Genomic DNA, 42,953 nt, shown 5'->3' with positions numbered 1-42,953 from the left:
TGCAGCCGTTTCAATCACCAGGCAGATCTGATACTCACCGGGTTCATCTACTATGACATCGGTTTCCGGCCCGCTATCACTGAACAAATCATTATTGATGTACCAGTGCCAGGAAACTACATCGCCTGCAGTTTCTGATCCGTTAAGAAATATGGTATTGTCATTTACGTCGAAGGTGAAATAGGCTTCGCAGGGTCCGGCCTTAGCGCTAAAGACACTAAGACTAAGAATAAGGATGGAAATTATCTTTCGCACCTGCCATAAATTTATGAGTTTCAAACATACATAGATTACTTCGTTAATCATAGCTAATATCTATGATTGAAAACATACAGTGGAATAGTTAAGCTATGTTAGTTTCAGCAAATAAAAGCTGTTGCAACAACTTGCTCTTCACCAGGGTTTGTTTCCTCTTCAGGTTGACAGCGCCTATTTTACAAAATTGTAAGCAGAAAATCACTAACCATTTTTGGCGTCATTACCTTAAAAATTAATGTACAGAATCGAGCGCATAAGTTATCGGTTACGGAAAGAACCTGAATCAGACTAGTTAATAATTACCATAGCGCAGAGAATTTCAATAACTATCGACCAAAGATGTGATCACGATTGAAAGATCAGCTACATCGATTTTGTTTTTGGAAAACAGGATGGTTGATTTTGCCTGATGAGGAAGCAGGTCGAAAAAGTTATCCCGGAATTTTACATCCTGGTTTTTGCATTCAAGCAAGATGTCTTTGGCAAGTTTACCGGTTGACAATTCAATTTGATATTGATATGGATAATCAGCAAAACCGGACTGATCATCCAGGTACGTGATTTTCTGTTCAATGATCACCTGAGATAATGATAGGTCTTTAGGTTGAGTAAAGAAATAATTCTTTTCTGCCAGCAGATGATTACCTGCACTGAAATTGGCAGTTAAAACAGATTTCTCCATGGCAAAATTTTTGGACAGCTTCTTTTCATCCATTGCAAATACCAATTGACTTTGATTGGCAGCCACGGTAATAATTTTTTCCGCTGACATTAATTTTGTTCCGTTGAAATCATGCAGTTCCAATTCTAAAAGGCCGGTTACATCAGCCAGTGAATCGGAAACGATATACACTTTATAATACCGTTCTTCCTTAACGACGGAAATCATATACGGTTTGTAAAGATCCCGCACGGCATACTGCAGCGCTTTCCAGGTTCCGAAATAGTCCCTGCTGCTCCACGAAACCACGGGCCAGCAATCATTCAGTTGCCAGTACAATGTTCCCTGGCAATACGGTTTGGAACGTCGGTGCGCTTCGATAGCAGTTGTGATACCATCTCTTTGCAGCAACTGCGATGTATAAACATAACTTTCAAAATCTTTCGGTGTGCGATAAGCTCTTTCCAGATAGGTGTCAATTTTTTCAAATCCTGTAGGATGTTTTTCGTGCATATTCAGCACTGCTGAAAATTTGTTTTTCCCTGTGTTTTGTAAGATTCTGTCATTCATTGAAGTGAATCGGCTGATAGTACTCATGGCAGGTAATGCCTGGAAGCCATACTCACTCATAAATCGTCCCACTTTCCGGCTGTAAACATTGAAAGGTTCATCTCCCCACCAAACGCCCCAGTAATGTGCATCACCTTGTTGCAAACTTTCTTTATGACCCCAGCCAATTGATGGAGACGAAGTAACATAGTTGCTTTGCGGATCAAATTCGTTCAGCAGACCCGGTATGATGACATGAAACAGATGCTGATAGTCATTCCATAGCTTTTGTTGTGTGTCAGAATCATAGTGGTATTGCTCTTGCCAGCCCCAGTTGTGCCATGCTTCATCAATTTCATTATTGCCGCACCACAAGGCGAGACAGGGATGATTGCGCAGCCGGACCACATTGTCAGTGACTTCTTCTTTAATATTTTTAATAAACGCTGAGTCGCCCGGAACCATCGTACCGGCGAACATAAAATCCTGCCAGATTAATATTCCCTTTTTATCACACAACTCATAAAAATCGTCAGCGGCATAAACGCCACCACCCCAAACCCGGAGCATATTCATGTTGCATTCCACGGCATCATCAACTATTCTTTCATAATCCATTTTCGCGACACGCGGCAGAAAATTATCAGGCGGAATGTAATTGGCGCCCTTCATAAAAACGGGAATGCCATTTAGTTCAAATCCAAATCCGGAACCGATGGTATCTTTTTCTTGCAGCAGTTGTATTGTCCTGATGCCATACTTAACCTGATACAAGATGCTGCGAACCGGGTCATCAATGCTTAACTTCAAGTCATACAACTTCTGTGGGCCGAGGCCGTTACACCACCATAGCTGCGGCTGTGCAATCTTAAGTGGAATGGAAAAATCGTTGATGCCTTGCTTCAAGTTGAAAACAGCAGTAGAAGCCTCCGCAGTTGCATCATTAGAAAATGTGAAAGCGGATTTTTTTTCGGTTGTGGAATGGATGCGTGCTTTAATCGACAGGTATGCCGTATCCGTCGTCAGCGAATCGAGGCTGATTAATGCCTGCTGCAACATGTATCCGCTCCACGCCCTGAGGTGGATGGGTTTCCAAATACCACAGGTAAGTAGTCTTGGTCCCCAGTCCCAGCCATACTGGTATTGCGCTTTGCGTATAAACGCTTTGCCATCCACATCGCCGGCCATCTGATAAGGAAGGGTACTCACTTGTTGATAGCCCTTATTTATAGCGGAATAGAAGTGAATGAAGAGGTGATTACGATTGCTTTGGATGATCCTCCGCACATTGACGGAGTAATTCCTGAACATATTGTCTGCCTCTAAAATCAGTGTGTCATTCAGATAAACATCGGCATAGGTATCGAGACCTTCCAGCTGTAACTCAATATTCGTTTGATTGATCATACTGTCGGGGCAGACAAAAAAAACCTGGTATTCCCAATCCTGTTTTTCAACCCATTGCACACTGTCTTCATTGCTGCCGATAAACGGATCAGGGATCATTTGATTACTGATTAAATCTGTATGTACAGTTCCGGGTGTAAGGGCAGAGTGCCACAGTGTATCACCAAACATCCGGAATTGCCAGGTGGTATTATCGCCTGTAAGCGGAATGGAAATTATTTGTGCAATGGCGGAAAGGGAAACACAATGTAACGTCACGAGTACAATAAAAAACCTAAGCCTGCCCGCGCTGCAGCGGAATGCTGAATGGAGGCTCCGAATTCCGATGTTTACACCTTTGTAACGCAGAGCAGTTGTACTACTTATCATTCGACAAAAGTTGCCATGTATTAAGAGCAAGATTGATAATATTCCGGATACGATACAAATCGGAAACGTAACCGCCATCTGCCATTAGCTGCTTCGCGGAGAAATGAAATTCAATAGTGCCGCTTCTTTTCACAAGATCAGCAATGTTTTTTTCCGTGATACCGCCACCGGCAAGTATCGAAATCCTTCCATCTGCATGCTTCACAAGTTTACTTATAAGGTCAGCACCTTTGAGTGCATTTTCCTGCTGACCGGAAGTAAGTACTCGCCTGTATCCAAGTTGTGCGAGGATTTCCAAAGCACGGAGTGGTTCTTTTACCACGTCGAACGCACGATGAAAAGTTACAGACAGTGGTTTTGCTAATGCAATCAATTCAGCGCAACGTTTTTCATCAATTGCCATTTCACGTGTCAATATACCGAACACTACGCCGGCTGCCTTTACACTTTTACAGAAGCTGATGGATTCTTTCATGTGATTGAATTCCTCTCCCGTATAGCAGAAATCTCCTTCCCGCGGACGAATCAGCACATGTACCGGAATATGAACAATACGCAGGCTTTCTCGGATAACTTCTTTTGCCGGTGTAAGTCCGCCTACCTCGAGATTTTCACACAATTCAATACGGCTGGCGCCGGCCATCTGTGCATTAATAGCTGATTGGAGGCCGTTGGCGCAAACTTCAAAGATTAATTTATTTTGATGCATCGAAAGTTGCCGGAAATAAATGTAAGCTGACTTTCTATAAAGATATTATTCCACGCTGATTTCATCGGCAAATAACCATGCAGGATGCCCGGCACCTGCTTTACCGGCTGGTATGGTACCGATATTCTGTGCTACAATCCTGATATATCGTGCTGTTGTCTTATTGAAGCTGAAGATAGCATGTCTTCCTCCTTCTTTGCTGATTGCTTCATTGCTTCTGCTACCAGCTGTATGAAATGTTTTTCCATCATCAGATAGGGCAACCGTTACCTGTGCCGGAAGATAAATCCAGCTTCCTTCATCATTTAACAGGCCTAGTGTTACATGCGATACGGTGTGAAGCGCGCCGAGATCAATGATTGCATCAAGATCGTCACCGGAAAAGCCCAGCCATTCGCTTCCATTCCATGGGATGCGGCCATTGATACCGTTGACTAAGGTGAAAGATCCGCCAATCCCGTATTTAGGATTGGGTTGGCGGGCAAATGTGATTGGTTTACCGGTTGCCAGGTTCAGCTGGAATTGTTGCACCAACTCAGGCCCTGTATTTCCTGCAACATCTTTGGCAATGGTGTTCAGCCTTATGGACCGGCTGATCAGCAGATCTATCGGTGTTTTTTCAAACCGGGTATTATTGGTGGCTGAAAGTATTTCATTTTCATATGAACTCAGGTTGTAGTTGATCGTTGCTTGTGGAACATCAGAAGAGAGGCGCACGATGACTCCGGCACCGTTGCTGTTAGGACGCACTTCCATCTTAACCTGCAGCAATGCCTTTGAATAATTGATGTTAAGGGCATTGAAGAGCGGGAAATGAAAGGTGGTGAGTCGTGTGGTGAAATCAAGGTAGTTGCGGTTTTCTTTTTTACTCCACAAGACCTCGCTCATTGCGCACATACGTGGAAAAATCATGTATTGCAGCTTTGAAAAGGAAGAGATGTATTCTGTCCAAACATTGGCCTGCCCGCCAATGATGAATGATTGCTCACTAGTTTCGAGCGCGGGCGGAACTGGTTCAAAAGCATACACTTTTTCCAGTGGTATAAAACCTCCGATTGCTAATGGTTCATTAGCATTTGGTGACTGATAATAATCAAAGTAGCAAAAATCTGTTGGAACCATAACTACCTCATGCTGCATGTTTGCAGCCTTAACACCACCGTCAAATCCTCTCCAGCTCATGATGGCTGCATTCTTTGTCAAACCGTCATGAAGAATTTCATCCCAGCCAATCATCTTCCTGCCTTTTTCACTGATGAAGTCAGCAATTTGCTGCGTGAAGTATCCCTGCAGTGCCTCTTCATCCGGTAAGCCGAGTTGCCTGATAAGATCCTGGCAATAGCGACTGTTTTTCCATTGTTCTTTCGGACATTCATCGCCACCAATATGAATATAGCTTGAAGGAAAAAGATTGATTACTTCCTGCAAGACATCTTTCATAAAGGAAATGGTTTGTTCTGTCGGACACAATACATCATTGAATACGCCCCAGTTTTTTGCCACCGCTATTGTATTTCCGTTGCAGGACAGTTCAGGATAAGCGGCTATCAACGCTGTGACATGACCCGGCATTTCAATTTCCGGTACGATGTTGATGAATCTTTTTCGTGCATAGCTGATCACCTCTTTTATTTCATCCTGCGTATAGTATCCGCCATACGGCATGGAATCAAACTGCGGGTTGTCGCTGTAATGACCGATTAATGTGCCGTTGCGCCACGCGCCGGTTTCTGTTAAACGCGGGTAACGTTTTATCTCGATTCGCCAGCCCTGATCATCGGTAAGATGCCAGTGGAAGGTATTGAACTTGTACGCAGCGAGGTAATCGAGGTATTGTTTCACTTCCGCTACTGAAAAAAAGTGACGTGCCACATCGAGGTGCATGCCCCGCCAGGAAAAGCGTGGATAGTCGGTGATTTTAAGTTGTGCGACCGAAACACGCTCGCCGGCAACAGCTGAATGGCAACATTGTAACAAACTTTGCAGTGCATAAAAAATTCCTGCCCCGCTGCCTGCACTGATCATCACTTGCCGGTCATTCACAGACAGACGGTATCCTTCCGGCGGCAGATCTGATGAAGCGGTTCGCTGCAACTGAATTACATCCGCTGTTTGATGGCTGAATGCTGATGCGGTGAGGTTCAGTGAGAATCTTTCTTTTATTGTTTGAACAAAAATTTCAGCGGCTCCTGCATCTTCTTCATTACTCCACGTGATAACCGTACTGCCCGAGAGGCTGAAATTGCCGGGAAATCTCTCTATTGAAACGGGTATAGGTATAATCCCTGGCGGCGTTGTATCCTGCGCAAGCGAAGGGGAGGTTGTTAAATAACAACATAGCAGCGCAAATAAGATCATGATCCGGCTGTGCTGCCTCAAGTTAATCAATTGATAAATCAGGCGTCTCGTTGTTGTGGGCATATCAGTTCGGCGGTAATATGAGGCTAACGCAGTTCGTGCCATATGATGGAGGCAGCGCCAAGAATGGCCGCATCGCCATCGTTAAGCAAAGACGGCAGGATTTTTATTTTGTTACGATAAATCTTGAGCAGGTTTTCTTCAAAAGAATCGCGGGTTGGTTTAAAGATGAGTTCCCCCGACTGCGCCAATCCACCGAACAGGAAGATAGCTTCAGGGCTCAGGTAAGTCACTGCGTTAGCCAGTGCAATGCCCAATATATGACCTGTGTAATTGAATGCGGTCAATGCCTCTTCATCTCCTTCTTTCGCCTTTTCATAAATAAATGCAGCGGTGATTTTCTCCGGTTCAATCGGAGCACGCCTGTCTTTTTCTGCGAGAAACTTCATGTATGATTTGCGGATACCGGTAGCAGATGCATAGGTTTCAAGGCATCCATAGCGACCGCAGCCGCACAACCGGTTACTGTTTTCTTTAATGATCGTATGTCCCATCTCGCCTGCGAATCCATCATGGCCATAGACAAGCGCACCATTCGAGACAATACCGCTGCCAAGACCGGTACCGAGCGTGATAAAAATAAAATGCTTCATGTTCTTTGCGCCACCGAAGAGCATTTCGCCTATTGCAGCGGCCTTTGCATCGTTGGTGAGTACTACCGGTAAATGAAGTGCTTCTTTGAAATGACTGGCCAATGGAACGATGCCTTTCCAGGGCAGGTTGGGCGCAAATTCCACGGTGCCGGAATAGTAGTTGCCATTAGGGCTGCCAATGCCTGCGCCAACCAGTTCCACGCCTTTCAGTTTTTGTACCAGTTGCAGAATGGAGGCTGATATTACATGGGCAAAGTCTTCTGCGCGTTTAAAATCCGGCGTTCTTGCCGTTTCCTGCAGCAGGATGTTACCCTTTTTATCTACAATGCCATACTTAGTGCCTGTGCCACCGATATCAATGCCAACAACAACTTTTTTCGCCATAGCCAATCATTTTGAGGTTAAGATGGGCAGAAATATTCCGATTACAAAATGATGGTAAATGCGGGTAATTTAAACAGAGGAAACAGCAACATAATAAACGTGGCATTAAACAAAGCATTACCAGGCATTGCGTGTTTTATCAATTACCACCTTGTTTTTTATGCCGATGAATGGTTTGAATTTCTTTGTGGAACTGATCTCGATACCTTCCCAACTGCCATTGTCACATCGAGAGGTGATCGTGCATCCATCGAGGATGAGGGTTGACTTAGGTTGTAGCATGATTTTGGCACCTGGTGGCAGCGATACGGTACAACGGATGGTGAGGAATGCATTGTTTTCAACAATCAAATCACCTGACAAATCCATGGAGCCGTTCCATTCTATGTTTTCGCCTGTGGCAATGGTAATTGTCTTTTCCGGCTGATAGGTGCACCAATCCGGTACGAGGAAGCGCCGTGAGGTTTTATCGTTATAAAAATTCATACACACTTTGGCCACCTGGCAGGGTGTAAAGGCTTTTTTATAGGCATTGTAATCCATCACATTATTGGAACATATCTCGCAGGGAGGCGGGCCGAAATTCCAGCAGCCGGGATGCTTGGGCGTATCATCGCAGCCATCATCCACATTCCATGTGTGCGAGAGGCCAAGGCAATGACCGAGCTCGTGATTCAAGAGCCCCGAAAGATCCCAGGTGCCGAACCGCAGGGTATCACCATTATCCATCACCACCGGATTCTTCCAGAGATAGTACGATCCCACCAGTTTGGCCCATGGTCCCATACCCACACCGTCACTTGAAGCTTTATACGTGGCACTCTTAACACTGTCGGGATCATGTTCAATCAAAAAGACATTGATCACCTTTTCTTTCTGAACACCATACAGCTCATATTGCCGTTTGTCATACACGTTGTTCTGTTTCTTTGATTTCTTATTCATGGCAAACAAGGAATCGTTACGGTGAATATATATTCCGTTATCATCGGGATTGGCGGGATCACCGCTAAGAATATACCGGTATGGAACAGGTACCACTTCCGTTGTATTGTCTTTTGGCAAGAACATTTTTTCATTACTGCCTAGCCGGCCATTTGCATCTGCCAACAATTGTTTAAGAAATACTTCCGCTTCGGCGCGTGAAAAGTTATTGTTCCCTTCTCCATCCTGAATAATATGAAAATTAATACGGACGGTACGCATGGGTGTAAATGCTGCATGCAATGAATCATACAGATAAGATTTATAGATGGTACAGGAGTTGGGAATGTTTTTTTTGGCTGATGAATCTATTGTTGCATCCGCTTTTGTTGCAAACCTAGTGGCTTTATGCTGACTATAAGCAGGTAAAACAAGGACTTGCGATAAAAGGATAAACAACAGTGAGTATTTTGACATATTGATGGAAAATTATGAGAGAATGTACAAGTAAAAAGCGGTTGGTTTCCCTCTTTGGATTATTAAATCATGCCTTGATGACAAAAGGTTGAAATGGCTGAATGGATAAATCGTTGTGGTGAATAAGGTGCGCAATTCCATTGATTGATGAAAGATATGCAAGTTCAGGTTTTATTCTTTCACCTGCTAAACAATTAACCATCCGGCTATGCAGCAAATTATTCTGATTTTGCCGTTTGAGTCAAATTCCTGTACGTTTGCAAAAAGACCAATCATGCGCATAAGTGTCTATTTCCTGTTGTTTGCTTTGCTGACATCCTGCACTTCACAAAAGGAGAAAGCAGAAGTTGAAATAAAAGCAAATCTTGAATTGGTGAACCAGAGTTTCTCGGATAATAAGCTGGATACTGCAGCCGCTAGTACGGTGGAGCAGGGTATTGGTAATTTCCTGGATAAATATCCGCAGGATTCGATGGCTTCGGTATATCTTTTTGAGCTCGGCCTTTTGTACCAGAAACAAAGAAAGTTTGAACAAGCCATCAACGCCTTCGATAAAGTGTATCGTGAATACCCTGATTCAAAGCATGCGCGTAATGCTGTCTTTCTGGAGGGCTTTTTATATGCCAATGTGCTTAATAACTATGACAAAGCCAGAGAAAAATATCAGCTCTACCTTGATAAATTTGCTGCAGCCGACGAGAAAATGACGAGTGATGTGCGGCTGGAATTGCAGAATCTCGGTAAGTCACCGGATGAATTATTGAAAGAGATTCTGGCGAAGGATTCATTGGATGCTCTGTAAGAGAGGTTCAACTCATTGCTGGATTGCTGTTAATCCGTTGCCGGCATTTACCATTCACAAAACTATTACCACCAACTTCCGGAACATCGTGTTGCATTGCCCTGTAATCTGAGGCGAAGGATTATTCCTTGTTTGAATGGTTTTCATTGACATAATTTCAAAAATAAATACTCATCCCTCGCTATCCTCAGGTCAATTCTTTTTTATTGCCGGAATTGTATCGGTGTTTATCATGCAGCATACTTGACCTCTAAAAATTATCTTTGAGAATTACCGGACAAATAAAATCGGCTTTTCATGGGTAAATGGGTTTTTGGCGTCTTCGCTGCCATAAAATGGTTTCGTCTTTCATGGATGCGTCTCACCGGAAAATCAGAAGCGGATCTTCATGTTGAAAGAGTGGTGTATGGCAGGGCCTGGTCTGACTTCTGCGATCGTCTCAAATCCGCCGGTGCAGCACTTGTCTATCCCGGAGCGCCTGTGGATGCTTTTCAGCAGGCAGAAGGTATTCGCTATCTCACCCGCCTTACACGGGCAGCACTCGAGGCTTACATTGAATACGGTGACACTGCCTTTCCGGAATTGAGAAGGATGGTGCATGAAACCGTCAAGCTTGGCGCCGATAACCCTGACAATTTTTATCAGAATGCACAGATCAGCGGCAGTTATGAATATCGCATCACCGGTAAAAGAAATAGCATCGACTATATTGGGTTCTTCACGCAAAACGGCGTGTATGGTCAGCCGGGCGGCATGGCACCCTGTGGTGTGATTGAATCAAAAGATTTAATTGTTGAAGCTGACGGCAGCTTTGAAATTATCCTGAGTAAGAGCCGCAAAGGGACGAACTGGCTGAAAATCGAAGATGCAACGAGCTTGCTGATCGTGCGGCAAACATTTCTTGACCGGCAAAACGAAGTGCCCGCAGCATTAAAGATTGAAAATCTGAATGGAAAAAAGGTGCCTGATCCGCTGACCGCTGAAAAGATTGACAGGGGACTCGAAACCGCCGCACTATTTATTGCCGGTGCACCATTTTTATTTGCAAAATGGGCAAACGGTTTTAAAAAGCATTCAAACAGGTTACCGCAATTCAGCCCCGAAGTTTCCAATGCAGCAGGAGGCGATGCAAGCATCATCTACTATCACAGTTACTGGACACTGCAAGAGGACGAAGCGCTTGTTATTAAATTCATGGCGCCCGATTGCGACACCTGGAATTTTCAATTGAATAATTACTGGATGGAATCGCTTGATTACCGGTATTTCCCTGTCTGCATCAATAAACATACTGCGGTGGCTGAAGAGGATGGCAGCATCAAAATCATTGTCTCAAAAATAAATCCGGGAGTCCTGAACTGGATTGATACATGTAATCACACGGAAGGAACCATGTGCCTTCGCTGGTACCGGTTGAGAAATGGCGCGCAGCCCGTTGAGCCGGAATGCAGTGTCACTAAAATTGCCTACCTGTTGTAAGATGAACAGGCATCAGACAGTTACCGCTATCAGTTACAGGAAAAAACCTGCCTGGTTTAATCTGATCAACAGTGGCTGGCGGAATTCCTATTTTCTCGGAACAAAAATCAACCTAAGCAAGGATCACCTCATCAGCCTCGCCCGTAAAAGGACGGCATTGCATGATTTCGGAAATGACTTTTGGGATGAGCCATTGCAGAGAATGCTTGACGCCATTGAAGGAGAAGCGCAATTGTCACCTGTTGGCAGGTTCATCACACGGGAACGATTGGTGGGCCTGCTTGCTGTCAGACTGCGGGCTGAAAATGATTTCAAACGCAACCCACACATTCTCGGGCAGGATCTGTATCCCGTTCAATTGATTTGCGGGTTGCAGCGTACCGGTACCACTAAGCTGCAAAGGTTACTTGCGGCAGATCCTGAGAACAGGGTATTGCTAAGCTGGGAAGCCATCAACCCTGTTCCACTCAGTAATGATTCTCGTGAGAAAGAAAAAAGAATCAGGACAGCGCGCCTCAGTGAAAAGGCGTTGCGGCTGATGGCACCCTCATTTTTCGCTATTCATCCTGTTGAACATGAACAACCGGAAGAAGATATCCTGCTGCTTGATGCCACTTTTTTGAGCACTACTGCCGAAGCGACAATGCATGTTCCATCCTATGCTGCATGGCTTGAAAAAACGGATCAAACCATCGCGTATCAATACATGATCAAGCTGTTGAAGTACCTCCAATATCAGCGGCCTGCGAAGCGGTGGGTATTGAAGAGTCCGCATCATCTTGAATTTCTTGATATCATCAAGCAGCAGATGAGTGATGTTCATTTTATATGGACGCACCGGGAAATAAGTGAAAGCCTGCCATCTTTCCTCAGCATGGTGGCTCACAGCCAGACTATATTCAGCGAATCAGTGTCGCTTGCCCGTGTGGCGGAGCACTGGGTCAGGAAGACGGCACATATGCTTTCACGTGGCATGGCGTTCAGAGAAAATAATCCCGACTTGCATTTTACCGATGTGTTTTATGATCAGCTGGTGGCGGATCAGTTTGCTGCGCTGGATACTATCTATCATCACCGCGGTGCAGTTTCGGCAGCATTGCGTGACAGGTTTATTAAGGCCGGACAACAACACCGGCAACATAAATATGGCATGCATAGATATAGCCTTGCAGATTTTGGCTGGAGCGTCGAACAGATCAAAAATAATTTTCAGTTTTATTCAACATTTCTCAGCAACATCAGCCATTGAAATATGACCGGTCAGAAAAAGAGATATTCAAATGCAGTTACCGCAACCATCAGCGGTATAACCGATCTGTTCATGAAACAGCAAAACATTGTTTCATTACGCGATGACGACAGGCTGGACGGAAAAAATGTGTTGATCACCGGTGCAAGTTCAGGTCTTGGTTTAGCAGCCGCCATTCAATTGGCATCGCGTGGGGCCAAGGTATGGATGGCATGCCGCAGTGGAATTCCCGAAAAAGGAGAGATGGTGAAAAAAAGGTCGGGCAATCAACAGGTAACGATGCTGCAGGTTGACCTTGCTGATCTGCAGTCAGTCATTGCGCTGACCAATACGTTGAAAGCACAGGCAGTTAAAATTGATGTACTGGTGGACAATGCCGGAATGGTTCCGGGCAAGAGCCGTAAAACAAAACAGGGAATGGAGGAAATGTTTGTGGTAAATTACCTCTCAAAATTTTTGCTTACACGGCTGATGCTGGAAAACGAACTGTTCAACACAGAACAGGGAAAGGCGCCAAGGATCATTTATGTCGCATCAGAGAGTCATCGTAATCCCGGTGAATTTGATTGGGATGCATTCGGCAAGTACAAATCATATCCAATGACAAAAACAGTTGAATACTATGGTTACTATAAGTTGCTGCTGACAACATTTGCGAATGAACTCAGCAGAAGAATCAACCATCAGCCGCATGTTGCCTATTCGGTCTTCGCGTTGTGTCCCGGACCTGTAAATTCCAACATTGCGCGGGAAGCACCGCTTGTGTTCAAGCCATTACTGAAACTGGTCTTCAAACTGTTTTTCAGAGATCCGGCTGTCGCGGTACAGCCCGTTGTTTATTTTGCGGCATCGCCGGAAGTAGAGAAGAAACCGATTGACTATCTTTTTCTCATGAGCAGGAAGGATATGGATGATAAAGCGACTGATAAGCAGAATGGCGCCCGGCTTTGGAAGCTCTCGGAAGAATTGCTGAGGGAGCATGGCATTTTCTTTTCCAGATAATACCATTGATTGAAAATTTACAGGTAATAGCAGTATGCGCTTACACTGATCTTACATGGTATTCCACCGCCAGGTATGTTTCCATAGTGCTATAATCAATGAATGAACTGGTGTCGGCATATACGGTGATCATGCGTGGAATTATGATGAATGGATTTCCAAAAAAGCGAAATGGATTCAGCAGATCGGCCGGAGTCCTGAGCTGTTCTTCCACAATGCCATTAAAGGCAGGTGCATTCGGGGTGATTGATTCCTTCACTTCATTACGGACGTAATTCCACAGCGGGTGAATGCGCAATGAAAGCGGTGTATGCCCGTTGTGCCAGCGATGAATGAACAGATCATAACTCAGCCCTTTTTTTTTCGAAAACAGCGTGAGCAGACAAACACCCGGAGTCACAGCTCCATCTTTCCAGTGCCTGTCGTAGGCTACCGGCACCGCTTCTTCTGCGTGATAGGCACCACGAAAACCATCTGCATTGAGCAGCTGCTGAACTGGCATACGAATGGATTTATAGATGGAAATCACCGCAATCTTTTTTTTGCAAAATGGAATGACGGATAGGCGGGGTGGCGCAGATTCCGTGATAGTATATTTAATGGCGCCGGGTTGTAATTCATTATGGACGACGGAAACTATTGCGGCAATCCGCTGCCTGAAGGCTTCGTAGGTCTCCTTTGTATTGCCTTCCACCATATAAATCTCTTTGTTCATCTGCTTGCCGGTTATTTGAATATTTTGTGCGAACAATGCATGCGATTCACAAAATAAAAACTTCATGGCGGCAAAACTGAATATTCTTGTTACCGGCGGAACGGGCTTCCTCGGCAGAGCCATCATACATGAACTGCTGGATGAGCATGTGCCATTAAGTATAGCATCCGTCACTATCCTGGGACTGAAAGAAAGAAGTGCATGGATTGATGACCGGATTCAATATGTGCAAGGCGACATCTGCAACAGAGAAGAAATGAACCGTGCATGCGCCGGCATCGATCTTGTTATTCATACCGCAGCTATTGTTGACTGGGGAACCAAGAGACCGGAGGAAGTTTACCGTGTTAATTTTGAAGGAACGCGCAATGTGGTGGAAGCCTGCAGGAGCAACCAGGTAAAATGGTTGTTGTACACGAGTTCGCTCGATGTAGTGATGACGGGTAAGCCATTGACTAATATTGATGAATCGCAACCTTATCCGGCCCGTCATCTGAATATGTATTGCGAAAGCAAATGCAAGGCAGAGCAACTTGTGCTGTCAGCAAACGGTGAACAATTGAGAACAGCAGTGTTGAGGCCTGCCGATATCTGGGGTGAATATGATCCTTACCATCTTCCACCACTAATTGAAATGGCCAAAAAAGGATTGTATGTTCGAGTCGGGAACGGCAGTGCTTTAAACCAGCATATTTATGTGGGCAATATGGCCTGGGCGCATGTGCAAATTGCAAAGGTGCTTGTTGATGGTCAACAAGCAATGGCCGGACAGGCTTACTTCATTACAGATGGCCCGGGCACCAACTTTTTTAAGTTCTTCGATGAGATTGTCATAAGATCAGGATATACTATCCGTCCACGCAATGTTTGGTTGCCACGATGGCTGATGTACGCGATTGGAGCTATTACCGAATTTTTGGCGTTGCTCTTGCGCCCCATAATATATTATAGTCCGAAGCTCAGCCGCTTTGCCGTGTTGTACATCACCACTGACTTTACTTTCTCTTCAGCAAAGGCAAAGCGTGATTTTGGATTTGAACCGAAATACAGTAAGGAGGAAGCGATAGCGCGCACCGCAGTTTTTTTCCGCAAGCCGGGCAAAACACATCAGTAGTATCAAATTGTAAACCTGCAAATGAAGGTCGGTTAATACCAACAGGCGGTAGTTTTTATGACTTGAAGGTTTATATAAGCCGTTCTATTAGGCCCTTTCTCTTCACAATGTTTTTATAATCCCATTGAATCCGCGCTGATTTTTCCAGCCAGCGTTTCAAATCACTTTTATTCACCTGCTTCACGTCAGTATAACGTACTTCAGCGGCTTTGAAGCTGCCCTCTTTCTGCAGCATTGGTTCATCAAATGATTGCCCGCTCCAGAACAACAACCGGATACAATTTTTCAGTTTGTGGTAACCTACAATGGGATTTCCTTCGATAAACCAAACCGGATGAGCATGCCAGATCTTATTTTCGGCCGCAGGTAAATGGCGGTTGATGCATTGCGCAAGTAAGGAGCAAATAGCATTGTCGTCCGCATTAAGCGATTCATTGTATCGCAGTACGTCTTTGTTCATATCGGCTGCTTGTGTGAAGCTTGATGAGAATCACAGTCACTTCTTCCGTTCACTTTTTTTAACATCACTCAATGCCGGCGTTACAAAAAGGATGAATTGAGATTAAACAGGAGTGCCGAAAAAATTCGAGTAATTGAGCAGTAATGCCAGGGCGCTTATTACACAATAGATTATCTGAACCATCGAAAAACGGGTCTTTTTTGCGTAATGAAAATAATGCCATGCAAACATCAAAGGATAAAACCATAAAGCTATCCAGGCCCAGTATTCACCATGCCTGAATGGAAGCCATAAGATGAGCAAAGCAAATAAATTCAGTCCGAGCATCTGGCTGGTAAAATCAATTAACAGGAATCTCATTGCCTTACCTGCCTGCAATGATGATGCAGCTGTTTCTTGCAGGTCGAAGCCTGCTGCTATACTTAGCATGTTATAAGCGCCTTCACTTTTTATGCTCCAGACAATGCTGAATATTGCACCAATGGCACAGAAGTAGGTGAAGATGGAAAGGGCAAAAATCATGGGAGCATTCATATCTTTTTTTTTATTACGAAAATAATGATGTCCCGTTAAATATTCAATTTTTCATGTAACGTTATTTCATTTGGCAGTGCATTCATTGCAGTTGTTCAAACAGGTTTAAACAGACAACAGGGAATTGCAGGAATTTTTTCCGGCTCCAGTTATAACTACATGAAGTTATGGCAGAAACAAATTGCTGTGTCAATCGAAAATTACTGTGATTTTAGATTTGACATCAGTTAAAGCAGCATATACAAATTGTTATCCGGCGGATGGACAAAATTGAATTGCAGGTGTTCCGGGAACCTGCATGAATCTTTGCCTGCACTATATGAAAGCAGTCACGCTGATATGTTACTTCAACAAGTTTACATATCCATGGGTGACTACTTTTTCACAGGTGCCCGATTCAACAGAGAGATAATAGATATAGGTACCCACGCTGCAGATTTTTCCAAGATAGGTACCATCCCAGCTGTCGGCAGGATCGTCTGAAGCAAAAAGTTGTTTACCCCATCGGTCAAAGATGAACAGTTGATAATTCTTCAGTTGTGTTCCCGACAATACCGGTGCAAAGACATCATTGATACCATTGCCGTCCGGTGTAAACGCATTAGGAACAAAATACTTGGTGTTAAACTGCACATAGATGGAATCTGTCACATCACAGCCTGTTGCGTCTTTGATGGTTGCCCAATACCAGCCAGTGGAAGTGACGGTTTTCGTTGGTGAAACCGTATTGTCAAACCAGAGTGTCGCTGCTGATGAGCTTACTATTTCATACGAACTGCCAATGCAAAGCAGCGTATCATCGGGAAGAAATGTTCCGGGCAGCACGGTTAGTTCCAGTGTATAAATGCTGTCACATCCCTTAGATGTCAGGAAAGCGGCGGTATAGGTTCCGCTTGCAGACAAGAAAGTGCCATGGAAATCATAAACATCGCCCGGGCATAAAGTAACCGCATCGCTGAAATGATAAGACGGATGAACGGTGAGGTCTAATGTGCGGATAGTATCACAGCTGCCGGCAGTTTTAATGGTATCAACATAGATGCCCGTGCTGGTATATCCCAGATAATTTTCTCCACTGCAAATAATGCGTGTCAAAGCAACGGGGAATGAAATGTTATTGCCAATCACCGTGGCTATACTGTCGATGATGCAGCCTTCCGGCGAGCGAACATAAATGGTATAAGTACCGGCGTCCACATCATTAAAAACGCCGCTGCTTTGATAATTCACACCATCAATAGAGAAGGTGGAGTTAGGTCTGTTGGTGGTGATGGTGATAGTTCCGTTATGCAATGAACTGCAATCGGAATTAGTGGTTGCAATGCCTGTAATCTCAAAAGAAGGAAGATCAATCTGGCTGGGAGCAAAAAACAGGTTGCCTACGGGCGTGCCGTTCCAAATCGCATTACCCTGGCTGTTTGTGAAGTCATTTTCAAATTTGTAGTATGCAATGAGCCCTGCCTGTGTTGATGGGTTAGGAAGGTCAAGCATATTCGCGGCAATCTGTTCCTGTGTACGGCAAATATTCCAGATGCGCACTTCATCCATCTTTCCCAAAAACTGCTCTGCCTGATTAGTGCTTTGATTACCAATAGCGGCGGGCAGATCATTTTGAAACAAGTTACCGCTGAATGGTTTTTCAATAACAAGACAACCATTCACATAATATCGTACAAACGAGCCATCATAGGTTCCTGCAATATGATACCATGTTTTTGAAGCCATCGTAAATGGATTCGCCATTTGCAAAAACTGTGTGGCTCCGCTATTGCCACTCACATAGGTGGTAAGTTCAAATGTCTGCGGCCTGAGCAGATAATTCACATCATCGGGAAAAGAGTGCTTGCTGACAATATTGATAGTGCTGAATCCATCCCGGTAGATAAGTGCTTCCACCGTAATCTGATTTCCCGGAACATCGAGGTCGCCGAGATTCAGCCATGTTGGATCCTGTGTAAGACTGAGTGTTTGTGAGCAGACGGGAGAAACAGCCAATAACAGTAGTATGCAAAAACCTAATGCAACTGATTTCATTCCCTTGAATTGTGACAGCAAAAGATGCAATGAAAGCAGTTTCAAATTTAGTCAAATTATCAGCGTAAGAACTTCTGTATAGTGGTGTATGCCCATTTCACAGGTTTATACCAATGTTGTTGACCTTTAGTCAGAACAGAGAAATTATTGCTTTCCTGAAAAAGGCAATGATGCTTCACTTGCCAGTTAACGGCTGACCGTTAGTTTGTTTATTTTAAATATTCCGCCAGCCAGTCTTGCACAGTTTGGTAAAAGAACCTGCTGTTTTCGGCTTTTAAGATCCAGTGATTTTCTTCCGGAAAGACAATCAGTTTGCTTGGAACTTTCTGCCGCTGTAATATATGCCAGTTCTCAATGGAGTTATTGATGGGCACACGGTAGTCCAGTTCACCTACCGTAATAAGCATTGGTGTTTTGAAGTTGGCCGCGTAACGATATGGATTTTGTTCTTTCCAGACTTTAGCATCCGTCCATGGTGCGCCGCCATTCATCACTTCGCGGCCATAGATTACATCGCTTGTGCCCCATTGCGATATGCTGTTTACCAGACCTGCATGCGAGATGAGGCATTTATAATGTGTGGTAGTAGCCTGCAGCCAGTTGGCAAGATGTCCGCCATAGCTTGCGCCGCCTGCAGCCTGGCGGGTGCCATCAATAAATGAAAAGCGTTTTATCGCATCTGCTGCCGCACCGTTTATTTCTTCACCCGGGCCTTTGAAAGGATCGTACTGAATATCCTGTCCGAATTTTTCTCCATAGCCGGTTGATCCTGTATAGTCTGTTAGCAAGAGTACATAACCCGGGCTGGCAAGCAAATGATAATTCCACCTGTAGCCCCAGTTTTCTTTCCATGAACCGGCCGGACCACCATGTATTACCACAAACAATGGATATTTCTTAGCGGGATCAAATCCTGCCGGTCGCACCAAAAGGCTTCTTATCTGCTGACCTTTCTTGCCGGTGTACCAAACAGTTTCAACCGCCGGAAGATCAAGTTGTGCGAGTTTTGCTTTATTCATTTCCGTCAGCATGGTATGACTGCCATCGGCATTAAGGCGGGCAATTTCGGGTGGGCTGGATGCTGTTTCATAATTGGCAACTACCGTTGTGGTGCCTGTCGTTCCTGTGCTGACACTTGTGAAGCAACCGGCAGAAGCCGTACTAATAATCTTCGGATCGCCACCATTCAACGGCAGCGTGTAAATCTTGTCTCTGCCCTGATCCTCCACGCTCATATAAACGAGATCACGGGTAACCACATAATTATTGATGCCTCGGTCAATTTTTTCACTCATCATCGTTTTGTTTTGCATGGAAGGCCAGTCGAAGCGCACGAGGCGATTAAGGTTATACACTTTATAGTTATTTACAAGCGAGCTGTAGCAGAGTAGATACCTGCCATCCCTCGTGACCTGAGGATTTCCATAGTCATTCTTATCATTGGTAAGTCTTGTTGCTTCACCACCATTTACTGTAACCTTGTACAATTGCGAGAAAGGTTCCTGGTAAGCAGCAGTATTGGCATTATCGCTGACAGCGAGTATCACTTCTTTGCTGTCGGCACTCCACGCTGCGCCTGTGTAGTCGAAGCCTTCCGATCTGCTGAGTGCCACATCGGTGAAAAGATCCCTGGCAACACTTCCTGCTTCAACAGCCTGCACAAAAGCATGGTCCTGCATTTCATCCCGCCAGTGATCAAAGTCACGGATGGGAAAAGAGGTATAAACACGGGCTTTGTATTTAAGTTTCTTCTTGTCTTCTGCGGCTTTCTTGTTCGCTGAATCGGTATAACACAAAGGATAAACGGTGCTGTTGAACAAAATCATTTTCCCATCCGGGCTCCAGCGTGGGGCGGAGGCACCGGTAGATAAAGTAGTGAGGCGCTGACCTTCACCTCCTTCCCTGATGTTCATTGTATAAATCTGTGCTACTTCATCACCGTCTCGTTTCGCCACAAAAGCGATGAATGTACCATCCGGACTCCAGGTGTATCCTGATTCACCTGCTTTGCCTGCTGTCAGTTTTCTTGCAGGTGAATGACCATCAGCCGCCACGAGCCAGATATCACTGACTTGTTCCTTCTCATCATAAGCCGCTTCAGTAACACTGAACATCACCCAATTACCATCCGGGCTGACGGCGGGCGCACCCACCCGGTTCATCAGCCACATGTCTTCATGTGTGATAGCTTTTTTATCCTGGGCATAAAGGTTACAGAAGCAAAATAAAAGACCGGCAATGAGTGTGATTTTTTTCATTTCTTTTTTGTAGCTGGTTTATGGAAGTCTGGTGTATGATGAATGATAAGTGAAGTAGTTGATTTATGATGTAGGTTATGGCGGGTTATCCACCTAATGCTGCATGCAGCACCTGTTTCATTTCTTGGATGGATTGGATAGAATTTATTTTACCATTGCGGGCGAATGAGATCATGCCTGTTTCTTCTGATACTACAATGGAGATCGCATCCGTTTCCTCCGTAATGCCGATAGCAGCGCGGTGTCGCAGGCCGGCCCGTTCCGGAACCGATGAACTCTCGGATATGGGAAGTACGGTTCCGGCAAATACAATTCTATTTTGTGAGATGATGACTGCGCCATCATGCAATGGGCTCGATTTTTCAAAGATGCTTTCCAGCAGCTTTGCTGAAATCACTGCATTTATTTTTACGCCAGGACTGTTAAAATCATTTAATTTGAAAGTGGAGTAGAATACCATCAGTGCGCCGGTTTTGGTTCTGGAGAAATAATCAATGGCACTTTCAATTTCAACGGCATCCTGATCCTGCTGCTTCGTGCGTTTTTTCTTGTTGCCGCGAATAAAGTCCCAAATGTTTTCCCTGTCACCAAGCCCTGCCTTGCCGAGTTTTAAAAGGAAGCGGCGGATCTCCGGTTGAAAAACAATTAATATGGCAATGAGGCCGGCATTCACGAAGGCGCCTATGATATCCGTCAAAAAATGAAGTTTCAGAAACTTCACCAACAGGTAAGCGCTGTAGATGAGCAACATGCCGAAAAAGATATTCATGGCCCGCGTACCGCGCACCAACCGGTACAATTCAATCACCAGCAGTCCCACCAATATCAGGTCGATGACATCGATGAGTTCAAATTCATGCGAGAATATTTTATACAGTAACGGCATGCAGTTGTTGTATGAGCTGAATCGTTTCTCTTGCTTCCTTCACATCATGTACCCTGAGTATGCCGGCACCATTGAGCAATGCAACGGTGTTTAAAGCTGTTGTACCGTTCAGCGCATCGGCAGGATTTATCTTCAGCACCTGGCAAATCATTGATTTCCTCGAAATGCCGGCTAATATAGGCAATCCAAAGAGCCGGAACAGCGGAAGTGCGGATAACAACTGAAAATTGTGCTCTATAGTTTTACCAAATCCAAATCCGGGATCAACCACCACATCATGTATGCCCAGTAATTGCAGTTGCAGTATCTTCTTCTTCAGCCAGTCAAAAATTTCCTGTGTCGCATTTTCATAGCCGGGACCGGCTTGCATGGTGGCCGGAGTGCCTTGCATATGCATAAGCACATAAGGCACACTTAATCTGGCAACAGTTTTCCATAAATCAGGATCGAAAGCACCTCCGGAAATATCATTGGCGAAGGAAGCGCCGTGATCAACTGCATGCTGAAGCACTGTGCTGCGAAAGGTATCAATTGAAATCACGGCATCAGGAAACCGGCGATGTATCGCATCCACTGCAGGAATGACTCTCGACAGTTCTTCCTGTTCGCTGATGATTGTTGCACCGGGCCGGCTCGACATGCCACCGACATCGAGTATGGCAGCACCTTCCAGGAGCATTTTTTCAGCCTGCTGCAGCAAGTTGTTTTCATTGACCAACTTACCGCCGTCGTAAAATGAATCGGGAGTTACATTAATGATACCCATCACAACAGGCGTGCTGATATCGAGCAGCTTCCCATGGCAGTTCAGCGTCTTCTTTGTTGAAAAGATTGTATTTTTCGCAGTCATTGTTGGTAAAAATATTCCCAAAAAAATTGGAAAGCAAAACAAGCAGGCAGTTTGATGAACAGGCGGGTGCCTGCAAAGACCTGTTCTCAAAGAAAGCGAAAGACTATGGAACATCCTGGAGAATTCTAAGACTCTCTTCGCTGGCCGATCAGATCTTTATCAAAGCGCAGCGTATCCGTACCATTGACAGGCTGGAAGTAAAGCAGGTCGCGGAAGAGATGGACAGTGAGTTTATCGGCATCGTAAATTATTCCGTGATTGCACTCATCCGGTTGTCGCTTGGTGCGAGGATTGAAGAACCGCTCGCCCATGAAGAACTGATGCAGCAGTATGTTGAAAAAATCACCACTGCCAAAGCGCTGATGATGGCGAAGAACCATGATTATGGCGAAGCCTGGCGTGATATGTTAATCAGTTCTTTCACAGATCTTATTCTCATGCGCATTCTCCGCATCAGGCAGATGGAAGAAAATGACGGCAAGACGCTTGCATCGGAAGGCGTGGATGCCAACCTGTACGATATCATCAATTACGCTATTTTTGCCCTGATAAAAATCAGCGAACAGCGATGAATAAATTTTTGAGAATTATATGTGTACTGGTAGGAGCATTCTTTATTGCTTCCGGATTCGTAAAGGGGGTGGACCCGGTAGGTTTCTCTATCAAGCTCGATGAATATTTCGAAGTGTTTGCCGATGATACGGCAAAGATTGGTTTTATCTCGTCCTTCTTCTTATGGCTGCGGAATTTTTCTGTGTACCTCTCTATGTTTTTCTGTGTGCTGGAGATGGTGTTGGGATTCATGTTGCTGCTTGGCTTTCAGATGGAGCTCACCGCCTGGATGATGCTGCTCCTCATCGTATTCTTTACCTGGCTTACCGGCTATTCCGCCATCACCAACAAGGTTACAGATTGCGGTTGCTTTGGCGATGCCCTGCATCTTACTCCGTGGCAGTCATTTAATAAAGATGTGGTGTTGCTGGTGTTCATACTTATCATCTTTGCCTTTCGTCACAGGATTAAATCACTCATTAAAAGTAATACTACGGGAACGGTATTCGTGGCAGTTTTCACCGCGGCTTGCACCTACCTCACCGTTTATTGCTTTCAGCACCTGCCTGTCATTGATTTCCGCGCATATAAGGTGGGGAATGATATCCGCGAAAAGATGACATTGCCCGAAGGCAAAACACCGGATCAATATGTAACGATACTCACTTACAAAGATAAGGTCACCGGTGCTTCAGCAGATTATGTGATGGCCAATAATAACGAGCAGCAATCTGCCTGGTTCGCTGCCAAAAATCTGCAGGTATTACCGTGGCAGGATTCGCTATGGATGAGCAACCATGAATTTGTGAAAAGTAACAGTGAGATTGTTGTGAAAGGCGATAAACCCGAGATCACTGATTTCAGGGTGTGGGACAACGACAACCAGGATGCAACCTCACTCGTGCTGGATGAACCGAATTATCACTTCTGGCTGGTCGCTCAGGATATGACGAAGACCAATAAGGAAGTCTTTGAGAAAGTGAATCAGCTGGCTGCTGCATGCGAAAAGAATAAGATACAGTTTGTTGGACTGACGTCGACGCCTTACGAACTGCTTGATCCGGTTCGTCATGAACTGAATGCCCCTTTCCCGTTTTACTATGCCGATGGCACTGTATTGAAGACAATCATCCGCAGCAACCCGGGACTTGTTCTACTGAAAGGATCAAAGGTGCTTGCACAATGGCATTACAATGATATGCCTGCCTATGACGAGGTGGAATCCGAATACTTTGCGAAGTAGCTGTACCTGATACTATTTTTTTCGACCGTGACAAGAAAGATGAAACAGTGAGCGGTCGGAATACTTACCCATGGCATTGGGTTGTACAGGAAGCTTCTACTGGTTGCAGTTTAATCATGATGCATCGGAAGCTGAACATGCCGTATCCAATAACGCAAGACTTGGTGTCCAAGTTTTAATGCCTGTTGTCTGATGTCTCAACACTATCCCCGCAGCATCTATCTTGTCGGTTTCATGGGCAGTGGCAAATCCACTGTCGGGAAACAGCTGGCCGCTTTGCTGCACTATGATTTTATTGATCTCGATGAGTATCTGCAGCAGCAGGAAGGAACAACTATCACACAGCTATTTGAAGAAAAAGGAGAAGCGTATTTCCGGGAAAGGGAATCAGAATACCTGCGCCGGTTTGATGCATCGAAGACGCAGGTAGTGGCAACGGGAGGTGGTACACCCTGTTTTTGGGAAAACATGGAATGGATGAATCAGCAAGGCACAACTGTTTACCTGAAAGCTACACCGGCATTACTTGCTAACCGGCTGCGTAATGAACAATCGCATCGCCCTTTGCTGCGCGGCAAAACAGGGCAGGAGGTGTTTGATTATATATCCGGTAAACTGGCTGAAAGAGAAAAATATTATTTATCCGCAAAGGTTATCACCGAAGCGGCTTCACTCACCGGCAGGAAGTTGCTTGGTGTGCTGCAGCAAAAAGCCTGATGCATCCCCAAGTTATATTTGCAGCGTTCGGCTTTTTTCTGCTGAAAAAAGGGACTCCGTTTTTATTGTTAGTTGCAGATTAACTACGCTATATAGCATTGAGTCTCCCGCAAATCCGTGATCATATCATCTTGTTATTTGTGGATGCAGCGTAGCAGTTTATCCGGGTATAAATTTCCATTATCCTGCAGTGACAACCAGCGTTCAATTTGTTACCTGTTAAAGTCACCTGTATCATTTGTATTCATATCATAATGATCACAGTTGAGCACATTACCTGTTACGTATGATATAGTCTGTTTGATGCATTGATTTTTTTATAGCAGGTTCAGCCGATAATACTGTGAAACCGGTGTCAGAAATATTTTATCCACAATGTGGTAAAAAGTGGTAAAAAGTGGAAGAATGTTTCTATTTTTGATTCGTTTTAAAACCGCATAATGGCTCAAACCCGCTTCCTGGGCGAATTTCCGTGTACGCTTGATGCAAAAGGCAGATTGCTTTTTCCTGCTGCATTAAAGAAGCAGGTGCCTGCGAAAGCAAAAAACCAGTTCGTTATTCACCGCGGTTTTGAAAAGTGTTTGGTCCTGTATGCAAAGCATGACTGGGAGGAGATCAGTGCGGAAGTGAATCGCCTGAACCTGTATGTCAAAGACAACCGCGACTTCGCCCGTTACTTTTTCAGGGGAGCGACGCCACTCATGCTGGATGGTACAAACAGGTTGTTGCTGCCGAAATCATTGTGCGACTCAGCCGATATTAAAAAGGATATCATCCTGTTTGGCTATGCCAACCGCATTGAAGTGTGGAGTGATAAGCTCTACCGCAAGCAAATGGATGAAGAGCCGCGCGACTTTGTAAAGCTGGCGGAAGAGGTGATGGGCAGGTTGAATAATAATTCATAATACCGGTTGAAGCGAATGTTCTAAATGAAAATGGATGTCAGCATATCATGTTCCGGTGATGTTAAAAGAGTGTATGGATGGGCTGAACATTCAGCCGGATGGTGTTTACGTGGATGTGACATTTGGCGGTGGCGGGCACAGCAGGGCAATACTTGAAAAAATCAATAAGGGGCAATTGATTGCATTCGACCAGGACCTGGATGCAACAGCCAACCTGATTCATGATGATCGTTTTGTTTTTATCAACCGCAATTTCAAACACCTGAAGAGCATGCTTCGTGTACATGGCATCAGCAGTGTGGATGGCATCCTGGCCGACCTGGGCGTTTCTTCTTTTCAGCTTGATACGGAAGTGCGCGGCTTTGCCTACAGGATGGATGGTCCGCTCGATATGCGCATGGATAAAAGCATAACGCTGACGGCCGAACAAGTAATTAATGAATATGCTTCTTCACAGTTGCAGAGAATATTCAGCGAATACGGGGAAGTACGAAATGCGCGCACGCTGGCACAGCATATCGGAGAGGCCAGATTTACGCAGAGGATTGATACGGTAGGGAAATTCATTGAAGTGATTGCGCCGGTTATCAGGGGTAATAGGAGCCGATACCTGTCGCAGGTTTTCCAGTCGCTGCGCATGGAGGTAAATGATGAGATAGCAGTGCTGCAGGATTTCCTGGAGCAGGGCAGGCAGGTATTGAAGTCCGGTGGCAGGCTGGCAGTGCTCTCTTATCATTCTGTGGAGGACCGGATAGTCAAGAATTTTTTCCGGCATGGTAATGCGTCCGGTGAAACCGTGAAGGATTTTTTTGGAAGGGAAGAAAAATATTTCCGGCTGATCAGCAAAAAGCCTGTAGAGGCAAGTGAAGAAGAAGTGAAGCAGAATCCAAGAGCGCATAGTGCCAGGTTAAGAATCGCGGAAAAAGTTTAACTGTCATCCTGCATTCATCATCAATATGTCATCAGTAAATCAGATAAAACAAGCGGCTCCTGAAGTGAAGGAAGAGGTAATACAGGAGAAGAAGGTGGTGTCTTCCAGGCGTAACTGGTTGTATGAGTCGCTCGACCTGAGTCGCTGGGTGCACCATCAAACGATCATCCGTAATCTCCCATTTATCTTCTTCCTGGCTGCCATCGCCATTCTATACATCGCCAATGCACACTATGCGGAGAAAAATGTAAGAGAACTGAATCTGATTGAAAAGAAAATGAATGAGATGCGGTGGGAATACATGACTACGCAATCGGAACTTGAAAATATCAGCAAACAATCGGAAGTGGCCAAGCTGGTGGAAGCGGCAGGTTTGAAAGAGCTGAGCGAGCCACCCAAAAAAATTATTGCAAAGCAGGATGAGCATTAAGAAAGACATTATCTGGCGCATAGGCCTGGCATACCTCTTCATGATGTTGCTGGGCATTGCCATTGCATGGAAGGTCTTCTACATACAAACGGTGGAAGGGCAACGCTACCGTTCAATGGCCGACAGCATTTCCACCAGGTATATGCCGGTGCTTGCCGAGCGTGGCAACATTTACTCAGAAGACGGACGCATGTTAGCCACTTCTTTGCCCAGTTTTGAAATCCGCATGGATATGCGGGCAGACGGCCTGACCAATGAAATTTTCTTCAAGCATATTGACTCGCTTGCATTGTCTATGGCGCACCTGTTCGGCGATAAGGCATACACCGATTACAAGAAATTGTTTTCAGCTGCCCGCAAACGTGGTGACCGCTATTTCCTGGTGAAGAAGAACGTAACCTATCCGCAATTGCTGGAGATGAAGACCTTCCCGATTTTCAGGCTCGGACAATACAAAGGCGGACTGATAGTGGTGCAGTCCAACAAACGTGCTTATCCCTATAAAGAACTTGCCAACCGCACCATAGGCTATATGCGCGATGCTACCGTACAGCCTGTAGGACTCGAAGGTTCGTGGAATACACAGCTGACAGGAATACCGGGCAGGCGATTGATGCAGCGGGTTTCCGGGGGAGAATTCATTCCCATCAACGACAAGAATGAAATAGAGCCGCAGAACGGTAAAGACATCATCACCACACTCGATGTAAACCTTCAGGATGTAGCTGAGCATGCGTTGCTCAAAACGCTGGTCACCAATGATGCTGACCACGGTTGTGTTGTGGTGATGGATGTGAAGACAGGCGCGATAAAGGCAATTGCGAATTTAGGTCGCACGGAACAAGGCACCTATTGGGAAGACTATAATTATGCAGTTGGCGAATCGCATGAACCCGGTTCCACTTTTAAGCTTGCGTCATTGCTCGCTTTGCTGGATGATGGCTACGTGGATATCGAGGATACTGTGGATGTGGAAAAAGGCATTCATCAGTTCTGGAGTCAGACGATGCGCGACGCCGAACGCCATAACCTTAGCCGGATCACCGTACGCTCCGCATTCGCCCACTCATCCAATGTTGGTATTTCCAAACTCGTTGAACAGCATTATAACAAAGACCCCGAAAAATATCTGCAGCACCTGCGTGCGCTCGGGCTTGACAAAAAACTGAATATTGAAATACCCGGCGAACAGCAGCCTTACATCAAGAATACCAAAGACAAACGGTTCACCCGTTATTCATTGCCCTGGATGTCGGTCGGCTATGAGATTCAGATCTCTCCGTTGCAAATGCTTACGCTGTACAATGCTGTCGCCAATAACGGTGTAATGATGAAACCATACCTGGTGAAGCAGATACAGGAATATGGATTGCCTGTGAAGGAATTTGAACCGGTTGTGCTGAATAAGAAAATCTGCAAAGACAAAACGCTGCAGTCGTTGCAGGTGATACTGAAAGAAGTGGTGGACAGCGGAACAGCACGAAACCTGCGCAATCCAAATTATTCAGTTGCCGGAAAAACAGGCACAGCACAGATTGCAGATGAAAAGCACGGCTATGGTACACGCGTTTATCAATCCTCTTTTGTCGGATACTTTCCTGCTGAAAATCCACTGTATTCCTGTATCGTGGTGGTGAATGCACCAAGTAAAGGCGTGTACTATGGAGCAGCAGTGGCCGCACCGGTATTCAAAGAAATTGCTGATAAGGTGTTTGCAACCGATCTCGATGTTCAGCCTGCAGTTGGTCTGCTGGCTGGTAATACATTGCAAAAACCGGTTGCAAAGGCTGGTAGCAAGAGTGATCTGTTGTATGTATGCAAAGCGCTTGGTATCAGCAATCATGCGCAAGGCGATCATCCATGGGTTACTGTGGAAAGCGGAACTGATTTCCGGCTGACCGGTCTGGCGATTCCGGAAAAAAAGGGTGTTGTGCCTGATGTGAAAGGTATGGGATTGCGTGATGCATTGTACCTGTTGGAAGAATGTGGTTTGCAGGTAAATGTTTCCGGTGCAGGCGCTGTTTGGTCGCAGAGTATCGCTCCCGGTGCTGCATTTGAGAAGGGTCAATCCATTTCAATAGCGCTGACACTATGAGAACGTTATCCGACATATTATACCGCGTTAACCTGCTGGAATTATCGGGTAAAACGGATGTTGCTATAACGGGTGTCTGCTTTGATTCACGCAAAGTGAAAGCCGGAAATCTGTTTGTTGCCACGAGAGGTACGAATACCGACGGACATGCATTTATCAATACTGCTATTGCCAATGGTGCAGTGGCGGTGGTGTTTGAGCAACTTGCCGAACTGAAAAAAAATGGAGTAACCTACATACAGGTTGGCGACAGCGCCCTTGCCCTCGGTATCATAGCCGAAAATTTTTATGATAACCCTTCAGAGAAATTAAAACTTGTTGCAGTCACGGGCACCAATGGCAAAACAACGGTTGCCACACTTTTATATCACCTGTTCACCGGTCTGCATTACAAATGCGGGTTGCTTTCCACCATCGAAAACAAGATTGCCGGAGAAGTTATTCCTGCTTCGCACACCACGCCGGATGCCGTTCAGATTAGTGAATTGCTGCAACGCATGCACCTGCAAGGCTGTTCACATTGTTTTATGGAAGCCAGCTCGCATGCCATCCATCAGCAGCGCATCGCCGGATTGAAGTTTACCGGTGCTGTATTCACAAATATTTCACATGATCACCTCGACTATCACAAGACCATAAAGAATTACATCAACGCGAAGAAGCTGCTGTTTGATCATTTGCCTTCCTCCGCATTTGCTCTCGTCAACGCCGATGATAAGCGTGGTCCTGTCATGCTGCAGAATACAAGGGCAAAGAAGCAAACCTATTCTATTTCCGGCATGGGTGATTTCCGCGCACGCATCGTGGAAACATCGTTCCAGGGAATGCAGCTGCTGATAGATGGTCAGGAAGTTTACACACCATTAGTAGGAAATTTCAATGCCTATAATCTCCTGGCGATTTATGCAACGGCTGTTCTGTTGGGAGAAGAAAAGTTAACCGTCTTAACACAACTCAGCAGGCTTATGCCTGCAGAAGGCAGGTTTGATTATGTGATCAGCAGTCAGCAAAAGATTATGGGCATTGTTGACTACGCACACACACCGGACGCACTGGAAAAAGTATTGATAACGATTAAGAAGATCCGCACCGGCAATGAGCAGTTGATTACGGTGGTCGGCTGTGGCGGCGACCGCGACAGCGCCAAACGTCCTGTGATGGCAAAGGTGGCCAGTGAACTCAGCGATCGCGTGATTTTCACTTCTGACAATCCGCGCAGTGAAGATCCCCAGGCCATTCTCGAGCAGATGAAGAAAGGCATTGTGCCGCTGAAGATCGGTAAGGCATTAACCATTCCCGATCGCAAAGAAGCCATCCGCACAGCTGTTTCACTGAGCAGCAAAGGCGATATCATCCTGCTGGCCGGAAAGGGGCATGAAAAATTCCAGGAGATAAAAGGTGTGAAGTATCCATTTGATGACAAGCAGGTTTTAAAAGAATCATTTGCACAAATGGAGAAATAACGAAAAGCATTCAATCAATCATAAACTCAGTCATTCAATCAAAAACCAACATCGCCTAATCATTTTTTCATCAGTAACGGCAGTTGGTTTTTCCGGATAAATATGCTGTACCATCTTTTTAAATACCTCGAAACGTGTTGCGACTTCATCGGTGCAGGGATGTTTGATTACATCTCTTTCCGTGCAGGCATGGCAATTATTGTTTCATTACTCATCTCGCTCGTCTTCGGTAAATCACTTGTCAGGTTTCTGCAGCTGCAGCAGGTAGGAGAAACCATCCGCGATCTCGGATTGGAAGGGCAGATGCAGAAACAGGGTACGCCTACCATGGGCGGACTGATTATTCTGGCGGCAATCATTATTCCAACACTCTTGTTTGCGCGTATTGAAAATGTATATGTCATCACCATGCTGATCTCAACGGTATGGCTGGGGCTGGTTGGTTTTCTTGATGACTATATCAAGGTATTTAAAAAAGACAAGCGCGGACTGGCCGGCAGGTTTAAGATTGTCGGGCAAGTGGTTTTGGGAATAATAGTCGGATCAATTCTTTACTTCAATAAAGGCGTGGTAATCCGGCGTGAGTTGGTAAGTGCACCCATTGGCGCTCCGCTGATTGCATCCGATTCCGTGCAGATTGATAAAGTAGCTGCACGTTTCGTAGATGCGAAGCTGCCTATTACGACCATACCGTTTGTAAAAAATCACGAGTTCAATTATGCGCGGCTCATCAGCTGGATCGGCGATGGAGCTGAACAGTATACATGGATCATCTATATCATCATCGTCATCTTTATCATCACTGCCGTTTCTAACGGAGCAAATATGACGGATGGTATTGACGGTCTTGCAACGGGCGTGTCAGCCATTATCGGCGCCACACTTGGCGTATTCGCTTACCTGTCAGGTAATATTCTTACTGCCGATTATCTCAACATCATGTACATCCCCAATTCGGGCGAATTGCTGGTGTATGCTGCGGCACTCATTGGTGCCTGCATAGGATTTCTATGGTACAACGCTTATCCGGCGCAGGTTTTTATGGGCGATACCGGTTCACTTGCATTAGGCGGCATCCTGGCAACAATGGCCATCATTGTGAGGAAGGAATTGCTCATCCCTATTCTCTGCGGCATTTTCCTGATGGAAACCGTGTCGGTGATGTTGCAGGTTGCTTACTTCAGATATACCAAACGGAAATACGGTGAAGGGAGAAGAATATTCAAAATGGCACCATTGCATCATCATTATCAGAAGCTTGGTTACGCAGAACCCAAAATTGTTACACGGTTTTGGATTGTGGGTATCCTGCTTGCCATAGTAACAATGGTGACTTTGAAGATCAGGTAAAGAACAGCGGACAATTAAGCAGCAATACAAAACGGAACACATGAAGCAAATCGTCATCCTTGGAGCAGCAGAAAGCGGAGTCGGCGCCGCCATACTGGCGAAGCTGCGCGGGATGGATGTATTCGTTTCAGACAGTGGAATAATCAGTGAAGCATTCAAAGCAATGCTGCAGCGATATGAAATTGCTTTTGAGGAAAAGCTGCATTCAACAAAAAAAATTCTTGCCGCAGATGAAGTGATTAAGAGTCCCGGCATCCCGGAAAAGGCGGAGATCATCCGGCAACTGAGAGGTCAAAACATTTCCATCATATCTGAAATTGAATTTGCGGCGCGCTTTACAAAGTCAACCATTATAGCCATCACCGGCACCAATGGTAAATCCACTACCACTTCGCTGATACATCACATGCTGAAGAAGTCGGGCTTTGATGCTTCCCTTGTAGGCAATATCGGGAAGAGTTTTGCGAAGCAGGTGGCGGAAAAGGACACTGCTTTTTATGTGGCCGAGATCAGCAGTTTCCAGCTGGACGATTGCTATGAATTTAAACCGCATATCGCAGTGCTGACCAACATCAGCGACAATCATCTTGACCGGTATCACTACAAACTTGATGAATATGCAGCTGCCAAATTCCGCATCACACAAAAACAGACAGCTGCTGACTATTTCATCTACTGTGCCGATGATGCGGAGACCCTGAAAGCACTCGGGCGTAATGCAGTGCACGCAGAAAAAATTGGTTTTTCCATGCAGCGGCAACTTGCAGACGGCGCATGGTCAGATAACAATGAAATAATTTTTAATCTAAAGAATAACCCCTTCTCCATGTCACTATTCAACTTAGGATTACGCGGAAAGCACAACGTGTACAATTCAATGGCCGCCGGCATTGTTGGAAGCATACTTGATATCCGGAAGGACCTGATACGGGAATCGTTATCGGATTTCAAAGCACTCGAGCACCGGCTCGAATGGGTTGCAGATGTGCATGGCATCGAGTTCATCAACGATTCCAAAGCAACTACAGTGAATGCAGTGTGGTATGCGCTGGAAAGTATCAGTAAACCGGTTGTCTGGATTGCAGGCGGCGTTGACAAGGGCAATGATTATTCATTGCTGCTTGACCTCGTGCGCACCAAAGTGAAAGCAATTGTCTGCATGGGATTGGATAACCGAAAGATTCATGAAGCATTTTCCCGCTCGGTGGATCTGATCGTGAATACGGAAAGCATGACAGATGCGGTGAAGTCAGCCTACCGCCTTTCCACCAACGGTGATTGCGTGTTGTTGTCACCGGCCTGCGCCAGCTTCGACCTATTTCAAAATTTTGAAGACCGCGGACGGCAATTCAGGGAAGCGGTACGGTCACTATAGTAAAGAAACTTAATCTGCCGGACGAGTGAAGCAGCGTCCGTCAAAAAAATAATGTGAGTATGAATCCGGCTACAGTTCAGGTAGAACATATTTTCAGAAAAACACAGGGCGACAGGTACATCTGGCTGGTGGTGATATTTCTGTCTATCATCTCCATGTTGGCAGTGTACAGTTCAACCGGATCACTTGCCTTCAAATACCAGGGCGGGAATATGGAGTATTACCTGGTGAAACAGGCCATGATGATTTTGTTTGGTTTGTTCCTGATGTACCTGGCGCATAAGATCAACTACACTTACTATTCCAGAATCGCGCAGTTATTGCTGTATGTTTCTGTCCCATTGCTTGCGTTCACATTGATCTTTGGCGTTGAAATAAATGATGCGAGGCGATGGCTTACTATTCCTGTGGTAAATGTTTCCTTTCAGACTTCCGACCTGGCGAAACTCGCACTCATACTTTACCTCGCCAGAGTGCTGGCAAAAAATCAGGGTAACATCAAAGATTTTAAATCGGGATTTTTGCCGGTGATGCTTCCGCCGATGATTGTTTGCGGCTTGATTGCACCTTCCAATCTCTCTACCGCAGCCATCCTGTTCGCCACCTGTTTGCTGTTGATGTTTATCGGTCGAATTAATATGAAATACATAGCCATCATGGGAGGTGCCGGCATTTTATTGCTTTCGCTGATTATCATCATTGCCATGAATACATCGTTCCATGCACGCGTCGATACGTGGGTGAGCCGGCTATCTGATTTCTTTGGCGACGGACAGGAAGCATACCAGGTACAGCAATCAAAAATCGCCATTGCCAACGGTGGATTATTCGGCGTTGGTCCGGGCAACAGCATGCAACGCAATTTCCTGCCTTCCCCATATTCTGATTTCATTTTTGCCATCATCATTGAAGAGTACGGGTTCATCGGCGCACTGGTTTTGATTGTGTTGTATCTTTTTTTCCTGCTGCGTTGCATTAAACTGTTTACTAAAAGTCCGGGTGCATTTGGTGCATTCCTGGCAGTAGGGTTGAGTTTCAGCCTGGTGGTGCAGGCATTGATCAACATGGCAGTGGTGGTGCACCTGCTACCTACCACGGGTGTTACGCTTCCCATGGTTAGTATGGGTGGAACTTCACTGTGGTTTACAAGCCTGGCAATAGGAATAATTCTCAGTGTAAGCCGAAACGTTGAAAAAGAAGAGCAGAAGCATGATGAAGCAACCACTTAAGGTAATCATCAGCGGTGGAGGGACCGGTGGCCACATCTTTCCGGCAATAGCAATTGCCAATGCTATCCGAAAGATTGATGCATCCGCTGAATTACTTTTTATCGGTGCTGCGGGAAAGATGGAGATGGAAAAAGTGCCTGAAGCGGGTTATCAGATAACGGGCTTGCCGATTGCCGGTTTGCAACGCAGCCTGTCGCCAAAAAATCTGCTATTGCCGTTTAAAGTGTTAAACAGTCTGATGAAAGCATACGGAATTATTAAATCATACAGCCCTGATGTGGTGGTAGGTGTAGGTGGCTATGCCAGCGGCCCGGTGCTGTTTGCCGCATCACTCGTTGGCATTCCGACCTTAATACAGGAACAAAATTCTTTTGCAGGAATCACCAATAAAATACTCGGTAAGCGGGCGAAAAGAATCTGCGTAGCATATGATGGCATGGATCATTTTTTTCCGAAAGAAAAAATTATCCTCACCGGTAATCCGGTTCGTAAAGATATTATCAACCTCGATGGCAAGAAGACGGAGGCACTCCGGTATTTCGGATTGCAGCCTGTTCGCAAAACAATTCTCGTGATTGGCGGAAGCCTGGGTGCCGGAACAATCAACAGCAGTATTCGCTCCGCCCTGGATGATTTTGAAAAAGCCGGCGTACAAATATTGTGGCAGACCGGCAGAAGGTATTTTGAAAGTAATCGGGCAGCCGCAGCGAACAGGACAGAAGCAATTAAGGTGAAGGAGTTTATTGACAGGATGGACCTTGCTTACGCTGCAGCTGATGTGGTGATTTCAAGAGCCGGCGCGCTGTCAATCGCCGAGTTGTGTATTTGTAAAAAACCATGCGTGCTGGTCCCATCACCGAATGTTGCGGAAGATCACCAGGCAAAAAATGCCATGTCGCTCGTTTCGAAGAAAGCTGCACTAATGGTAAAGGATAGCGAAGCAGAAGAGAAACTGATAAATACTGTGCTGGATCTGATTATTAATGAAGCATTACAGCAGAAGCTTTCCACAAATATTGGCAGGCTGGCTAAGCCCAATGCGGATGATGAAATAGCGAAACTGGTGATTGGATTGAAAAATTAACTGTTAATAAACATTATTCACCATTCACCAGCCAGGTGTAAAGCAGAGAAACTGAATTAGGAATAAGAAAATAATATCGCATAATGAGCCTGGTTGACATTGATACTTCAGGCACCACGGTTAAGATTGCATTTAGTTTAAAAATTGATTGATCAGGTACATGAATCTCACATCCATCCATACTATTTATTTCATAGGCATCGGTGGCATTGGCATGAGTGGGCTTGCGAGATATTTTAATGCGAATGGTTACAATGTATCAGGATATGACAAGACACCGACCATCTTAACCGGTGAAATGATACGCGAAGGAATGAAGATTCACTTTGAAGAAGACCTGTCGGCTATACCATCCGATGCTGACCTCGTGGTTTATACGCCGGCCATTCCTTCTGATCATAAGGAATTGATGTACTACCGCGAACATGGTTTTCCTGTTGTCAAGCGGGCCGACCTGCTGGAAGAGCTGACCCGGAATATGTTTACCATAGCGGTGGCCGGAACTCATGGAAAGACTACCACTTCTTCCATGATTGCCCATGTGCTCAAATCATCAGGGTACGATTGTACCGCCTTTCTCGGCGGTATAGCCGCCAACTATCATGCTAATTTCCTGGCAGGTAAAAATAAAACCGTAGTGGTGGAAGCTGATGAATTCGATCGCTCATTTCTTAAGCTGCATCCTGATATCGCGGTGGTCACATCGTGCGATCCGGATCATCTTGATATCTATGGAACAAAAGAAGAGGTGATCGCATCATATGGCGAATTTACCGGCATGATTAAACGCGGCGGCGTGCTGATCACAAAGCAGCATCTTACCTTCCCCGACCGTTCAGCCGATAATGTAAGGATACTGCATTACGGACTTGATCACGATGCAGAGGATGCATATGCTGCCAACCTCAGGCTGGACAATGGTACCTATGCATTTGACTTTATCCATGGAGCGAAAAAAATAAATGATGTTCATCTCTCGATTGCCGGTCGTCATAATGCTGAAAATGCAATAGCTTCAGCTACGGTCGCTTCCTTGCTGGATATTGAAAGCGATCAGATCCGGCTGGCGCTGCATTCATTCAAAGGCGTGTATCGTCGCTTTCAGTTTCTTTTCAGAAACAGTAAAGTGGTTTACATCGACGACTATGCACATCATCCGGCAGAGATCATGGCTTTCCTGAAATCCGTACGTGAAATTTTTCCCCGAAGAAAAATCACCTGCATTTTTCAGCCGCATCTTTTTTCCCGCACCCGTGATTTTGCCGATGGATTTGGAGAGAGCCTTTCATTGGCTGATAACGTGATACTCCTTCCGGTGTATCCGGCGAGAGAGTTGCCGGTCGAAGGCGTGCATTCCGCCATGCTGCTCGATAAGATTACTACCGCTGCTAAATGCGTGGCGCAAAAGGAAGATCTCCTTAACCACCTTTCCCAAACAGACATTGAAGTTCTGGTAACGGTAGGAGCGGGAGATATTGATCAATTCACGGAACCCATTGCAAAAATGCTAAGCGATCGTTACGGGTCGAATTAGCTGCCTGCAACAGAAAAAAAGATATGCATCATCCATGAAAAAATTCTGGTTAAAAATAAAACCCATCCTCGTATTCACCTTCTGGTTGTTATGTGCAAGCGGTGTGGTGACATTGCTCGGTGCTGCCATTGATAAACAACAGCACAAATCTTTTCAATCCATACAGGTCAGCATTGATGAAGCAAATGGTGTCTTGTTTCTTTCAAAGGATGAAGTCATGCACATGCTGAAGGATGATCAGGTAAATATCGAAAGAAAGCAGCCGGTGAGCGATGTAAATTTTGGCAAGCTTGAGCGTGTAATTGAAAATAATCCATACGTCGAAAATGCAGAGATGTTTGTGGATGCGAATGGAATCATACAGGTAAACATCCGTCAACGTACACCAATATTGCGGGTTATTAACAATCGAGGTGTGGGTTATTACCTTGATGAACACGCAAGTAAGATGCCTCTCTCCAGTAAATTTACAGCTCGTGTTCCGGTAGCTACCGGCAACATCATGGCCGGAGCAGAAAACTCAAATAATAATGATTCAGTGACGCTACAAAAACTGTATACCCTTGCAGTCTTTATTAATCGCGATACCTTCCTCACATCGCTTATTGAGCAGGTCGTTGTCAATGATCAGCATGAGTTTGAACTGATTCCTTCATTGGGCAATCACAGCATTTTGCTGGGTGATGTTGACGAACTGCAGGAAAAGTTTTCAAAGCTGAAAATATTTTACCGCGATGGTTTGAATCATGTAGGCTGGAATGATTACAGCCAGGTGAATCTTAAATACCGTAATGAAGTGTATTGTAAGAAGAGGTTAGCACCCGAGATCAAGCAGGCACCGGCAGTTACGGTAGTTGATTCGGTAACCAATGCTGCAGCAGGCAAACAATAAATCTTAAAATTTTAAACAACAGCAAAATGATGAACACAGAATTTATTGTAGGACTCGATATCGGTACCACCAAGATCTGCGCTATTGTAGCGCGGAGGAATGAACATGGAAAGATTGAAGTGGTGGGCATGGGAAAATCAGAATCGCTTGGTGTATCACGCGGCGTGGTGGCCAACATCGATAAAACCGTGGATGCCATCACTAAGGCGGTCCGTGAAGCGGAAGACCACTCCGGTGTTGAAATCAAAAATGTGTATGTGGGCATTGCCGGCCAGCATATCAAAAGCCTGCAGCATCGCGGCATTCTCGTGCGGGATAACATGGATACGGAAATCTGCAATGATGATATCCGCAAACTTGCGGATGATATGAAACGGCTTGTCGTCAATCCGGGCGACCGTATCATTCATGTTCTTCCCCAGGAATATATTGTAGATAATGAAGCCGGCATCAAGGATCCGGTAGGCATGGCAGGCATCCGACTGGAAGCGAATTTCCATATCATAACCGGTCAGATCAGCGCTGCGCAAAACATCAAGAAATGCGTGGAGAAAGCAGGACTGAACATGGTGGATATGATACTGGAACCGCTGGCATCTTCTGCAGCGGTGCTGAGCGAAGAAGAGAAGGAAGCCGGCGTTGCATTGGTAGATATAGGCGGCGGCACTACTGACATTGCAATTTTCCAGGATGGCATTATCCGGCATACTTATGTTATTCCTTTTGGCGGAAATGTGATCACCGATGATATCAAAGAAGGATGTATGGTGATGCGCAACCAGGCTGAAATACTGAAACTGCGTTTTGGCAGTGCTATTGCCGATGCTTCCATGGACAACCAGATTGTATCTATTCCCGGCTTGCGTGGAAGAGATGCAAAAGAAATCTCCGTTCGCAATCTTGCCAACATCATCAATGCACGCATGGAAGAAATTCTTGAGCATGTTGATTCAGAAATAAATATTTCCGGCTACAAGAATAAACTCATTGCCGGTGTGGTGGTAACCGGTGGCGGTGCGCAGTTAAAGAACCTGGTTCAGCTCGTGGAATATATCACCGGCCTGGATGCACGCATTGGATTACCGATTGAACATCTTGCCCCGGTGAAACTGGAAAATGTGAAACACCCGATGTATTCTACGGGCGTAGGACTCATACTGAAAGGCTTCGAAGATTACAGCTATAAACGTGCGAAGGAGATTCCGCAAACTGCTGTTCAGGCGCCGGAAACAGTGATGGAGGAAAAGAAGGAACCCAAAAAGTTTTTCGGTTCTTTTTTCGAATCAGCCAAGAATTTTTTCAGCGAAGGAGTGGATGAAAATTTTAAATGATGCAAAAGCATGGTGTGCCCTTCACTGGCAACACATCATCATGATCAAAGGAAATTTCAATTAAAAATATTTTTTAAAAACCAACAACCCATCAATGTCAATTCAATTCGATTTACCACAGGAACAGGCTTCCATTATCAAAGTTATTGGTGTAGGAGGTGGTGGCGGCAATGCCGTGAACCATATGTTCCGGCAGGGGATAGTAGGAGTAAACTTTGTGGTTGCCAATACCGACAGGCAAGCGCTCGAGATGAGCCCTGTGCCAAACAAAGTGCAATTAGGTGTAAACCTCACAGAAGGCCGCGGTGCGGGCATGAATCCAGAAGTGGGTAAACGTTCCGCACTCGAATCGGTGGATGCGCTGAAAGCATTCCTTGAAAAAAATACAAAGATGCTGTTCATCACAGCAGGAATGGGTAAAGGCACCGGCACCGGTGCGGCTCCCGTAATTGCCAAGATTGCAAAGGAGATGGGGATACTCACAGTTGGTTTGATCACCAGTCCTTTCTCTGCAGAAGGTCCCCGCCGCTTTCAACAGGCCTCCGATGGAATTTCTGAAATGAAAAATCATGTTGACACACTGCTGGTTATTTCAAACGATAAGCTGCGGGAGATTCATGGTAACCTGACATTGAGTGCTGCATTCTCACAGGCCGATAATATCCTGTCCAATGCAGCAAAGAGTATAGCTGAAATCATCACTGTTCCGGGTTATGTAAACGTGGATTTCGAAGATGTGAATACCGTGATGCGCAACAGTGGTGTGGCAATAATGGGTATGGCTTCGTTTGAAGGAGAGAATCGTGCAGTGAACGCCGTTGAAGCCGCTTTGAATTCACCGTTGCTGAATGACAACGATATCCGCGGCGCGAAAAATATACTGGTCAATATCACTTCCGGTTCCGTGGAAGTAACATTGGATGAAGTGAGTGAGATAACGGAATATATTCAGCGGGAAGCCGGCTTCGAAACAAATATTATCTGGGGTAATTGTTACAATGAATCGATGGGCGAGAAGATCAGCGTAACAGTGATTGCCACCGGATTTGAAGCCACCTCCACGCAACGCAAAGATCTCTCGAAGAAAAATGTGGTGAAGCATACGCTGGAAACTGAAGTGAAAGTAACCACAGATGTTGCTAAAGTGACAGTGATTGAAAAGGAAGAAAAGGAAGTGCGCAAAATCAAGGTGCAGGCAAAGCCTGAGCGTGAAAGCGGAAATGATATGCTGACACCTGAGATCCCGTTTGAATTTGATCTCACAGAAAAATCATTCAGCACACCAACCTTAAAAATTGAACTGCAGGAAGATACGCACAAGCAGGAGGCAACGCCGCGGTCTGATGATTTTACGCTGCGTGAAAAGGATGTCCGTGAGATACTGGAAGAGAAGCAACAACCCACTCCCGAGAATCAGTCGCCTGATCTTTCCAAAAATGTAGCCCGCGACAGGGTGAACAAGCTTAAGAATCTCAGCTTTAAACTCAACAATCCTGCAGCGATCAATGAAATGGAAAAGGAACCGGCTTACCTGCGGCGCGGCATCAATCTGAAAGATGTGGATCATTCATCAGAATCAAACCTTTCTCCCTATTTTGTAGAAAACTCCGATGACCCAGCTAAACTGCCGGAGCTGAAAAAGAATAATTCCTTTCTGCATGGAAAGGACAGGGTGGATTAATCAGGATGAACCTGCAATAATTTGTGAGAGGGAGAGCGAGGTTCTCCCTTTTTTTATGCATCATCTGTAACGATCATTGATAGCAGTGCCTTCAAAAAGGTGATGCCAGGTTAAATTAACTTCAAACGCAGAACAATCCACACAATGGTATGATTTCTATATAGACCACGTGATGACTTTGTCATCATGGTTTTTTATCACCTTGATCTTCTGCTGATGCTTCAGGTGCTGGTGGCAGTTCATCAGTATTATCCGCCGGCACAGATTCATCTGAAGGTGTTGCCGGCACCACAGGATCTTCATGCTGTTTTTCTTTGTCTTTGTCTTTATCCTGTTCCTGCAGTTTCTTCGACTCCGGCCACTGTGTGTGTTCCTTGTCTAAGATAGATTCAACCCGTGATACAAACAGAGATTCCTTGTTGATGCCGTGTTCACTATATGGCCCTACCCTGAAATTGTAAAAATGAATTTCCCGTTTCATCTCTTCCCGTGTATTGCGGTATCGTACATAGTTTTCGAAATAGTTAAATGTCTTGAGGCCGGTAGTGAGGATAGCCACTACGGATGTGATGATAACGGTAATCAGTTTAATGTTCAGCATCACGGGATGTTCTGCATCACCTGCGATTCGAACGCCATCGAGGGCAATCAATACCGGCGCAATGGCCGATAAGATGATCAGCGCCCATTGAAATTTCCTGTACTTGTCCCGGTTTTCACGCGATGACTTCGCATAATATTTCATCTGTTCTTCGTACCGGTTTGTCAGATAGTCTTCAAAGGCAGCTTTGTTCATGGCTATTCAATTGAGGTTTGAGGCGAAACAAGGAGTAAGTTGGACTAAAGATAATTTTTTTCAATACTAAATGCAAGGAACTCTCATTGTTGACGGGTAACTGGAAAACGTAAGTCGCAGGTCAATAGCTGATATACTCTTCAAACAATTCCTGCAGGAAAGCCTTTGCCGACATTATTTCGCTGTCGGCTAAACGATTATTTTTTATGCTGTTGCTTTTGAAATCATATTCCATATTCCCGTTACCGGATATCCAGCCAAAGGCATCATCGGAGGTATAGTAAGCAAAATGGTTGCGGTAAGGATTCATCAGGTTGTTGCTCCACGTAAATTCGGCATGAGGCAATTGAAGCTGTGCCAGCAGTGATGCAGGCAGGTCGCATTGCATACCGGGTCCGGGAATTATTTTCCCCCTGAACAATGGATTAATCACCTCGCCATAAAAAATGAGCGGAATATGGAACCGGGCCGGTTCGCGCGGACTCCTGTTGCGTGGCAGTAAATGTCCATGGTCTGCTACAAAGATGAACAAGGTGTTTGGATACCAGGGTTCTTTTTTCGCCAGTTGAAAATATTCACCGATTGACAAATCAGTGTAAGCGCATGAATTCCGGAATTTGGAAGCCATATCAGTTCCGGGAAAGCGGGTTTCCATCGGCACTTCGAATGGTTCATGACTGCTCAGTGAAAGAATGACAGAGAAGAATGGTGCCTGCGCTTTGCCGGCCTCCTTCGCCTGCTTCCGGAATACAAAACCATCATGCGCTCCCCATTTGGCATTCATCTCTCCGGCAGCGAATGAATTTTTATCAATGATGTTATCAATGCCTGCAGCAAGGAGGTAAGCCTTCATATTTGCAAAAGCTGATTCCCCTCCATAATAGAAGGAAATTTGATATCCTGCTGCCTTCAGGTGCTCAGGCAGAAAGCTGAGGTGTTGGACCTTCTCCGGCTGCATGATGATGGAGAAATTTGGCTGCGCCGGGAATCCGCTTAAGATACCGGAAAGACCCTGATCAGTCCTGAACCCCTGCGAATAAATATTACTGAATAATAATCCATGCTGAATCAATGTATCGAGACGAGGCGTTACTGATGGTTCGCCTCCCAGCGCTGCCACCACATCAGCGGTAAAACTTTCCAGAATAAATAACACAATGTTAGGCCGGGTAGTCGTTAAAAACTGAACCGTTGAATCTCTATTCACCGTATA

Annotated in this window: 36 protein-coding genes (1 of these 36 running past the window's edge); 21 read left to right on the top strand and 15 right to left on the bottom strand. The window is 45.3% G+C overall.

The genetic code is table 11. The features are described from left to right. The 6 genes from K1X61_06375 to K1X61_06350 form a co-directional block, all read right to left on the bottom strand. Positions 1-255: hypothetical protein (locus tag K1X61_06375; GenBank protein ID MBX7108259.1), on the bottom strand; the 255-nt coding region annotated here is incomplete at its 3' end. Positions 256-577: 322 nt separating this feature from the next. Further along, positions 578-3,133: a glycoside hydrolase family 2 protein gene (locus K1X61_06370; GenBank protein MBX7108258.1), complete on the bottom strand. Its 2,556-nt coding sequence runs from the start codon at positions 3,131-3,133 to the stop codon at positions 578-580. Positions 3,134-3,233: 100 nt separating this feature from the next. Further along, positions 3,234-3,953 (bottom strand): copper homeostasis protein CutC, encoded by a 720-nt coding sequence (locus K1X61_06365; protein ID MBX7108257.1) that lies wholly within the window; start codon positions 3,951-3,953, stop codon positions 3,234-3,236. Positions 3,954-3,998: 45 nt separating this feature from the next. Further along, positions 3,999-6,311 (bottom strand): family 20 glycosylhydrolase, encoded by a 2,313-nt coding sequence (locus K1X61_06360; protein ID MBX7108256.1) that lies wholly within the window; start codon positions 6,309-6,311, stop codon positions 3,999-4,001. Positions 6,312-6,397: 86 nt separating this feature from the next. Beyond that, entirely contained in the window at positions 6,398-7,348 is a 951-nt protein-coding gene (locus K1X61_06355) for an ROK family protein (GenBank protein ID MBX7108255.1), read from the bottom strand. A 117-nt stretch (positions 7,349-7,465) separates the two neighbouring features. Continuing rightward, entirely contained in the window at positions 7,466-8,749 is a 1,284-nt protein-coding gene (locus K1X61_06350) for a hypothetical protein (protein MBX7108254.1), read from the bottom strand. A gap of 274 nt (positions 8,750-9,023) precedes the next feature. Here K1X61_06350 and K1X61_06345 point away from each other — a divergent pair, with 274 nt between their 5' ends. From K1X61_06345 to K1X61_06330, 4 genes are all read left to right on the top strand, one after another. Beyond that, the gene (locus tag K1X61_06345) at positions 9,024-9,551 is read left to right on the top strand and encodes a tetratricopeptide repeat protein (GenBank protein ID MBX7108253.1); all 528 of its coding nucleotides are present in this window, start codon (positions 9,024-9,026) and stop codon (positions 9,549-9,551) included. Between the two features lie 297 nt (positions 9,552-9,848). After that, the gene (locus K1X61_06340; protein ID MBX7108252.1) at positions 9,849-11,030 is read left to right on the top strand and encodes a hypothetical protein; all 1,182 of its coding nucleotides are present in this window, start codon (positions 9,849-9,851) and stop codon (positions 11,028-11,030) included. Between the two features lies 1 nt (position 11,031). Continuing rightward, the gene (locus K1X61_06335) at positions 11,032-12,279 is read left to right on the top strand and encodes a sulfotransferase (GenBank protein ID MBX7108251.1); all 1,248 of its coding nucleotides are present in this window, start codon (positions 11,032-11,034) and stop codon (positions 12,277-12,279) included. 72 nt (positions 12,280-12,351) lie between these two features. Further along, entirely contained in the window at positions 12,352-13,281 is a 930-nt protein-coding gene (locus K1X61_06330; GenBank protein MBX7108250.1) for an SDR family NAD(P)-dependent oxidoreductase, read from the top strand. Between the two features lie 40 nt (positions 13,282-13,321). On the opposite strand, the gene K1X61_06325 is transcribed toward K1X61_06330, so the two are convergent. Continuing rightward, positions 13,322-14,062 carry an EthD domain-containing protein gene (locus tag K1X61_06325; protein MBX7108249.1) on the bottom strand — a complete coding sequence of 247 codons (741 nt, stop codon included), beginning with the start codon at positions 14,060-14,062 and terminating at the stop codon, positions 13,322-13,324. Between K1X61_06325 and K1X61_06320 the strand changes: the two genes are divergently transcribed. After that, positions 14,061-15,110, top strand: a complete 1,050-nt coding sequence (locus K1X61_06320; protein ID MBX7108248.1) for an NAD-dependent epimerase/dehydratase family protein — start codon at positions 14,061-14,063, stop codon at positions 15,108-15,110. The genes K1X61_06325 and K1X61_06320 overlap by 2 nt on opposite strands. 70 nt (positions 15,111-15,180) lie before the next feature. On the opposite strand, the gene K1X61_06315 is transcribed toward K1X61_06320, so the two are convergent. From K1X61_06315 to folP, 6 genes are all read right to left on the bottom strand, one after another. Further along, positions 15,181-15,570 (bottom strand): DUF1801 domain-containing protein, encoded by a 390-nt coding sequence (locus tag K1X61_06315; GenBank protein MBX7108247.1) that lies wholly within the window; start codon positions 15,568-15,570, stop codon positions 15,181-15,183. A gap of 102 nt (positions 15,571-15,672) precedes the next feature. Further along, complete coding sequence (locus K1X61_06310) at positions 15,673-16,104, bottom strand: hypothetical protein (GenBank protein MBX7108246.1); 432 nt, start codon at positions 16,102-16,104, stop codon at positions 15,673-15,675. A gap of 342 nt (positions 16,105-16,446) precedes the next feature. Continuing rightward, positions 16,447-18,138, bottom strand: a complete 1,692-nt coding sequence (locus K1X61_06305; GenBank protein MBX7108245.1) for a gliding motility-associated C-terminal domain-containing protein — start codon at positions 18,136-18,138, stop codon at positions 16,447-16,449. Between the two features lie 209 nt (positions 18,139-18,347). After that, positions 18,348-20,396, bottom strand: a complete 2,049-nt coding sequence (locus K1X61_06300; protein MBX7108244.1) for a S9 family peptidase — start codon at positions 20,394-20,396, stop codon at positions 18,348-18,350. A gap of 85 nt (positions 20,397-20,481) precedes the next feature. Next, positions 20,482-21,282 (bottom strand): diadenylate cyclase CdaA, encoded by an 801-nt coding sequence (gene cdaA, locus K1X61_06295; GenBank protein MBX7108243.1) that lies wholly within the window; start codon positions 21,280-21,282, stop codon positions 20,482-20,484. After that, positions 21,266-22,132 carry a dihydropteroate synthase gene (gene folP / locus K1X61_06290; GenBank protein MBX7108242.1) on the bottom strand — a complete coding sequence of 289 codons (867 nt, stop codon included), beginning with the start codon at positions 22,130-22,132 and terminating at the stop codon, positions 21,266-21,268. Before folP ends, cdaA begins: the two co-directional genes overlap by 17 nt. A 26-nt stretch (positions 22,133-22,158) precedes the next feature. Here folP and K1X61_06285 point away from each other — a divergent pair, with 26 nt between their 5' ends. The 16 genes from K1X61_06285 (at position 22,159) to ftsZ (ending at position 40,944) form a co-directional block, all read left to right on the top strand. Continuing rightward, positions 22,159-22,704, top strand: a complete 546-nt coding sequence (locus tag K1X61_06285) for a DUF1599 domain-containing protein (protein MBX7108241.1) — start codon at positions 22,159-22,161, stop codon at positions 22,702-22,704. Then, entirely contained in the window at positions 22,701-23,927 is a 1,227-nt protein-coding gene (locus tag K1X61_06280; protein ID MBX7108240.1) for a hypothetical protein, read from the top strand. Before K1X61_06285 ends, K1X61_06280 begins: the two co-directional genes overlap by 4 nt. A gap of 192 nt (positions 23,928-24,119) precedes the next feature. After that, a complete protein-coding gene (locus K1X61_06275; protein MBX7108239.1) occupies positions 24,120-24,644 on the top strand; it encodes an AAA family ATPase in 525 nt (174 codons plus the stop codon). 440 nt (positions 24,645-25,084) lie between these two features. Beyond that, positions 25,085-25,549 (top strand): division/cell wall cluster transcriptional repressor MraZ, encoded by a 465-nt coding sequence (gene mraZ, locus K1X61_06270; protein ID MBX7108238.1) that lies wholly within the window; start codon positions 25,085-25,087, stop codon positions 25,547-25,549. A 34-nt stretch (positions 25,550-25,583) separates the two neighbouring features. Beyond that, complete coding sequence (gene rsmH / locus K1X61_06265) at positions 25,584-26,480, top strand: 16S rRNA (cytosine(1402)-N(4))-methyltransferase RsmH (GenBank protein ID MBX7108237.1); 897 nt, start codon at positions 25,584-25,586, stop codon at positions 26,478-26,480. A gap of 25 nt (positions 26,481-26,505) precedes the next feature. After that, on the top strand, positions 26,506-26,910 hold the full coding sequence (locus K1X61_06260; protein ID MBX7108236.1) for a hypothetical protein: 405 nt from the start codon (positions 26,506-26,508) through the stop codon (positions 26,908-26,910). Then, positions 26,900-29,005, top strand: a complete 2,106-nt coding sequence (locus tag K1X61_06255; GenBank protein ID MBX7108235.1) for a transpeptidase family protein — start codon at positions 26,900-26,902, stop codon at positions 29,003-29,005. Before K1X61_06260 ends, K1X61_06255 begins: the two co-directional genes overlap by 11 nt. Next, positions 29,002-30,468 carry a UDP-N-acetylmuramoyl-L-alanyl-D-glutamate--2,6-diaminopimelate ligase gene (locus K1X61_06250; GenBank protein ID MBX7108234.1) on the top strand — a complete coding sequence of 489 codons (1,467 nt, stop codon included), beginning with the start codon at positions 29,002-29,004 and terminating at the stop codon, positions 30,466-30,468. Before K1X61_06255 ends, K1X61_06250 begins: the two co-directional genes overlap by 4 nt. Before the next feature lie 102 nt (positions 30,469-30,570). Continuing rightward, a complete protein-coding gene (gene mraY, locus K1X61_06245; protein ID MBX7108233.1) occupies positions 30,571-31,818 on the top strand; it encodes a phospho-N-acetylmuramoyl-pentapeptide-transferase in 1,248 nt (415 codons plus the stop codon). A 40-nt stretch (positions 31,819-31,858) separates the two neighbouring features. Then, positions 31,859-33,193: a UDP-N-acetylmuramoyl-L-alanine--D-glutamate ligase gene (gene murD / locus K1X61_06240; GenBank protein MBX7108232.1), complete on the top strand. Its 1,335-nt coding sequence runs from the start codon at positions 31,859-31,861 to the stop codon at positions 33,191-33,193. A gap of 59 nt (positions 33,194-33,252) precedes the next feature. Beyond that, on the top strand, positions 33,253-34,422 hold the full coding sequence (locus K1X61_06235) for a putative lipid II flippase FtsW (protein MBX7108231.1): 1,170 nt from the start codon (positions 33,253-33,255) through the stop codon (positions 34,420-34,422). Continuing rightward, positions 34,406-35,506 carry an undecaprenyldiphospho-muramoylpentapeptide beta-N-acetylglucosaminyltransferase gene (murG, locus tag K1X61_06230; GenBank protein ID MBX7108230.1) on the top strand — a complete coding sequence of 367 codons (1,101 nt, stop codon included), beginning with the start codon at positions 34,406-34,408 and terminating at the stop codon, positions 35,504-35,506. The genes K1X61_06235 and murG overlap by 17 nt, the downstream gene beginning before the upstream one ends. A 160-nt stretch (positions 35,507-35,666) precedes the next feature. Beyond that, positions 35,667-37,040, top strand: a complete 1,374-nt coding sequence (gene murC, locus K1X61_06225; GenBank protein ID MBX7108229.1) for a UDP-N-acetylmuramate--L-alanine ligase — start codon at positions 35,667-35,669, stop codon at positions 37,038-37,040. A gap of 34 nt (positions 37,041-37,074) precedes the next feature. Continuing rightward, a complete protein-coding gene (locus K1X61_06220) occupies positions 37,075-37,932 on the top strand; it encodes a hypothetical protein (GenBank protein MBX7108228.1) in 858 nt (285 codons plus the stop codon). Positions 37,933-37,961: 29 nt separating this feature from the next. Then, positions 37,962-39,263 (top strand): cell division protein FtsA, encoded by a 1,302-nt coding sequence (gene ftsA, locus K1X61_06215; GenBank protein MBX7108227.1) that lies wholly within the window; start codon positions 37,962-37,964, stop codon positions 39,261-39,263. 94 nt (positions 39,264-39,357) lie between these two features. Next, on the top strand, positions 39,358-40,944 hold the full coding sequence (ftsZ, locus tag K1X61_06210; GenBank protein ID MBX7108226.1) for a cell division protein FtsZ: 1,587 nt from the start codon (positions 39,358-39,360) through the stop codon (positions 40,942-40,944). A 184-nt stretch (positions 40,945-41,128) separates the two neighbouring features. Here the strand turns inward: ftsZ and K1X61_06205 are convergent, their stop codons facing one another. Then, positions 41,129-41,740, bottom strand: coding sequence for a DUF4231 domain-containing protein (locus tag K1X61_06205; GenBank protein MBX7108225.1), 612 nt, complete (start codon positions 41,738-41,740; stop codon positions 41,129-41,131). A 121-nt stretch (positions 41,741-41,861) separates the two neighbouring features. Further along, positions 41,862-42,953: the 3' portion of an LTA synthase family protein gene (locus tag K1X61_06200; protein ID MBX7108224.1), read on the bottom strand. Its footprint extends 756 nt past the window's final position; only the last 1,092 of its 1,848 coding nucleotides appear in the window; the start codon falls outside the window, past its right edge; it ends in the stop codon at positions 41,862-41,864.

It is taken from the genome of Chitinophagales bacterium (genome assembly GCA_019694975.1).
Classification (GTDB): Bacteria; Bacteroidota; Bacteroidia; order Chitinophagales; family UBA10324; genus JACCZZ01.
Note: the sequence above shows the minus strand (reverse complement) of the source record. Positions and strands in the feature narration are given on the sequence as shown.

Coding starts and splice junctions, on each gene's coding strand:
- K1X61_06325 (MBX7108249.1), bottom strand. CDS start 14,062: ATGAAGTTTTTATTTTGTGAATCGCATGCATTGTTCGCACAAAATATT.
- K1X61_06330 (MBX7108250.1), top strand. CDS start 12,352: ATGAAACAGCAAAACATTGTTTCATTACGCGATGACGACAGGCTGGAC.
- K1X61_06365 (MBX7108257.1), bottom strand. CDS start 3,953: ATGCATCAAAATAAATTAATCTTTGAAGTTTGCGCCAACGGCCTCCAA.
- murG (MBX7108230.1), top strand. CDS start 34,406: ATGAAGCAACCACTTAAGGTAATCATCAGCGGTGGAGGGACCGGTGGC.
- K1X61_06260 (MBX7108236.1), top strand. CDS start 26,506: ATGTCATCAGTAAATCAGATAAAACAAGCGGCTCCTGAAGTGAAGGAA.
- mraY (MBX7108233.1), top strand. CDS start 30,571: ATGCTGTACCATCTTTTTAAATACCTCGAAACGTGTTGCGACTTCATC.
- K1X61_06320 (MBX7108248.1), top strand. CDS start 14,061: ATGGCGGCAAAACTGAATATTCTTGTTACCGGCGGAACGGGCTTCCTC.
- mraZ (MBX7108238.1), top strand. CDS start 25,085: ATGGCTCAAACCCGCTTCCTGGGCGAATTTCCGTGTACGCTTGATGCA.
- K1X61_06345 (MBX7108253.1), top strand. CDS start 9,024: ATGCGCATAAGTGTCTATTTCCTGTTGTTTGCTTTGCTGACATCCTGC.
- K1X61_06310 (MBX7108246.1), bottom strand. CDS start 16,104: ATGAATGCTCCCATGATTTTTGCCCTTTCCATCTTCACCTACTTCTGT.
- ftsZ (MBX7108226.1), top strand. CDS start 39,358: ATGTCAATTCAATTCGATTTACCACAGGAACAGGCTTCCATTATCAAA.
- rsmH (MBX7108237.1), top strand. CDS start 25,584: ATGTCAGCATATCATGTTCCGGTGATGTTAAAAGAGTGTATGGATGGG.
- K1X61_06340 (MBX7108252.1), top strand. CDS start 9,849: ATGGGTAAATGGGTTTTTGGCGTCTTCGCTGCCATAAAATGGTTTCGT.
- K1X61_06315 (MBX7108247.1), bottom strand. CDS start 15,570: ATGAACAAAGACGTACTGCGATACAATGAATCGCTTAATGCGGACGAC.
- K1X61_06255 (MBX7108235.1), top strand. CDS start 26,900: ATGAGCATTAAGAAAGACATTATCTGGCGCATAGGCCTGGCATACCTC.
- K1X61_06280 (MBX7108240.1), top strand. CDS start 22,701: ATGAATAAATTTTTGAGAATTATATGTGTACTGGTAGGAGCATTCTTT.
- folP (MBX7108242.1), bottom strand. CDS start 22,132: ATGACTGCGAAAAATACAATCTTTTCAACAAAGAAGACGCTGAACTGC.
- K1X61_06220 (MBX7108228.1), top strand. CDS start 37,075: ATGAAAAAATTCTGGTTAAAAATAAAACCCATCCTCGTATTCACCTTC.
- ftsA (MBX7108227.1), top strand. CDS start 37,962: ATGAACACAGAATTTATTGTAGGACTCGATATCGGTACCACCAAGATC.
- K1X61_06355 (MBX7108255.1), bottom strand. CDS start 7,348: ATGGCGAAAAAAGTTGTTGTTGGCATTGATATCGGTGGCACAGGCACT.
- K1X61_06300 (MBX7108244.1), bottom strand. CDS start 20,396: ATGAAAAAAATCACACTCATTGCCGGTCTTTTATTTTGCTTCTGTAAC.
- K1X61_06250 (MBX7108234.1), top strand. CDS start 29,002: ATGAGAACGTTATCCGACATATTATACCGCGTTAACCTGCTGGAATTA.
- murD (MBX7108232.1), top strand. CDS start 31,859: ATGAAGCAAATCGTCATCCTTGGAGCAGCAGAAAGCGGAGTCGGCGCC.
- K1X61_06305 (MBX7108245.1), bottom strand. CDS start 18,138: ATGAAATCAGTTGCATTAGGTTTTTGCATACTACTGTTATTGGCTGTT.
- K1X61_06275 (MBX7108239.1), top strand. CDS start 24,120: ATGTCTCAACACTATCCCCGCAGCATCTATCTTGTCGGTTTCATGGGC.
- K1X61_06205 (MBX7108225.1), bottom strand. CDS start 41,740: ATGAACAAAGCTGCCTTTGAAGACTATCTGACAAACCGGTACGAAGAA.
- K1X61_06235 (MBX7108231.1), top strand. CDS start 33,253: ATGAATCCGGCTACAGTTCAGGTAGAACATATTTTCAGAAAAACACAG.
- cdaA (MBX7108243.1), bottom strand. CDS start 21,282: ATGCCGTTACTGTATAAAATATTCTCGCATGAATTTGAACTCATCGAT.
- K1X61_06350 (MBX7108254.1), bottom strand. CDS start 8,749: ATGTCAAAATACTCACTGTTGTTTATCCTTTTATCGCAAGTCCTTGTT.
- K1X61_06335 (MBX7108251.1), top strand. CDS start 11,032: ATGAACAGGCATCAGACAGTTACCGCTATCAGTTACAGGAAAAAACCT.
- K1X61_06360 (MBX7108256.1), bottom strand. CDS start 6,311: ATGATCTTATTTGCGCTGCTATGTTGTTATTTAACAACCTCCCCTTCG.
- murC (MBX7108229.1), top strand. CDS start 35,667: ATGAATCTCACATCCATCCATACTATTTATTTCATAGGCATCGGTGGC.